Source organism: Oceaniglobus indicus (genome assembly GCF_002751875.1).
Classification (GTDB): domain Bacteria; phylum Pseudomonadota; class Alphaproteobacteria; order Rhodobacterales; family Rhodobacteraceae; genus Oceaniglobus; species Oceaniglobus indicus.
The window spans coordinates 113824-170663 of the sequence record NZ_NMZM01000001.1 but is presented as its reverse complement, the minus strand read 5'-3'; the positions used below and the strand labels follow the sequence as shown (position 1 = coordinate 170663).

The 56840-nt window shown below is 65.0% G+C and carries 53 protein-coding genes and 1 tRNA gene (2 of these 54 only partly in view); 25 read left to right on the top strand and 29 right to left on the bottom strand.

Translation table 11 applies throughout. The features are described from left to right. The 9 genes from CFP68_RS00775 to CFP68_RS00735 all read right to left on the bottom strand — a co-directional run. Window positions 1-368 carry the 5' portion of a class II aldolase/adducin family protein gene (locus CFP68_RS00775; protein ID WP_099823445.1) on the bottom strand. Its footprint begins 319 nt before the window's first position, so only the first 368 of its 687 coding nucleotides appear in the window; its start codon is at window positions 366-368; the stop codon falls past the left edge of the window. 132 nt (window positions 369-500) lie between these two features. Continuing rightward, a complete protein-coding gene (locus CFP68_RS00770; RefSeq protein ID WP_099823443.1) occupies window positions 501-1349 on the bottom strand; it encodes a sugar phosphate isomerase/epimerase family protein in 849 nt (282 codons plus the stop codon). A 69-nt stretch (window positions 1350-1418) separates the two neighbouring features. Next, window positions 1419-2108 carry a phosphate regulon transcriptional regulator PhoB gene (gene phoB, locus CFP68_RS00765; protein WP_099823441.1) on the bottom strand — a complete coding sequence of 230 codons (690 nt, stop codon included), beginning with the start codon at window positions 2106-2108 and terminating at the stop codon, window positions 1419-1421. Window positions 2109-2114: 6 nt separating this feature from the next. After that, entirely contained in the window at window positions 2115-2825 is a 711-nt protein-coding gene (gene phoU / locus CFP68_RS00760) for a phosphate signaling complex protein PhoU (RefSeq protein WP_099823438.1), read from the bottom strand. A 10-nt stretch (window positions 2826-2835) separates the two neighbouring features. Continuing rightward, entirely contained in the window at window positions 2836-3633 is a 798-nt protein-coding gene (gene pstB / locus CFP68_RS00755; RefSeq protein ID WP_099823436.1) for a phosphate ABC transporter ATP-binding protein PstB, read from the bottom strand. Window positions 3634-3643: 10 nt separating this feature from the next. Beyond that, window positions 3644-4993, bottom strand: coding sequence for a phosphate ABC transporter permease PstA (gene pstA, locus CFP68_RS00750; RefSeq protein WP_099823434.1), 1350 nt, complete (start codon window positions 4991-4993; stop codon window positions 3644-3646). Next, complete coding sequence (gene pstC, locus CFP68_RS00745) at window positions 4990-6444, bottom strand: phosphate ABC transporter permease subunit PstC (RefSeq protein WP_099823432.1); 1455 nt, start codon at window positions 6442-6444, stop codon at window positions 4990-4992. The genes pstA and pstC overlap by 4 nt, the downstream gene beginning before the upstream one ends. Window positions 6445-6519: 75 nt before the next feature. Beyond that, a complete protein-coding gene (locus CFP68_RS00740; protein WP_099823430.1) occupies window positions 6520-7554 on the bottom strand; it encodes a substrate-binding domain-containing protein in 1035 nt (344 codons plus the stop codon). A 145-nt stretch (window positions 7555-7699) separates the two neighbouring features. After that, window positions 7700-8770, bottom strand: coding sequence for an ATP-binding protein (locus tag CFP68_RS00735; protein WP_099823428.1), 1071 nt, complete (start codon window positions 8768-8770; stop codon window positions 7700-7702). Between the two features lie 214 nt (window positions 8771-8984). Between CFP68_RS00735 and CFP68_RS00730 the strand changes: the two genes are divergently transcribed. After that, complete coding sequence (locus CFP68_RS00730; RefSeq protein WP_099823426.1) at window positions 8985-9329, top strand: hypothetical protein; 345 nt, start codon at window positions 8985-8987, stop codon at window positions 9327-9329. Between the two features lie 13 nt (window positions 9330-9342). On the opposite strand, the gene CFP68_RS00725 is transcribed toward CFP68_RS00730, so the two are convergent. The 4 genes from CFP68_RS00725 to CFP68_RS00710 are packed head-to-tail and all read right to left on the bottom strand — an operon-like array spanning window position 9343 to window position 12600. Next, window positions 9343-10536, bottom strand: coding sequence for a trans-sulfuration enzyme family protein (locus CFP68_RS00725; protein WP_099823424.1), 1194 nt, complete (start codon window positions 10534-10536; stop codon window positions 9343-9345). A gap of 9 nt (window positions 10537-10545) precedes the next feature. After that, on the bottom strand, window positions 10546-11067 hold the full coding sequence (locus tag CFP68_RS00720) for a gamma carbonic anhydrase family protein (protein WP_099823422.1): 522 nt from the start codon (window positions 11065-11067) through the stop codon (window positions 10546-10548). Next, window positions 11064-11702 (bottom strand): guanylate kinase, encoded by a 639-nt coding sequence (gene gmk, locus CFP68_RS00715; protein WP_099823419.1) that lies wholly within the window; start codon window positions 11700-11702, stop codon window positions 11064-11066. The genes CFP68_RS00720 and gmk overlap by 4 nt, the downstream gene beginning before the upstream one ends. 4 nt (window positions 11703-11706) lie before the next feature. Further along, entirely contained in the window at window positions 11707-12600 is an 894-nt protein-coding gene (locus CFP68_RS00710; RefSeq protein ID WP_099823417.1) for a YicC/YloC family endoribonuclease, read from the bottom strand. Window positions 12601-12756: 156 nt separating this feature from the next. Between CFP68_RS00710 and CFP68_RS00705 the strand changes: the two genes are divergently transcribed. Continuing rightward, window positions 12757-13398 carry a PAS domain-containing protein gene (locus CFP68_RS00705; protein ID WP_099823415.1) on the top strand — a complete coding sequence of 214 codons (642 nt, stop codon included), beginning with the start codon at window positions 12757-12759 and terminating at the stop codon, window positions 13396-13398. 69 nt (window positions 13399-13467) lie between these two features. On the opposite strand, the gene CFP68_RS00700 is transcribed toward CFP68_RS00705, so the two are convergent. Beyond that, a complete protein-coding gene (locus CFP68_RS00700; RefSeq protein WP_099823412.1) occupies window positions 13468-14838 on the bottom strand; it encodes a class II 3-deoxy-7-phosphoheptulonate synthase in 1371 nt (456 codons plus the stop codon). Between the two features lie 214 nt (window positions 14839-15052). On the opposite strand from CFP68_RS00700, the gene CFP68_RS00695 reads away from it, so the two are divergent. The 8 genes from CFP68_RS00695 to CFP68_RS00660 all read left to right on the top strand — a co-directional run bounded on the left by CFP68_RS00695 (window position 15053) and on the right by CFP68_RS00660 (window position 22604). Further along, window positions 15053-16063, top strand: coding sequence for a GlxA family transcriptional regulator (locus tag CFP68_RS00695; protein ID WP_099823410.1), 1011 nt, complete (start codon window positions 15053-15055; stop codon window positions 16061-16063). A 115-nt stretch (window positions 16064-16178) separates the two neighbouring features. Then, window positions 16179-17363, top strand: coding sequence for an ABC transporter substrate-binding protein (locus CFP68_RS00690; RefSeq protein WP_099823408.1), 1185 nt, complete (start codon window positions 16179-16181; stop codon window positions 17361-17363). Window positions 17364-17436: 73 nt separating this feature from the next. Beyond that, complete coding sequence (locus tag CFP68_RS00685) at window positions 17437-18213, top strand: ABC transporter ATP-binding protein (RefSeq protein ID WP_099823406.1); 777 nt, start codon at window positions 17437-17439, stop codon at window positions 18211-18213. Between the two features lie 90 nt (window positions 18214-18303). Beyond that, entirely contained in the window at window positions 18304-19017 is a 714-nt protein-coding gene (locus CFP68_RS00680) for an ABC transporter ATP-binding protein (RefSeq protein ID WP_099823404.1), read from the top strand. 2 nt (window positions 19018-19019) lie between these two features. Continuing rightward, on the top strand, window positions 19020-19523 hold the full coding sequence (locus CFP68_RS00675) for a hypothetical protein (RefSeq protein WP_099823402.1): 504 nt from the start codon (window positions 19020-19022) through the stop codon (window positions 19521-19523). Continuing rightward, window positions 19511-20569 (top strand): branched-chain amino acid ABC transporter permease, encoded by a 1059-nt coding sequence (locus CFP68_RS00670; protein ID WP_099823400.1) that lies wholly within the window; start codon window positions 19511-19513, stop codon window positions 20567-20569. The genes CFP68_RS00675 and CFP68_RS00670 overlap by 13 nt, the downstream gene beginning before the upstream one ends. 185 nt (window positions 20570-20754) lie before the next feature. After that, window positions 20755-22008 carry a branched-chain amino acid ABC transporter permease gene (locus CFP68_RS00665; protein ID WP_420915809.1) on the top strand — a complete coding sequence of 418 codons (1254 nt, stop codon included), beginning with the start codon at window positions 20755-20757 and terminating at the stop codon, window positions 22006-22008. Then, window positions 22005-22604: a nucleotidyltransferase family protein gene (locus tag CFP68_RS00660; RefSeq protein ID WP_099823398.1), complete on the top strand. Its 600-nt coding sequence runs from the start codon at window positions 22005-22007 to the stop codon at window positions 22602-22604. Before CFP68_RS00665 ends, CFP68_RS00660 begins: the two co-directional genes overlap by 4 nt. Window positions 22605-22745: 141 nt before the next feature. Here CFP68_RS00660 and CFP68_RS00655 read toward each other — a convergent pair whose 3' ends face one another. From CFP68_RS00655 to ypfJ, 3 genes are all read right to left on the bottom strand, one after another. Next, on the bottom strand, window positions 22746-25874 hold the full coding sequence (locus tag CFP68_RS00655; RefSeq protein ID WP_099823396.1) for a Hint domain-containing protein: 3129 nt from the start codon (window positions 25872-25874) through the stop codon (window positions 22746-22748). A 726-nt stretch (window positions 25875-26600) separates the two neighbouring features. Next, window positions 26601-26684 (bottom strand) — tRNA-Leu (locus CFP68_RS00650). A 70-nt stretch (window positions 26685-26754) separates the two neighbouring features. Then, complete coding sequence (ypfJ, locus tag CFP68_RS00645) at window positions 26755-27591, bottom strand: KPN_02809 family neutral zinc metallopeptidase (RefSeq protein ID WP_099824140.1); 837 nt, start codon at window positions 27589-27591, stop codon at window positions 26755-26757. 145 nt (window positions 27592-27736) lie between these two features. On the opposite strand from ypfJ, the gene CFP68_RS00640 reads away from it, so the two are divergent. Both CFP68_RS00640 and CFP68_RS00635 read left to right on the top strand, forming a co-directional pair. Continuing rightward, on the top strand, window positions 27737-28315 hold the full coding sequence (locus CFP68_RS00640) for a YqaA family protein (protein ID WP_099824138.1): 579 nt from the start codon (window positions 27737-27739) through the stop codon (window positions 28313-28315). Continuing rightward, a complete protein-coding gene (locus CFP68_RS00635) occupies window positions 28312-28782 on the top strand; it encodes a disulfide bond formation protein B (protein WP_241523899.1) in 471 nt (156 codons plus the stop codon). The genes CFP68_RS00640 and CFP68_RS00635 overlap by 4 nt, the downstream gene beginning before the upstream one ends. Window positions 28783-28844: 62 nt before the next feature. On the opposite strand, the gene CFP68_RS00630 is transcribed toward CFP68_RS00635, so the two are convergent. Further along, entirely contained in the window at window positions 28845-29267 is a 423-nt protein-coding gene (locus tag CFP68_RS00630; protein WP_099823394.1) for an Lrp/AsnC family transcriptional regulator, read from the bottom strand. Between the two features lie 116 nt (window positions 29268-29383). On the opposite strand from CFP68_RS00630, the gene rocF reads away from it, so the two are divergent. Then, window positions 29384-30307, top strand: coding sequence for an arginase (gene rocF, locus CFP68_RS00625; protein ID WP_099824134.1), 924 nt, complete (start codon window positions 29384-29386; stop codon window positions 30305-30307). A 25-nt stretch (window positions 30308-30332) separates the two neighbouring features. Further along, window positions 30333-31403 (top strand): ornithine cyclodeaminase, encoded by a 1071-nt coding sequence (locus CFP68_RS00620; RefSeq protein ID WP_099823392.1) that lies wholly within the window; start codon window positions 30333-30335, stop codon window positions 31401-31403. On the opposite strand, the gene CFP68_RS00615 is transcribed toward CFP68_RS00620, so the two are convergent. Beyond that, a complete protein-coding gene (locus CFP68_RS00615; protein ID WP_099823390.1) occupies window positions 31376-31801 on the bottom strand; it encodes a PaaI family thioesterase in 426 nt (141 codons plus the stop codon). The two genes, CFP68_RS00620 and CFP68_RS00615, sit on opposite strands and share 28 nt — an antisense overlap. A gap of 56 nt (window positions 31802-31857) precedes the next feature. Between CFP68_RS00615 and CFP68_RS00610 the strand changes: the two genes are divergently transcribed. Next, window positions 31858-32643, top strand: a complete 786-nt coding sequence (locus CFP68_RS00610; RefSeq protein WP_099823387.1) for an enoyl-CoA hydratase — start codon at window positions 31858-31860, stop codon at window positions 32641-32643. A gap of 134 nt (window positions 32644-32777) precedes the next feature. Here the strand turns inward: CFP68_RS00610 and CFP68_RS00605 are convergent, their stop codons facing one another. Next, window positions 32778-33650 (bottom strand): NAD(P)-dependent oxidoreductase, encoded by an 873-nt coding sequence (locus CFP68_RS00605; protein ID WP_099823385.1) that lies wholly within the window; start codon window positions 33648-33650, stop codon window positions 32778-32780. 71 nt (window positions 33651-33721) lie between these two features. On the opposite strand from CFP68_RS00605, the gene CFP68_RS00600 reads away from it, so the two are divergent. Beyond that, window positions 33722-36190 (top strand): penicillin acylase family protein, encoded by a 2469-nt coding sequence (locus CFP68_RS00600; RefSeq protein ID WP_099823383.1) that lies wholly within the window; start codon window positions 33722-33724, stop codon window positions 36188-36190. On the opposite strand, the gene CFP68_RS00595 is transcribed toward CFP68_RS00600, so the two are convergent. Then, window positions 36187-37452, bottom strand: a complete 1266-nt coding sequence (locus CFP68_RS00595; RefSeq protein WP_099823381.1) for a SulP family inorganic anion transporter — start codon at window positions 37450-37452, stop codon at window positions 36187-36189. The genes CFP68_RS00600 and CFP68_RS00595 overlap by 4 nt on opposite strands. 119 nt (window positions 37453-37571) lie before the next feature. After that, window positions 37572-39230 carry an ABC transporter permease gene (locus CFP68_RS00590; protein WP_099823378.1) on the bottom strand — a complete coding sequence of 553 codons (1659 nt, stop codon included), beginning with the start codon at window positions 39228-39230 and terminating at the stop codon, window positions 37572-37574. A gap of 81 nt (window positions 39231-39311) precedes the next feature. Between CFP68_RS00590 and CFP68_RS00585 the strand changes: the two genes are divergently transcribed. Continuing rightward, a complete protein-coding gene (locus CFP68_RS00585; RefSeq protein WP_145953370.1) occupies window positions 39312-40190 on the top strand; it encodes a PD-(D/E)XK nuclease family protein in 879 nt (292 codons plus the stop codon). 16 nt (window positions 40191-40206) lie between these two features. Here the strand turns inward: CFP68_RS00585 and CFP68_RS00580 are convergent, their stop codons facing one another. Beyond that, entirely contained in the window at window positions 40207-40506 is a 300-nt protein-coding gene (locus tag CFP68_RS00580) for a DUF2312 domain-containing protein (protein WP_099823374.1), read from the bottom strand. A 126-nt stretch (window positions 40507-40632) separates the two neighbouring features. On the opposite strand from CFP68_RS00580, the gene CFP68_RS00575 reads away from it, so the two are divergent. Beyond that, window positions 40633-40848 (top strand): hypothetical protein, encoded by a 216-nt coding sequence (locus CFP68_RS00575; protein ID WP_099823372.1) that lies wholly within the window; start codon window positions 40633-40635, stop codon window positions 40846-40848. 6 nt (window positions 40849-40854) lie between these two features. On the opposite strand, the gene CFP68_RS00570 is transcribed toward CFP68_RS00575, so the two are convergent. Then, window positions 40855-42876: a 3-hydroxyacyl-CoA dehydrogenase NAD-binding domain-containing protein gene (locus CFP68_RS00570; protein WP_099823370.1), complete on the bottom strand. Its 2022-nt coding sequence runs from the start codon at window positions 42874-42876 to the stop codon at window positions 40855-40857. A 299-nt stretch (window positions 42877-43175) separates the two neighbouring features. Between CFP68_RS00570 and CFP68_RS00565 the strand changes: the two genes are divergently transcribed. Next, window positions 43176-43595, top strand: a complete 420-nt coding sequence (locus CFP68_RS00565; protein WP_338152792.1) for a protein tyrosine phosphatase family protein — start codon at window positions 43176-43178, stop codon at window positions 43593-43595. An 80-nt stretch (window positions 43596-43675) separates the two neighbouring features. On the opposite strand, the gene CFP68_RS00560 is transcribed toward CFP68_RS00565, so the two are convergent. The 5 genes from CFP68_RS00560 to CFP68_RS00540 all read right to left on the bottom strand — a co-directional run bounded on the left by CFP68_RS00560 (window position 43676) and on the right by CFP68_RS00540 (window position 49458). After that, window positions 43676-44587, bottom strand: coding sequence for a FliM/FliN family flagellar motor switch protein (locus CFP68_RS00560; RefSeq protein WP_099823365.1), 912 nt, complete (start codon window positions 44585-44587; stop codon window positions 43676-43678). An 84-nt stretch (window positions 44588-44671) separates the two neighbouring features. Next, window positions 44672-47356 carry an ATP-binding protein gene (locus tag CFP68_RS00555; protein WP_241523898.1) on the bottom strand — a complete coding sequence of 895 codons (2685 nt, stop codon included), beginning with the start codon at window positions 47354-47356 and terminating at the stop codon, window positions 44672-44674. Beyond that, window positions 47353-47637, bottom strand: coding sequence for a hypothetical protein (locus CFP68_RS00550; protein WP_099823362.1), 285 nt, complete (start codon window positions 47635-47637; stop codon window positions 47353-47355). Before CFP68_RS00550 ends, CFP68_RS00555 begins: the two co-directional genes overlap by 4 nt. Then, the gene (locus CFP68_RS00545; protein ID WP_099823360.1) at window positions 47627-48004 is read right to left on the bottom strand and encodes a response regulator transcription factor; all 378 of its coding nucleotides are present in this window, start codon (window positions 48002-48004) and stop codon (window positions 47627-47629) included. Before CFP68_RS00545 ends, CFP68_RS00550 begins: the two co-directional genes overlap by 11 nt. 158 nt (window positions 48005-48162) lie before the next feature. Further along, window positions 48163-49458: a helix-turn-helix domain-containing protein gene (locus CFP68_RS00540; RefSeq protein ID WP_099823358.1), complete on the bottom strand. Its 1296-nt coding sequence runs from the start codon at window positions 49456-49458 to the stop codon at window positions 48163-48165. Window positions 49459-49688: 230 nt separating this feature from the next. On the opposite strand from CFP68_RS00540, the gene CFP68_RS00535 reads away from it, so the two are divergent. The 6 genes from CFP68_RS00535 to acs all read left to right on the top strand — a co-directional run. Further along, window positions 49689-51065 (top strand): substrate-binding protein, encoded by a 1377-nt coding sequence (locus CFP68_RS00535; protein WP_099823357.1) that lies wholly within the window; start codon window positions 49689-49691, stop codon window positions 51063-51065. A gap of 119 nt (window positions 51066-51184) precedes the next feature. Next, window positions 51185-52216, top strand: coding sequence for a branched-chain amino acid ABC transporter permease (locus tag CFP68_RS00530; protein ID WP_099823354.1), 1032 nt, complete (start codon window positions 51185-51187; stop codon window positions 52214-52216). A 2-nt stretch (window positions 52217-52218) separates the two neighbouring features. Further along, window positions 52219-53427: a branched-chain amino acid ABC transporter permease gene (locus CFP68_RS00525; RefSeq protein ID WP_099823352.1), complete on the top strand. Its 1209-nt coding sequence runs from the start codon at window positions 52219-52221 to the stop codon at window positions 53425-53427. Between the two features lie 11 nt (window positions 53428-53438). Next, on the top strand, window positions 53439-54197 hold the full coding sequence (locus CFP68_RS00520; protein WP_099823350.1) for an ABC transporter ATP-binding protein: 759 nt from the start codon (window positions 53439-53441) through the stop codon (window positions 54195-54197). Window positions 54198-54239: 42 nt separating this feature from the next. Then, window positions 54240-54989: an ABC transporter ATP-binding protein gene (locus CFP68_RS00515; protein WP_099823348.1), complete on the top strand. Its 750-nt coding sequence runs from the start codon at window positions 54240-54242 to the stop codon at window positions 54987-54989. A gap of 56 nt (window positions 54990-55045) precedes the next feature. Continuing rightward, on the top strand, window positions 55046-56840 hold the 5' portion of the coding sequence (gene acs / locus CFP68_RS00510; RefSeq protein WP_099824129.1) for an acetate--CoA ligase. It continues 155 nt past the right edge of the window; only the first 1795 of its 1950 coding nucleotides appear in the window; its start codon is at window positions 55046-55048; the stop codon falls past the right edge of the window.

The window sequence follows — 56840 nt, the reverse complement described above, 5'->3', positions numbered from 1 at the left end:
TCGGACCCGCCTGCGATACCGGTCATGTAGTGAAACGCCGGAATCGGCTTGTGATGAATGGCCAGCGTCGTCGCGTAGACCGAATGGCAGTGCAACACGACGTCGATATCCTTGCGCGCCGCCAGGATGTCGCGGTGGAACCGCCATTCCGACGATGGGCGCAATCCGTCGTAGGTCCCGTCGAAATCCATGTAACACAAGTCTGCGGGTTGCATCGTGTCATAGGGACGCGAGGACGGCGTGATCAGGAACCCGTCCCCCGAGCGCACCGACAGGTTGCCCGAGGTGCCCTGATTGATGCCGCTGCTGTTCATCCTGCGGCAGATATCGACCATCTCGGCGCGGATGTCGTTGTCTTCATGTGCCATGGTTCGTTTCCGTTTCAATGGGTTATGCGTGGTGGTTCATAAGGTGATTCAAGGTTCCGCAGGCTTGCATACCGTTGACGTGAAAGATCAAGAGTGTCACTCAAGCTATTGGATCGCATGCGATTATCACACTCAGATAAGTCCGTACTGCCTGGCTTTGCCACGCAAAAACGGCAATCCGTTGTCCATGACCTCTTCAAAGCTGGGCGCGACGGGGCGCCAGACAGCCAGGCCCGAGGCCAGTTCCGGCGGCATGTTGATGAAGCTTTCCATGGCCAACCCGCCCTTGAACCCGATGGCGGCAAGGGTGGCGTGGATTTCGTCCCAGTCGCAGGTGCCGCACCCGGGCGTTCCGCGGTCGGATTCCGACAGGTGGATATACCGCAGCAAGTCACCGGCCTGAATGATTCCGTTGCCGACGCCCTTTTCCTCGATGTTCATGTGATAGGTATCGAGATGGATGAAGATGTTGTCCGAGCCGACCTTTTCGATCATCCACTTGGCTTGTGCGGTGGTGTTGATCAGGTGGCTTTCGTATCGGTTGACCGGTTCGATCCCGAACAGGATGCCGGCGTCTCGTGCGTGGGCTGCGGCCGCCGACAGCGCGCGCGCGACGTTGTCGTATTCCGCCATGGTGGGCGGTTGGCCGGTGCGTTCGCCGATACCGCCATAGGTCACGCCCGACAGCGCCTCGCATCCCATGGCGGCGGCCACTTCGATGGCTTCTTTGAGGTGGGCGATGGCGCCTTCGGGGTTGCGCGACGGCCAGTTTTCTTCGGGAAGGCCCAGCGAGGCGACCGCGCGCATATCGTGCTGTTTCAGCAGATCACGGGTATGGGCCGTGTCGACGATCGGCGCGTTCAGCAGCGCGATTTCGATGAAATCCATGTCATAGGCGGCGGCGGCGGGAATCGTGCGTTCGGCCCCTGCCCTGTCCCAGTTCATGGTCCACATGCTGGTGTGAACGCCGAAACCTTCCATGTCTTTCCTCCCGATGCTGACTGCGCGAACCTTATCGCCTGGCGACGGCAACGCAACCGTCGAGCCGTGTCAGCCCAACGCATATCCCGCGCCGCGAACGGTGCGCAACGGATCGGTGCCGCCGTGCAGGCACAGCGCCTTGCGCAGCCGACCGATGTGGACGTCGACGGTGCGGGTGTCGACATAGATGTCACGCCCCCAGACGCGGTCCAGCAACTGTTCACGACTCCAGACGCGGCCCGGTCTTTCCATGAAGGTCGAAAGCAGGCGAAACTCGGTCGGGCCAAGTTTGAGCGGGTGATCACCCCGGGTCACACGGTGGGTTTCGGAATCGAGCGCGATGTCGTCGAACGTCAGCGTTTCACCCACGGTTGCGGGCCGGGTGCGGCGCAATTGGGTCCGCACCCGCGCCATCAGTTCGACCACCGAGAACGGTTTGACCACGTAATCGTCGGCGCCGGTTTCCAGACCGCGCACGCGGTCCACCTCTTCGCCGCGCGCCGACAGCATGATGATCGGCAGCGCGCGGGTTTCCGGGCGTATCTTCAGACGGCGGCAGATTTCGATACCCGACACGCCCGGCAGCATCCAGTCGAGCACGACCAGGTCTGGCGGTGTCTCGGCGATCAGTTGCAGCGCGGCATCGCCGGTGTCTGCATACGCCACCGAAAACCCTTCAGCTTCAAGGTTATAACACAGAACTTCGCGTTGCGCGGCCTCGTCTTCGACGACAAGGACATGGGGCTGGTCAGCGGACATCACGCGTCAGACCGACGGTGCGGCATAGGAGGTCGAGTCGAACTTCTCGCGCCCCTCGTCGGGCAATTCGCCTTCGACCAGATAGATCACCTGTTCGGCGATGGACGTGACGTGATCGCCCATGCGTTCGATGTTCTTGGCGATGAAATGCAGGTGCATGCATGGCGTGATGTTGCGCGGGTCCTCCATCATGTGGGTCAGGAATTCGCGGAACAGGGCGTTATACATCTGGTCGATATCAGCGTCGCGCGCCCGCACGTCGTGGGCCAGTTCGGCGTCGCGCTGGATATAGGCGTCAAGCGCGTCCTTCAGCATCTTTTCCACATCACGCGCCATGCGCCGGATGGCGGCTGACGATCCGCCGACCTGGGGCAGTTCCACCAACACGCCGGTGCGCTTCGCCAAGTTCTTGGCGTAATCGCCGATGCGTTCCAGGTTGGCCGAGATCTTCATCACCGACAGAACGGTGCGCAGGTCGGTGCCCATGGGCGCGCGCAGGGCGATCAGGCGCGCGGCTTCCTCGTTGACGCGGATTTCCAGCGCGTCGATGGCCTTGTCGCCGGCGCGCACCTGTGCGGCCAGTTCGATGTCGCGATCGACCAGGGACTTGGCGGAATCCAGGATCGCGGCCTCAACCATGCCGCCCATCTTCATGATCTGCGCGGTGATGCCTTCGAGATCGCGGTCAAATGCGGATGCGATGTGTTGGTCTGACATGTCGTGATCCTTATCCGATGCGACCGGTGATATAGCTTTCGGTGCGCTTGTCCTGCGGGTTGGTGAAAATGTCGCCGGTGTCGCCGAATTCCACGAGGTGGCCGAGGTGGAAGAACGCGGTGCGCTGCGACACCCGGGCGGCCTGTTGCATGGAATGGGTGACGATGACGACGGAATAGTTCTGGCGCAACTCGTCGATCAACTCCTCGACCTGAGCGGTGGCAATGGGGTCCAGCGCACTACAGGGTTCGTCCATCAACAACACCTCGGGGGCCGTGGCAACGGCGCGCGCGATACACAGGCGTTGCTGTTGTCCGCCCGAAAGCCCGGTGCCGGGGGCCGACAACCGGTCTTTCACCTCGGCCCAGAGCGCGGCGCGCTTCAGGGCGGATTCGACAATTTCGTCCAGTTCGGCCTTGCTGCGCGACAGGCCATGGATGCGCGGGCCATAGGCGACATTGTCATAGATCGACTTGGGGAACGGGTTGGGTTTCTGAAACACCATCCCGACCTTGGCGCGCAGTTGCACGGGATCGACCTTGGCATCATAGATATCCTCGCCGTCGATCAGGATGGTGCCCTCGACGCGGCTGATGTCGATGGTGTCGTTCATCCGGTTGATGCAACGCAGAAATGTTGATTTCCCACAGCCCGACGGTCCGATGAAGGCGGTTACCATCTTGTCGCGGATGTCGACGTTGACGTCCTTGATGGCATGGGTATCGCCATAGTGAACCTGAACGTTTCGCGCCGAGATCTTGATGTCGTCCATGATGGCCTGTTCCTGAAGGGTTGTCTGATCGCTCATTGCGCGGCTCCTACCAGCGGCGTTCGAAACGGCGGCGCAACAGCACCGCAACGGTGTTCATCGCGACAAGGAACACCAGAAGCACGATGATCGCCCCGGACGCGCGTTCCACGAACGCGGGGTCCGCGCGCTGGGTCCAGTTGTAGATCTGCACCGGCAGCGCGGTGGCGGGATCGAAGAAACCTTCGGGCGGCGCGTCGGGATATTCGCGCACGAAGGCGACCATCCCGATCAGCAGCAGCGGCGCGGTTTCGCCCAGGGCCTGGGCCAGACCGATGATCGTGCCGGTCAGGATTCCTGGCGCGGCGAGGGGCAGCACATGGTGGAACACCGATTGCATCTTGCTGGCCCCTACCCCCAATGCGGCCGATCGGATCGACGGCGGCACCGATTTCAGCGAGGCGCGCGTGGCGATGATGATTGTCGGCAGCGTCATCAGCGTCAGCACGAGGCCGCCGACGATGGGCGCCGATTGCGGCAGGCCGGCAAAGTTGATGAAGATCGCAAGGCCAAGGATGCCGAACACGATGGACGGCACGGCGGCGAGGTTCGAGATGTTCACCTCGATCAGGTCGGTCCAGCGGTTCTTGGGGGCGAATTCCTCAAGATAGATGCTGGCGGCGACACCGATGGGCAGGGCCAGTACCAGAACGATCACCATCACGTAGAGCGAGCCGAGGATCGCGACCCCCAGGCCGGCCGCCTCGGGACGCTGGTCCGACGCATCGGGCGCGGTGATGAAGCGCGGGTTCAGGCCGGTGGTCAGCGCGCCGTCGTCCTTCAGCGCATCGGCCACGCGCAGCTGTGCGGGCGTAACGTTGCCGTCCCGCTCTGCGGTGTCCATCGTCACGCGGCCCTTGAAATATCCGTCGATCCGGCCGTTCGCCAACAGCCGGAACCGGTGCGTGGTGCCGATGGCGTCGGGGTTGGCCAGCACGTGATCGCGCACCGTCGCCGCCGCCTGTTTCGAGATCAGCGCGCCGATTTCCCGATCGCTCATCCCGTCGGGACGGGCGTTCAGCGCGTCGACCTTGGCCACCAGCGCGGCCTGGATCAGCGGCGCATAGCCGAAGGTGAACACCTTCTTGATATCGTCGATGTCGCGGTTGCCCCCGGGGTCCAGCGTATCGGCCGGCAGCGCGATCTCGACCGTGATATGGGTCTGGCGAAACGCCGACAGCCCGTTGCCGAGGATCGACACCAGCAGCACCACCAGCGCCAGAAGCCCGACACCGACCGCCGCCATGCCATAGTATTTGAACCGCTTTTCGGCGGCATTGCGCCTTTTCGTCCGCGCGTTCTGGGTCAGCAGCGATCCATGTTCCGGCCGCAGCGGCGAGTCGGGCGAAGGGTCGGTCATTCGTATTGCTCCCGATAGCGGCGCACGATGAACAGCGCGATCACGTTCAGCCCCAGGGTGATGACGAACAGCGTCAGGCCCAGGGCAAAGGCAACCAGGGTTTCGGGGCTGGCGAAATCGGTGTCGCCGGTCAGTTGCGACACGATCTTGACGGTGACGGTGGTCATCGCCTCGAACGGGTTCAGGTCAAGCTGTGCCGCCGCCCCTGCCCCCAGCACGACGATCATCGTCTCGCCGATGGCGCGCGACGCCGCCAGCAGGATCGCCCCGACGATCCCCGGCAAGGCAGCCGGCACGATGACCTGGCGGATGGTTTCCGACTTTGTGGCGCCCAGGCCATAGGATCCGTCGCGCATCGCCTGGGGCACGGCGTTGATGATGTCGTCGGACAGCGAGCTGACAAAGGGGATCAGCATGATCCCCATCACGAGGCCCGCGGTCATCACCGACGATCCCGAATTGCCCAGCCCCAGGGGTTGCGCGAAATAGTCGCGCAGCAGCGGGCCGACGGTGATCAGGGCGAACAGACCATAGACGATGGTCGGGATCCCGGCCAGGACTTCGATCAGGGGCTTTGCCACGGCACGCATCCTGGGGCCGGCGTATTCCGACAGGTAGATCGCCGAAAACAGCCCCACCGGCACCGCGACGATCAGCGCGATCAGGCTGATATACAGTGTGCCCCACAGCAGCGGCAGGATGCCCAGTTGCGAATTGCCGCGAAAGTTCGGCGACCATTTCGTGCCGAAGAAGAAATCGGCAATGGAATACTGCGAGAAGAAATTGATTGATTCGAACAGCAGCGACAGGACAATCCCGGCAGTGGTCAGGATTGCGATGGACGCGGCGGCAATCAGCAACGCCAGGACCGCGCGTTCGACCGAATTGCGCGCCCGGAACCCCAGTCCGGTCGCGCCCCACGCCAAGCCAAGCCCGCCGAGCGCCAGCAGGATGACGACGATGTTGCGGGCGGTGTTGCCCGCAATGCTGAGCGCGCGATACCGCTTGGCCGACACCAGAACCGCGGGATCCACGTTCGATCCAAGCGCAACTCCCAACGGGGCCAGGCGTGCCCGAATCCCGTCTTCGGCGGCATTCAGGCGCTGGACCTCGTCCTCGGTCATGATGTCCGATTGCACCGCCAGTTCCAGACCCTCGGCCAGACGGCGCACGTCGCTCATCACCAGGGCGCGTTCCGACGTGGGCGTTGCCGGCGGCAGTGTCGCGGCGACACGGGCATCGACGATCATCGGTTGCGCGATCAGCCACACGAACAGCACCAGCAAAGCCGGCACAAGAACCGCAAGCGCCACGTTCAGACCGTGATAATTCGGGAGCGAATGCAGCCGGCGGATATCACCCCCCGACACCGCCACGGCGCGGCGGCGCCCCAGGGTGTAACCGGCGGCGGCAAGGGCCAGGAGAATAGCAAAGAGCCAGATCAGCGGCATGGGGCATCCTGAATTGTTCGGACCGGCGGGGCGGAACGGGCGCTGATCGGCCCGTCGCGTGGGGTTCTATGCGCGTCAGCGGTCGTGCGCCATGGGTGTTTCGTTGGCGATCATCTCCTGGGTGGCGGCCAGATCGGGATCCGGCGTCAGCCCATAGTCCGACAGCGGCCCGCCGGGCCCGGCGATCGGATCGGCGACGAAGAACGCCGCATAATCCTTGAGGCCGGGAATGACACCGATATGCGCCTTCTTGACGTAGAAGAACAGCGGCCGCGACACCGGGTATTCGCCCGATGCGATGGTTTCGGTGGATGCGGTGACACCGTTGATCGTCGCGTCCTTCAATACGGCGGTATTGCTTTCATAGAACGACAGCCCGAACACCCCCACGCCTTCGGGGTTCGATTCGATTCGGGCCAGGGTTTCGGTGTAATCGCCATCGATATCCACCGCCTTGCCATCGGTTCTGACGTTCATGCAGGCGCGCTCGGCCGTGTCCTCGTCCATGCCCATTTCGATCATCGCTGCCAATGCGCCGCCGTGTTCACAGCCCATCAGCATCACCTTTTCCTCGAACACCTCGCGGGTGCCGTGTTTCGTGCCTGGAATGAAGGTGATGATGTCGACATCGGGCAAGGCCGGATCGACGTCGGACCATCTTTGGTTCGGATTGGCGATCATCGCGCCGTCCACCGGGATGTTCGCGGCCAAGGCGTCATACCATTGCTGGGGCGTGAATGCCGTGAAGTCCGGACCGTCGACGCGCGAGGCGAAGACGATCCCGTCATAACCGATCCGCACCTCGATGATCTCGGACACGCCATTGTCGACGCAGGCCATGCGTTCCCTGGGCCGCATGGGCCGCGATGAGTTCGCCACGTCGATGGTCGATTCCCCGACCCCTTCGCAGAATTTCTTGAGCCCGGCGGACGAGCCTCCGGATTCGACGACCGGCGTGGGAAAGTCGAAGTTCTCGCCAAAGGCTTCGGCCACGATCGAGGCATAGGGCAGGACCGTCGACGATCCCGCCACCTGCACCTGGTCCCGGGCGCTGGCGGAAGTGGCGGCGGCAACGGCCAGACCCCAGACGGTCAGTTTGGCGAGGGTCATGTAACACTCCTGCGGTTTTGGCGGGATCGCCGGACGCGATCCATTGGCGTGATCTGGCGGTCGGATGCCACTGTTTTGTGACGTCTGCGTAACAGTTTCATGACACCGCAGCAGGATCCGGCGGTTTTCCCCGGATCACCATGGGTCATTTCGTCGGAAGAATCACGCTGAACGTGCTGCCCTGCCCCGGCACGCTGGTGATGTGAAGCCGGCCGCGGTGCCGGTTGACGATATGTTTCACGATGGCCAGGCCCAGCCCCGTCCCCCCCATCTCGCGCGAGCGGTGGGTGTCGATGCGGTAGAAGCGTTCGGTCAGCCGCGGGATATGGACCGGATCCATGCCATCGCCCGTGTCGGTCACGTCAAACCGGATCGCGGCCTGGCGCAGCGCGGGATCGCGTGCGATCGGCGTTGCGGTGATCGTCACCGTTTGCCCTGTGCCACCATATTTCACCGCGTTTTCAACCAGGTTGACGAAGACCTGTCCGATCTGATCGCCGTCGCCCGATGCATCCGGCAAGTCATCGCAGCCCGCGAGGATCAGCGTGGTATCGCTGTCGTTCAGCAAGGGCGCCAGCGATTGGCGAACCGAGGCAAGCAGCCGTGCAAAGTCGATATGGCCGGTGGGGCGCATCCGTTCGTCGCTTTCCAGTCGGCTGAGGGACAGCAGATCCTGGACCAGACGGTTCATCCGCGCGGCCTCGCCCGCCATGGTGGCCAGAAACCGCTCACGGGCGGCGGGATCGTCCCGCGCCGCACCACGCAAGGTGTCGATGAAGCCGATCAGCGCGGTCAGCGGCGTGCGCAATTCGTGGCTGACGTTGGCCACGAAGTCGCGTCGCATCTGCCCGACCTCCTGCATGGCGGTCGTATCCTCCAGCGTGACCAGAACCCCCTGTTGCCGGTTCAAGTCCAGTGGCTCGGCCCGCGCGGTCCAGACGGTGTCGTGGTTGCGATCCGTGGTCCAATAGGTTGCAATCGCGGCCGTTTTTGCGGTCAGCGCGGTTTCGATGGCGGCGACGATGCGGGGCTGGCGCAACGCGCCAAGGTAATGGCGACCGACCAGACCGGGATCGAAAAGCGCAAGCGCCGCGGGGTTCGAGACGGCGATCCGGTTATCGGAACCGACCCAGAATGCCGGCAGATGCAGCGCGGCCAGAACCTGATTCAACGACCCCCGCGTCACCGGATCCAGCCCTTCCTTACCCTGCGTCATGGCCGCACACGGGGCCGCAAAGCGCGGCACAAAAGGCGCAGAGTCCACGGTGCCGACCCAAGCCCTGTGGAAAAACTTTGCAGAAAGCCGAAAACCTGCATAACGTTTTCAGAAGGCCCGTTGGTTTGTTTGAGACAAGCCCGACGACCTGGGGCCCCATGGGACTGGACCGACTGGCCCGTGGTTTCGATACTGGAAGTGGAGTTTGAATACCATGCCATCCGCGCCCGTTCTTGTCGGGGACGCCAACGACCTCCAGACGGCCCTGCCGCTGGTGTCGGATCTCGGGGTTGCGCCCGAAGTTGTCGATATACTCGATGTCGACGCCACGTTGAAACACGGAACAGGTCCGGGAATCGTCGTGTCGCTTGCCATTTCCGACGGCTTCGACTGTTTTGATGTCGCCCAGATCCTGACGTTCAACAAGTTCTGCGGCCGATACCGGATCGTGCCCGTCGGTTTGCCGAAACCGGAAATCCTGGTCAGCGAAGCGCGCAAACAGTTCCCCGACCTTGATATCGACCTTCTGTCCAAGACGGCCCTGCCGCAGTACAGCTGAGCCGACGACGCGCTCACCGAGCGGCGACATCGGCTGCGGCACGAATCGCGTCGGCAAACTCGGCGCACAGGATCTCGATCGGCTCGACGCCGACCGATATGCGAAACACACCTTCACCCAGCCCCAGGCGGGCCCGATACTCGGGGCTCAGCGCGCGGTGTGATGACGTCGCCGGATGGCTGAGCGTCGTGCCGATATCGCCCAGTGTCGGCGCAAACGCGATGTTCTTCGCGGCCTGCACCAACGCGTTGCCCTGTGCCCGGCCGCCCTCGATTTCGAACGTCACCATGTGCCCGCCCCGCCCGTTCAGCAGCGACATGGCGCGATTGTGATCGGGATGGTCGTGGCGCATCGGATAAAGCACCCGTTTCACCCGCGGCAGTCCGGCCAGGTGATCGGCCAGCGCGCGGGCGTTCTGTTCGGCGCGATCATAGCGCAGCTCGAACGAATACAGGCCCCGTTCCGCCAGCCAGCAATCGAACGGCGACGGCGTCAGGCCCAGCGTCACCGCGCAGCCCAGCATCGCCTTCCGCACCTCGGGATCGCGCGCGGCGACATAGCCCAGCGTCACGTCGGCATGCCCCGCCAGCATCTTGGTCACCGAATGGATCACGATATCCGCGCCATGATCGAACGGCCGCACCCCGCGTGGCGTTGTGAAGGTGTTGTCGATCGCCAACAGAATGCCGCGGTCGCGCGCCAGCCGCGCGATGCCGTCAAGATCGGCGACACGCAGGGTCGGGTTGCTGACGACCTCGATCAGGATCATCCGCGTCTCGGGACGCAGGGCGCGTTCGATCGCCGCCGCATCGGTCGGATCGGCCAGCGTGGTGGCGATGCCGAAGCGTGGCAGATCATCGGTCATCAGCCGCATCGACCGCCCATAAAGCTGATCGCCGCCGACGACGTGATCGCCCGCCTTCAGACAGCCCAGCAACGCGGCAGTCACCGCCGCCATGCCCGATCCGGTGATGAAACCGCCGGTCGCCCCTTCCATTCCGTCGATCTTGGTCGCCAGAACATCGGCGTTCGGATGGCCCTCGCGGGCATAGGAATATCCCTGGGTGCGACCTTCGTATTGGGCGTCCAGCGCATCGGGCGACTCCGAGGCGTAGACCACGGAGGGTTGCAGCGGCGTGCCGACGGCGCGCGATGAGCTTTGCGGCCAGGGCGTGCGGCGCACCAGTGTCTTGGGCCTTTCGGTCATGGCGGATCCTTACAGGCGGGTCAGGCCGGCGGCGAACCGGCGGGCGTTGGCACGATAGCTTGCGGCCGAGGCGCGCAATCCCTTGATGGCATCATCGTCAAGCGCGCGCACCACTTTTCCCGGCGCGCCCATGACCAGCGATCCGTCGGGGATCACCTTGTTCTCGGTGATCAGCGCCCCTGCCCCGATCAGGCAGTCGGCGCCGATCCTGGCGCCGTTCAGAACGGTGGCGCCCATGCCGATCAGCGTGTTGTCCCCGATGGTGCAGCCGTGCAGCATCGCCTTGTGGCCGATGGTGCAATCGGCGCCGATGGTCAGCGGATACCCCATGTCGGTGTGCAGCACGGCGTTTTCCTGCACGTTGCTGCCGCGGCCGACCTCGATCCATTCGTTGTCGCCGCGCAGGGTGACGCCGAACCAGACCGACGCGTCGGCCAGAAGCCGGACCCTGCCGATCACGTTGGCATCCGCGGCGATCCAGACCGTCGCATCGATTTCGGGACGTTGGCCGTCAAGCGCATAGAGGGTCATTCGAGTTCTCCAAATTCGTCCTGCAACGCCCGCACGTGGATCACCAGATCCGGCTGCTGGCTGCGGCGCAGGCGTTCGGCGCTGATGATGGTTTTCAGGCGCGTTTCGGTTTCGTCAAGATCATCGTTGACCAGAACGTAATCATAGCCACCCCAATGGCTGATCTCGTCCCAACTTTTCTGCATCCGCCGCTGGATCGTCTCGGCATCGTCCTTTCCGCGTGACACCAGGCGGCGGTGCAATTCCGAGATCGACGGCGGCAGGATGAAGATCGACAACACGTGCTTTTGCAGCGCCGAATTCTCGATCTGCTGCGCGCCCTGCCAGTCGATGTCGAACAGCACATCGCGGCCGTCCGAAATCGCCACCTCGACGGGCGCCTTGGGCGAGCCATAGAAGTTGCCGAAGACATGGGCATGTTCCAGCATGCCGCCTTCCTTCACCTGCCGTTTGAAATCGGGCTCGGTGACGAAATAGTAATCCTTGCCGTCGACCTCGCCCGCACGCGGCGCGCGGGTGGTGGCCGAGACCGAAAACCGCAATGTCGGATCCCAAGCCATCAGCCGCTTGGCCAACGTCGATTTTCCGGCCCCCGACGGGGACGACAGGATGATGAGAAGACCACGTCTTGCCAAGGGGTTACTCCACGTTCTGAACCTGTTCACGCAACTGATCGATCGTCGTCTTCAGATCAAGGCCGAGGCGGGTCAGCGGCGCATATTGCGATTTCGCGCACAGCGTATTGGCCTCGCGGTTGAATTCCTGGGTCAGGAAATCCAGCTTGCGGCCCACCGGCCCCGCTTCGCCCAGCAGATCGCGGGCGGCGGCGACGTGGCCGTCGAGGCGGTCCAGTTCTTCGGTGATGTCGGATCTCACCGCGATCAGCGCCAGTTCCTGGGCGATGCGGTCGGGATCGGCGGTGTCGACGTTGTCGGTCACGCGGGCCAGTTGCGCGCGCAGCGCCTCGGCCATGCTGTCGCGCCGCCCGTCGCAGATCGCGCGCGCCTCGCCGGTCAGATCCGCGATGCGGTCGATCTGGGCCGTCAGGATCGCCGCCAGCGCCGTGCCCTCGGCCGCGCGCATCTTGTTGAAGGCGGCGATCAGCGCCGGCAGGCTGTTCACGATGGCCGCGCGCAGACGCGTGGTGTCGGCCTGTTCAGAGGCCCGCGCGTCCAGAACGCCGCGGTGGTTCAGAATGTCGGTGGCGGACGGTGCCACGATGTTCACCCCCGCATCCATCGCCGCCTTTTCGACCGCCACGATCTGCGCCAGCACACGCTCCAGCGCGTCGGCGTTCAACTGTGTCTCGCCGGTGTCGCCGGCGCGCGTGACGCGCAGCGACAAGGTGACGTTGCCGCGCACCAGGGATTTTTGCAACGGTGTGCGCAGGGCGGGTTCCAGACCCTCGATCCAGTCGGGCACGCGCAGCCGAAGATCCAGGCCGCGCCCGTTGACCGACCGCAGATCCCAGGTCCACGACCAGTCCTGGAACGCGCCCGTCGCCGCGGCAAATCCGGTCATCGAATATCGCATATGTATTAACCCTTCAGAAAGTTTGTCAGGGATTGAATCGAATTTCCCTGCTATGCAGATACCCGGTACATCACGGGTCAGCGGTAGCAGACCGGTCCGCGGCTGACAACGCCGCCACGGCCGGCAAACGCGCCTTCCCCGTAAAGGAGCGGTGATATGGCTTTCATGAAATCGGATCGGCCCGCGGTCGTGCCCATCGGTGGCGCCGGTGTCTCGGCCGATACGTGTTTTGCGCAGGTCGATGCCTATTGGCAGGCCCTGTGCGACGGGCGGATCATGCCGTGCCGCGCCGAAATCGATCCGCGGGGCATCGCCGATGTGCTGGACCGGACGTTCCTTCTGGAACGGGTCGCGCCGGGGGTTGCGCGGTTCCGGCTGGCGGGGATGCATCTGGCCGATCTCATGGGGATGGAGGTGCGCGGCATGCCGATCAGCTGTTTCATGCTGCCCGAGGCCCGCGCCGCCTTTGCCGATGCGGTGGAATCGGTGTTTTCCGAACCTGCCAAGGTCGATCTCTGGTTGTCGGGGCCGTCGCGCCTGATTGCCAAACCGATGGCGGCACGGATGCTGTTGCTGCCGCTGCGCGATGGCGCGGGCCAGGTGACGCGGGCGCTTGGCTGTCTGTCGTCCAGCGCGCCCGTCGGATCGCCGCCCTGCCGGTTCCGCATCGCATCGGACAACCGCGTGGCGCTGACCGGATACGGCACGCGCCCATCGTCGGCCGCGCCCAAGCGGGCCAGCGGGCCCGCGGCACAGGGCGGTCCGTCGCTTCGCCTGATCGACGGTGGCGGATCATGATCGCGGCCTGAACGCAAAACGGGCGCCACGATCCCGTCGCGGCGCCCATTCGTCATCGATGTCAGGCGATCAGACGGCGGCCGCGGCCTGAAGCGTGCGCTGACGTCCGCTCAACTCCTCGGCGACGAGGAACGCCAGTTCCAGGGATTGCGACGCGTTCAGACGCGGATCACAGGCCGTGTGATAGCGGCTGGACAGATCTTCGTCGGTCACGGCCCGCACGCCGCCGGTGCATTCGGTCACATCCTTGCCCGTCATCTCGAAATGCACGCCGCCCGGCACGGTGCCTTCGGCGTTGTGGACGGCGAAGAACTCCTGAACCTCGCGCAGCACCGAATCGAACGGACGGGTCTTGTAACCGCTGGCCGCCTTGATCGTGTTGCCGTGCATCGGATCGCAGGACCAGACGACCTTGGCCCCCTCTTCCTCGACGGCGCGGATCAGCTTGGGCAGATTGTCACCGACCGCTCCGGCCCCGAACCGCGCGATCAGCGTCAGGCGCCCGGCCTCGTTCTTGGGGTTCAGCGTTTCCATCAGCCGCTTGAGGTCGTCGGTGGTGATCGACGGGCCGCATTTCAGACCGATGGGGTTGGTCACGCCCTTGCAGAACTCGACATGGGCCCCGTCCGGCTGGCGGGTGCGGTCGCCGATCCAGATCAGGTGGCCCGAGGTGTCGACCATGGTGCCGGTCAGCGAATCGACCCGCGTCAGAGCCTCTTCGTATTCCAGCAGCAGCGCCTCGTGCGAGGTATAGAAATCCACCGTTGCCAGTTCGCTGTTGTTCTCCGACGTCAGACCCGCGGCGGTCATGAAATCCAGCGCGTCCTGGATCCGGTTCGCCATGTCGCGGTATTTCTCGGCCTCTTCGGTGTCGGTGAAGCCCAGCGTCCAGGCATGGACCCGGTGCACATCGGCAAAACCGCCCTTCGAGAACGCGCGCAGCAGGTTCAGCGTGGCGGCCGCCTGCGAGTAGGCTTCCAGCATGCGTGCGGGATCGGGAATCCGCGCCTCGGGCGTGAAGTCGAAGCCGTTGATGATGTCGCCGCGATAGCTGGGCAATTCCTGTCCGTTCGCGGTTTCCGTCGGCGCACTGCGCGGTTTGGCGAACTGGCCGGCCATGCGCCCGACCTTGACCGTGGGCACCTTGGCGCCGAACGTCAGCACCATCGCCATCTGCAACATCACCTTGAAGGTATCGCGGATGTTGTCGCCGCTGAATTCGGCAAAGCTCTCGGCACAATCGCCGCCCTGCAGCAGGAACGCCTCGCCGCGCGAACAGGCGCCCAGCTCGGCCTTCAGCGTTCGCGTTTCGCCGGCGAAGACCAGCGGCGGATACTTTGACAGACGGGCTTCGGTGCGGGCCAGGGCGTCGGCGTCGGTATATTCCGGCATCTGAACCCGTGGTTTGTTGCGCCAGTCGGTTTTCTGCCAGGTGGTCATCGCGTCGCTCCGTGAAATGAATGCGATCCGGGGAACCCCCACCGGATCGGTCGGTGGTATAGCGCGCGCAGGCCCGGGTGCCAATGGCCGATCCCCCGAAACACGGCGCTTACGCCCGATTCGGCCGATCTTTTGGCGGATCTGCCGGGTGCCTGCTTGATCCGGCGTCATAAACCTGTTTCGCTCCGGCAACATTTCAGGTGGGGCGTCGTGGATGGATGAGAGTCGTTACAGCGTCGATGTCGGGCCCATCGACGCCAAACCGCATCATTTCGTTCTGGTCCTGCTTGACGGCTTCTCGCTGCTCGCCTTCGCGGCCAGCATCGACGCGCTGAGGATCGCGAACCGCCTGTCGCGCCAGACGCTCTATACCTGGCGGCTGGTCGGGGAAAACGGCGAGGCGGTGGCCTGTTCGGCCGGCACACGGTTTCAGCTTGACGGCGGGCTGGACGAGTTGAACCGCGACGACATCGTCCTGGTCTGTGGCGGTGTGGATGTGGCCCGCGCGAGCACGCGGAAGATCCTGAACTGGCTGCGCCGCGAGGCCCGGCGCGGCGTGGTGCTGGGCGGGCTCTGCACGGCCGGCTATACCCTGGCCAAGGCGGGGTTGCTGGATGGCCGGAAGGCCACGATCCATTGGGAAAACCACGACAGTTTCGCCGAGGAATTCGAGGACGTGCATCTGACCAAGTCGGTCTTCGTGATGGACGGCAACCGCTATACCACGGCGGGCGGCACGTCATCGATCGACCTGATGCTGAAGCTGATCGGCGATCACCACGGCGAAACCCTGGCCAGCGCGGTGGCCGACCAGATGATCTATTCCGCGATCCGCACCGATCAGGACACCCAGCGCCTGTCGACGCCGACGCGCATCGGTGTGCGCCACCCAAAGCTGTCGCAGGTCATCCAGATGATGGAGGCCCATATCGAGGATCCGATAAGCCCGGCCACCCTGGCCCGCGACGTGGGGATGAGCACGCGACAACTGGAACGGCTGTTCCGCCGCTATCTCAACCGCTCGCCCAAGCGGTATTACATGGAACTCAGGCTTGAGAAGGCGCGCAACCTGCTGATGCAGACGGACATGAGCGTGATCAACGTCGCCCTTGCCTGCGGTTTTGCCTCGCCGTCGCACTTTTCGAAATGCTATCGCGCCCAATATGCCACGACCCCATATCGCGAGCGGGGCGTGCACGTCAGCAAGGATGCAACCCAGGGGTGAAACCGCCCGGAATGCACAAAACCTGCCGTAGCGGCACCGCTGATCGGGCTTTTCTTTTCAGGGCGGCCCGCCTAGCATCGCGACCGGACAACGATCCACGAACAGGGAGATCACCATGAAAAAGCTTCTTCTGGCGTCGGCCATTGCGGCTGTCGCATCCACCGGCGCGTTCGCCGAAGACATCAAGATCGGCGTGATCCTGGGCTTCACCGGGCCACTGGAAACCATCACCCCCGGCATGCGCGACGGTGCGGAACTGGCCATCAAGGAAGTCAACGACGCGGGCACCCTGCTGGGCGGATCGACCGTCGAATCCGTGCGCGCCGATTCCACCTGCATCGACTCGGGCGCCGCCACGGCCGCGGCCGAACGTCTGATCACCTCGGACAAGGTCGCAGCGATCATGGGCGCCGATTGCTCGGGCGTCACCGGCGCGATCCTGGCCAACGTCGCGGTGCCCAACGGCATCGTCATGATCTCGCCCTCGGCCACGTCGCCGGGCCTGTCCGATGCCGAGGACAACGGTTTGTTCTTCCGCACGTCGCCCTCCGACGCGCGTCAGGGCGTGGTGCTGGCGAACATGCTGATGGAACGCGACATGAAATCCGTCGCACTGACCTATACCAACAACGACTATGGCAAGGGCCTGGCCGACAGCTTCCAGTCCGCCTTCGAAGAGGCCGGTGGCACGGTCACGATTTCTGCCGCCCATGAAGACGGCAAGGCGGATTATTCCGCCGAAGTCGGCGCACTGGCTTCGGCCGGTGGCGATGTGCTGGTGGTGGCCGGATACGTCGATCAGGGCGGCAAGGGCGTGATTCAGGCCGCGCTGGATGCCGGCGCGTTCGACACGTTCGTGTTGCCCGACGGCATGTATGGCGACTCGCTCATCGAGGCGATCGGCAGCGACCTGAACGGCACCTTCGGCCTGGTCCCGGGGTCGGATTCCGCCGGCGGCGAAACCTTCCGCGAGATGGCCAAGGAAGCCGGCTTTGATGGCACGTCCTCTTATACCGGCGAAAGCTATGACGCGGCGGCGCTGATGCTGCTGGCGATGGCGGCCGCAGGATCCAGCGATTCCAACGTCTTCAAGGACAAGGTGATGGACGTCGCCAACGCACCGGGTGAAAAGATCAACCCGGGCGAATTGGCCAAGGCGATCGAGATTCTGCAATCTGGCGGCGAAGTGGATTATGTCGGCGCGACGGCGGTCGAGCTTATCGGACCCGGCGAAAGCGCAGGCACCTTCCGCGAATACGAAGTGAAGGACGGCGATTTCGCCACCATCGGCTTCCGCTGATCCCTCATTTCCTGGCGGCCCGGCGCCTTCTGGTGCCGGGCCGTTTTCGTCGAAACGATCACGGGTTGCACAGATGATCGAGGTCCACGACCTGCACAAACACTTCGGCGGCTTTCGCGCCGTCGACGGCGCATCGCTGAAGATCGAACAGGGGTCCATTACCGGGCTTGTCGGGCCGAACGGTGCGGGAAAAACAACGCTTTTCAACGTGATCGCCGGCGTTCTGCCCCCGACATCGGGGCGCGTCACCATGGCGGGCGAGGATATCACCGGCCTGCCGCCCCATGAATTGTTCCACAAGGGGTTGCTGCGAACGTTCCAGATCGCCCACGAATTCCCGTCGATGACCGTGCGCGAGAACCTGATGATGGTGCCGCCCGCGCAATCGGGTGAGACGCTGTGGAACACCTGGTTCGGCCGCGCCCGCATCCGTGAGGAAGAGGCGGCCCTGTTGAAGAAGGCCGACGAAGTCCTTGAATTTCTTACGATCGATCATCTGAAGAACGAAAAGGCCGGCAACCTTTCGGGCGGGCAGAAGAAGTTGCTGGAACTGGGTCGCACGATGATGGTGGACGCCAGGATCGTGTTTCTCGACGAGGTGGGCGCGGGCGTCAACCGCACCCTACTGAACACGGTGGGCGATGCGATCCTGCGACTGAACCGTGAGCGGGGATACACCTTTTGCATGATCGAACACGACATGGATTTCATCGGTCGGCTGTGCGATCCGGTGATCGTTATGGCCGAGGGTCACGTGCTGGCCGAAGGCACCATCGCGCAGATCAAGGCGAACGAACAGGTGATCGAGGCCTATCTGGGAACCGGCCTGAAGAACAAGGCAAGCGCGTGAGGATCCTGTCGTCGATCAACGCCGGTGACCGCGCCTGTCGTGACGGCCGCGCCATTGAGTATTTGCAGCAAGAAAAAACCGGGAGGTTGTGTGGCTGAACCGTTTCTGATCGGCGAGGCCATGACCGGGGGGTATGGCACGGGCGCCGATATTCTGCATGCCTGCACGCTGTCGGTGGAAAAAGGGCAGATCGCGGTCATCGTCGGGCCGAACGGCGCCGGCAAGTCCACGGCGATGAAGGCCGTGTTCGGGATGCTGCCCCTGCGCAGCGGCGCCGTCCGGCTGGACGGTGACGACATCACCGCGCTGAGCCCGCAGGACCGGGTGGGACGCGGCATGGCCTTCGTGCCCCAGACGCACAACATCTTCACGTCGATGACGGTGGAAGAGAACCTGGAAATGGGGGCCTTCCTGCGCCGCGACGACATTTCCGGCACGATGGAGCAGGTGTTCGATCTGTTTCCGATCCTTCGGGACAAGCGTCGTCAGGCGGCCGGCGAATTGTCGGGCGGACAGCGCCAGCAGGTCGCCGTGGGGCGCGCGCTGATGACGCAACCCACCGTCTTGATGCTGGACGAACCCACGGCGGGCGTGTCGCCCATCGTCATGGATGAATTGTTCGACCGCATCATCGAAGTGGCACGCACCGGCATTTCGATCCTCATGGTCGAGCAGAACGCCCGCCAAGCGCTGGAAATCGCCGACCGGGGGTATGTCCTGGTGCAGGGTGCAAACGCGTTTACCGGGACGGGCGCCGAGTTGCTGGCCGATCCGGATGTGCGGCGGAGTTTTCTGGGAGGATGAGGATGGTCCGGCGCACCGCACCGATCTTGACACTGTTTGCGGCGCTGGCCGTGGCGGCGGTTTCGGTGGCACAACCGCGGGATCTGCGCCCGGTTGCGGGACCGTTTCCCGCGGGTCCGCGGATTGCGCTGGACTGCCTTCTCGACAAGGTCGACAGCGCCGGGTGGTATCCTGAACCGTTGCAACTGCGGCTGCTATGGGACCGTGAGACCGGGGACGTAACTTTCTTGAACCCGGACAACGATCCAGCCGGCCATGGTTCGGAGATCGAGGGTTTCGAATACCGCGATGGCCGGCAATACAGCGCGCACTTCGGCCCGCCTCCGGTCATCGACGCGACGCGATTTGACCCGCGGTTCGGCACGTCGTTGCTGTCGATCCGCTCGGACGGCTCGGCGGTCCACACGATGCACAGCATCGTCTACGGCGGCATGCGTGCGCTGACCCAGTCAGGCGATTGCCTTCCATTCGATTCCGAACAAGAGGGCCTGCCATGGAACCCCTGAACGCGCTTGTCGCCTTTTCCAATTACGTTCTGATTCCCGGCGCGTCCTATGGCGCGCAGTTGGCGCTGGGTGCGCTGGGGGTCACGTTGATCTATGGCATCCTGCGGTTTTCCAACTTCGCCCATGGCGATACCATGGCGTTCGGGACCGTTGCCACGATCCTGTTCACCTGGCTGTTCCAGGGCTGGGGATTGCACCTGGGGCCGCTTCCCACCGCCCTGCTCGCCCTGCCCTTCGGGATTGCCACGACGGCGGTTCTGTTGCTGGGCACGGACCGGGTCGTGTATCGGTTCTATCGGCGTCGCAAGGCCGCGCCGGTGATCCTGGTGATTGTGTCGGTGGGCGTGATGTTCGTGATGAACGGCCTCGTGCGGGTCGTGCTGTCGGTCGGGGCCGTCTTCCTGGCGCCCGAGGGTCAGCAGGACACGCGCGGCACCGACGATGTGAACTTCGCCGACGGCGCGCGCTTCATCATCAATGCGCGCCAGTTCAAGGACATGACCGGCCTGGACGAGGGTCTGGCCATCCGCGCGACCACGGCGATCACGCTGGTTGCCGCCGGCATCGCGGTCGGGGTGCTGTTCTGGTTCCTCAATCGCACCCGGACGGGCAAATCCATGCGCGCCTTTTCCGACAACGAGGACCTGGCCCTGCTGTCTGGCATCAATCCTGAACGGGTGGTGATGGTGACATGGCTGATCGTGGCGGCGCTGGCCACCACGGCGGGCGTTCTCTACGGGCTGGACAAGTCGTTCCGCGCCTTCACCTATTTCCAGCTGTTGCTGCCGATCTTTGCCGCGGCCATCGTCGGTGGCCTCGGCTCGCCCCTGGGCGCGGTGGCGGGCGGTTTCGTGATCGCGTTTTCCGAGGTGACGGTCACATACGCCTTCAAGAAGGTGTTGGGATACCTCGCGCCCGGCGGATGGGAGCCGGACGGGTTGGTTCAGTTGATGAGCACGGATTACAAGTTCGCCGTCAGCTTCGCGATCCTGATCGTGGTGTTGCTGTTCCGGCCCACGGGGCTGTTCCGGGGGAAATCGGTATGAATTCCATGGCTATGGTGGGTGTTCAGGCGGCGGTGCTGGGCGTGCTCGGATATCTCGGCGGCGGCTTGCCCGCAGCATTGATGCTGATCGCGATCCGGCTGCTGGCCAAGCTGGTGACCATGGGCGATCCTGATCGCCAGCCGGGGCTTCGCAACGGTGCCCTGTTCGGGATCGTCGCGGTGCTGATGATCTATTCCGGCATGTCGCAGGGGTGGAACGTGGCACTGGGCATTTTCAACATGGGGCTGATCTCGGCCATCATGGCGCTGGGCGTGAACATGCAGTGGGGTTATGCCGGGCTGTTCAACGTCGGGATCATGGGGTTTGTCGCGCTGGGCGGTCTGGGCGCCGTCCTGGTTGGGATGCCCCCCGTGCCCGACGCCTGGGCCGCCGGTGGCGTGCGGATGCTGGCCGCGTTGGCCCTGGGGGCCGGCACGATCGCCGCCGCGGTCGTGTTGTGGAAACGGATGCACGCGGGCAAGGCGCGGGGTCTGGCCGTTTTTGCGGTGCTGGTCGTCGGCTTCGTTCTCTATCGGCTGCTGTTCGACGGCGCGGTCGACGCCATCGAATCGGTGAACCCTGCGCTTGAGGGGTATCTGGGCGGGCTTGGCCTGCCGATCCTGATCGGCTGGCCGGTGGGCGGGCTTCTGGCGGCTGGTGCGGCGTGGATGATCGGCAAGACTGCCTTGGGATTGCGCAGCGATTACCTGGCCATCGCCACCCTTGGCATCGCGGAAATCGTCATCGCCGTGATGAAGAACGAGGATTGGCTGGCGCGCGGCGTCAAGAACGTGATCGGCTTGCCCCGCCCCGTGCCATACGAGGTCGATCTGCAACAATCGGCGGATTTCGTCGAGCGGATGCAAGGCATGGGTGCCGATCCCGTGGTCGCGTCGTCCGTCGTGGTCAAGCTGTGCTATGCGGCGCTGTTCGGGGTCGTGCTGTTGATCCTGCTGTGGCTGACGCAGACGGCGTTGAAATCGCCATGGGGCCGGATGATGCGCGCGATCCGCGACAACGAGGTCGCGGCCGAAGCCATGGGCAAGGACGTCACCCGGCGGCATTTGCAGATCTTCATCCTCGGGTCGGCGGTCTGCGGTCTTGCCGGCGCCATGATGACCACGCTGGACGGACAATTGACGCCCGGCACCTATCAGCCGCTGCGCTTTACCTTCCTGATCTGGGTGATGGTGATCGTCGGCGGATCGGGCAACAACCTGGGCGCAATCCTTGGCGGCTTCCTGATCTGGTTCCTGTGGGTGCAGGTCGAACCGCTGGGCGTCTGGGCGATGGACGTCGCGACCTCGCAGATGGACGAGGGATCGCAGATGCGCGCCACCCTGACCGAAGCCGCGTCCTATATGCGGCTGCTGACCATGGGTGTCATCCTGTTGGTGGTGTTGCGGTTCTCGCCGCGCGGGCTGATCCCCGAAAGATGACATGGGGCGTGACGATCCTGCTGGCCGCGGCCGGGGCGTCGTCACGCATGCGCGGATCGGACAAGATGCTCGAGCGGATCACGGGGCGGCCGTTGTTGACGGTGCTGGCCGAACGGGCGCTTGTGACCGGGTGCCCGGTTCTGGTGGCGCTGCCGCCCGATGCAGGCGCCCGCCGCGCCGCGCTGGCGGGATTGCCCGTCAAGACCGTCACGGTGCACCACGCGGATCTGGGCATGGGCGAAAGCCTGCGCCGCGGTGCCGCCCGCGTTGCGCCGGATCAGGCCATGATGGTGATGCTGGGTGACATGCCGGAAATCCAGGCCGACGATCTTACCCGACTGCTGGACGCCTATGACGCAGAGAATGGCCGAACGATTGTCCGTGCCTGTTCGACCGATGGCACGCCGGGCCATCCGGTGATCTTTCCGCCCGATCTTCTGCCTTGTTTTGCCGACCTGCGGGGCGACACCGGCGCACGTTCCATCCTGAAGGCACAGGCGGCACGGATCCGGCCGGTCGCCCTGCCCGACCGCCGTGCCCTGACGGATCTGGATACGCCCGAAGACTGGGCCGCCTGGCGCGAACAGAACGGCTGAACCCAGCGACCAGATGAAAGGACGAAACGGCCCGGTTCCATCGAACCGGGCCGTAACGTTTTGTCGATCAGGATCAGGCAGGTCGCGAAACAGGTGGCACACCAGACCTTGGGCGTGCCACCCGATGGCGAACATCGTGGCTTAGTCGATCAGCAACCGCGCCTCGTGCTTCTTCAGGGTGCGGCGTGCCGAGGCATAGGCATTCCGGCCTTCCATCTGCTCCAGCTCGGGGAACAGTTCCATGATTTCGGCCCGCTGGGCATTGCCGATACCCTTGAGGCTGTAGTCACCGGGCTGGAAGCTTTCGCTCCAGGCGCCGTCGGACAGGACCACTTCGTGCTGTTCGAACATGAAGTGGATATAGGTCGTCTGGCTGGCCGTGACCGACACGATCCCCTTGTTGTCGACCAGGTGCTTGGCGGCAGCCAGGACTTCGCGTTCCTCGAAATAGAGGGCGGTCTTGTCGTTGGCCACCAGGACGCGGTGGTTCGGCGATACCAGCATGTCACGTTCCGGCAGACCGTGACCAAGGGCACCGGCACGGATCAGCACGGGTTGCAGATGGGTGCTGGCTGCAAGCGTGGTCGTGTCCATCTCCTTGGCGCCGACCCAGGCGATTTCCTGGATGCCGTTGTCGCGGGTGATGACCCGGTCGCCGGCCCGCAGGCTTTCGACCGGACGCTCGCCCTTGGGGGTCGCGATCAAGGTGCCGGGGGTGAAGCAGGGGATGATCTTCTCGATGTTCTCGAAGTCGATCTTGCCCACTTCGTTGCCGCTGGCGTCGAAATAGACCACCGAACCGTCGATGCCGTTGCCGTCGCTGTCGGTGACGGTGTCCTGGAACTCGAACCGGGTCGCACCGGCCGTCGCGGCAACCGAGCCGCGCAGATCCATCGTGTCGTCATCTTCGCTGTCCGGCCCGAACCCGGCGCCCCCGAACACGACGTCACCGCCGTTCAGATCGGTGAAGGTATCGGCATCGTCTGCGCCTTCCAGGGTATCGTTCCCGGCACCACCGGAGATGGTGTCTTCGCCATCGTTGCCCTGGATCGAGTCGTCGCCGTCATCGCCGGCCAGAAGGTCATCGCCGGCACCGCCGCTGATCGTGTCGTCGCCGTCACCACCGGTCACGGTGTCGGTGCCGAAGCCACCCGAGATCAGGTCATCGCCGATTCCACCGTCGATGATGTCGTTACCGGCACCCCCGAGGATGGTGTCCTCACCGTGACCACCGGTCAGGCTGTCGTCGTCCCGGCCGCCATCGATGCTGTCGTTGTCGACACCGCCGTCGATCGTGTCGTTGCCGGCACCACCCAACAGCGTATCGTCATCGTCCTCGCCGAAGATCACGTCGTTTCCGGCGCCGCCATCGATCAGGTCACGGCCGTTGTCCGGCACGGGATCGGTGTCGTCGGTTTCCTCGCCTGCGAAACCGGGGATCGGTTCGGGACCGAAGCCGCCATAGATGGTGTCGTTGCCGGCACCGCCCATGATCGTGTCGGACCCGTGCGAGCCGATGAGCGTGTCGTCACCGGCGCCGCCGTCAACTTCGTCATCGTCGATACCGGCGTTGATGAAATCGTTGCCCGAACCGCCAAGGATCGTGTCGCGGTCGTCGCCGGTGCGGATGACGTCATCGCCCGCGCCGCCGTCGACGAAATCGCGACCGTCTTCCTGGTTCGGATCAGACTGGCCAGGCAGGTTGTTGGGATCGTCGCCGACATAGTCGGACAGCGTGTCGATACCGGCAATGATCGTGTCGTTTCCGGTGCCGCCATAGATCGTGTCGGCGCCCTGGATGTCGTCGATGTAATCGTTGCCACCGCCGCCATAGACCAGGTCATCGTCGATGCCTGCGAAAATGCTGTCGTCGCCATCGCCGCCGTTGATCGTGTCGCGGTCGTCGCCGGTGCGGATCGTGTCGTTGCCCGCACCACCGTCAACCGAATCGCGGTCATCGTCGGGGTTGGCATCGGGTTCGAGGATGCCGGGGATCGTGACGACCGGATCGTCGATGGCCGGATCGCTGCCCGACACGTCGATCAGGTCATCGCCCGCGCCGCCGATTGCCGTGTCCGAACCGCTGCTGTCGTTCAGGGTGTCGTCACCGACACCGCCATCCAGGATGTCGTCGCCCGCGCCGCCTTCGACGCTGTCATTGCCCAGCATCGCGCGCACCGTGTCGTCGCCGTCGCCGGCCTCGACGATATCGTCGTTGCTGCCGGGGTTCGGACCGAGGATGGCGTCGTTGTTGTCGATGCGGTCGCCATCGGGATCACCGGTATAAGCGCCATCGATCAGATCGTCGCCCGGCGTGCCCGAGACGATGCCGTCAGGGCCACCCGGCGGCGGCGGCGGCAGCGGCCCACCACCGAGAATGTTCTCGATCTCGGTGAAGTTGACGATCGTGCCGTCGTCCAGCGTCGCGGTGCCGGTCAGACCGCCGCCCGCAGCGGGATCACTGTTGGTATAGGTGATCTGCGCGTCCGGATCGCTGACCAGCCCGCGCAGATCCAGCGTATCGCCGTTGGTTTCGCCGTCCTCGCCACCGGCGATGTCGATGACGCCGCTCGAACCGGGCTGGGCACCGGCAAGCTGATCGGGGGCAATGGTGAACGTGTCGTCGCCCGACCCGCCGCGAACGGTGTCATCCACGCCGGTCGTGATCGCGTCGTTGCCGGCGCCGCCGTCGAACACGTTGACGCCGTCGCCGCCGGTCAGGGTATCGTCGAAGTCGGACCCGATGATCCCTTCGACGCTGTCATTGATCGAATCGTTGCCGGCCGCCCCGCCGGACAGCTCGTTGGTGCCCAGGTTGACGTTCACCGCGCCGGTCGAGCCGGAATAGTCGATCGTGTCCAGGCCGGTATTTCCGAAGAAGCTGTCGGCGCCGTCGCCCGCGATGAACACGTCATCCCCGGCACCGCCTTCGAGAAAGTTGAGACCCTCGTCGCCCTGCAGCGTATCGTTGCCTTCGTTGCCGCGCAGAACGTCACTGCCCGCGCCACCGAAGATCAGGTCATCGCCTTCCTGGCCATAGGCATCATCATCGCCTTCACCGGCATAGATGGTGTCGTTGCCGAGGCCCGCCTTGATCAGGTCGTCGTTCGGTCCCGCACCGGGCGCGATGGCGTCGTTGTTGTCGACGCGGTCGCCTTCGGGGTCGTCGGTGTAATTCTCGTCGATCAGATCGTTCAGGTCTTCATTCTGATCGCCGGAGATCAATCCGTTCAGCCCACCGGGCGTAGGTGTAGGGTTATTCGATGACATATTCCGGCTCCATCTCAGTTGGACGCACCGCACCATGGCCGGTGCGTCGTCGAGAAATTTCAAGAATGCCAAGCCGGTCAGGCGCAGGTCATCCCATTGTGGCCGCTCCGTTCAGAAGCGTATAAATGAAACGCCGAAGCGGCAGCCGCTTCCAGCAGACACTCATTCGGTCAGGCGTCGGAGATTCTCCGGTGCCGAACCTGGTCGTCCCCCAACGACACTCGAACCCAGTTCGTGCAATCAATCTAACCGGTGTCGCGCCGGGACCAAACGAAAATTGTTCGAAAACTGGCAGGATATGCTGGGTGACGACCGGGTCGGGGCATCCGGCGCAAAGGGCGGGGCGAAGGATCGTTGCTGAACCGGAAACGCGCGTTCTGACAATCCCCGCCATTTCGCGTGTATTTTAACGAAATCATACCTTTCAGACGAAATCGCCACCTGCTTTGTTTGCAGAGTGGAAACCGGAAGCCGTCCGATCCTGCCTATCGCAGCCTATGGCGCCCGCCACGATATGGTCGCATTTCGGAGCGGGTTCGTTCACCAATGCACCAAACACGGCCGCATTGCCGCCGGATCCTGAACGATCGGCTCGAATCAACATCGCGGCGAAAGTCAGGCGAGTGCAGCAGGTTTGCAAAATATGTCCGGTGTGCCGTTATCGCCGACCGGCCTGCCATGGCGAGTGCGGGATCAATGCCCAAGGCGACGTGTCTGGCGCTTGAATGGTACCCGAGGCCGGACTCGAACCGGCACGCCTTGCGGCGGGGGATTTTGAATCCCCTGCGTCTACCATTCCGCCACTCGGGCCCGGGCACATCGGCCGGACGCCGGAACCCTTACTGCGATCCGAGACGGGGGAAAAGCGAAAAAAGCACGCTCAGAGCCGGTTGGCGCCAAAGGTGTCGCAGGCGTCGATGCTGCCCCCGCGGTAACCGGCGGCGAACCACCGCTGGCGCTGGTCCGAGGTGCCGTGGGTAAACGTCTCGGGGCGCGGCGCCCGCCCCGACCCGCGTTGCAGCGCATCGTCGCCGATCCGCGCGGCGGCGTTCATCGCCTCGTCTATGTCGCCGGGTTCGAGCGTGCCGAACCGGTCATCGGCGCGCGCGGCCCACAACCCGGCGAAACAATCGGCCTGAAGCTCGATCCGAACCGAGATCGCATTCGACGTCTCGGTATCGGCGTTCTGACGCATCGTGTTGGCCTGACCGAGGATCCCCAGTTCATTCTGCACATGGTGCGCGACCTCGTGCGCCACGACGTAAGCCGCGGCGAAATCGCCGCCGGCGCCCAGTTGCCGCGCCATCGTGGTGAAGAACGCGGTGTCCAGATATACCTTTTCATCGCCGGGACAGTAGAAGGGACCGGTGGCGCCCGAGGCGCCGCCACAGGGGCTCTGCGTGACGCCCTTGAACAGCACCAGCGTTGTCGGGACATAGGTTTCGCCCAATTGCTGGCGAAAGACGTCGGCCCAGACCTCTTCGGTATCGGCCAGGGTGACGGACACGAATTCACCCACCTGTTCATCCTCGGCGGTGATCTGGGTCTGGCCGCCACCGCCGCCCTGCTGAAGCAAGGGGGTAACATCGATGCCGAAGAAATAGCCAATGGCAAGCACGGCGATCAGGCCCACGCCCCCGATCCCCCCGACGGCGCCGCCCGACATGCCACGGCGGTCCTCGATATTGCGGCTGGTGCGCCGGCCTCTCCACTGCATCGCTTTCCCCATCGGTTGCGCCCAATCAGCGGGCCGGTGCACGAAATGACAATGCGCCCGGCCCCTGCCGGTTCCCGATCACGCAAAGGCGCGTTGACCCGGCAGCGGGAAAATGATCGAAGAAGTGGCCCTGCCGGAAGAACCCATGATCAGACAACTGTATGACAAGACAATCGCGCTGGCCGAATCGCGCCATGCGCTCTGGGCCCTGGCGGCTGTCGCCTTTCTGGAAAGCTCGGTCTTTCCGATCCCGCCCGACGTTCTGATGATCCCGATGATCCTGGCCGCGCCGCGCCGGGCCTGGCTGATCGCCGGGGTTGCACTGGTCGCCTCGGTTTTGGGCGGTCTGCTGGGCTATTGGATCGGTGCGCAGGTGTTCGAGACGGTGGGCCGTCCGGTGCTGGAGTTTTATGGCAAGGACGCATATTTCGAGGACTTCAGCGCCCGTTACAACGATTTCGGCGCCTGGGCGGTGCTGATCGCGGGAGTCACGCCCTTCCCCTACAAGGTGATCACGATCCTGTCGGGCAGCACCGGGCTGTCGCTGCCGGTGTTCGTCGTGGCCAGCATCGCCGCGCGCGCGTTGCGGTTTTTCCTGGTCGCGGCGCTGTTGTGGAAGTTCGGCCCGCCGATCCGCGATTTCATCGAACGGCGGCTGGGCATGCTGTTCGTCCTGTTTGTCGTGGCGCTTGTCGGCGGCTTTTACGTCGTGAGGTATCTATGATGCATTTCAACCGCCGGTCGTTGATCCTGTGCGCCGCCGCTGGATCGTTCCTGCTGTTGCTGGGGGCCTTCGTTTTCCAGGCGCTGGGTTATCCGCCCTGCGCGATGTGCCTTTGGCAGCGCTGGCCCCATGCGGCCGCGGTGGCCTTTGGCGCGATCGGGTTCTTCTGGCCGGCACGGGTGGTCGCCGCGGGCGGTGCCCTGGCGGCGTTCATCACCGGGGCGATCGGCGTGTTTCACGCAGGTGTCGAGCTGAAGCTGTGGCAGGGCCCGACCTCGTGCACCGGCACCGGTGGCGGGCTGTCGGGTCTGTCGGGTGCCGACCTGCTGGACCCGACGGCGGCGCCGGCCCTTGTCATGTGCGACCAGGTGGCGTGGAGCCTGCTGGGCGTTTCCATGGCCGGCTGGAACGCGATCCTGTCGTTCGCGCTTGTGGCGGTCTGGGTGGTGGCGCTGCGGCGCGACTAGCGTTTTGGGCCTGCTGCGGGATTCGAGTATTTACGGCAAGAAAAAACCCGACGAAGCGCTGTTTAAGTGCGGCGGGTGGTCAGAAGCAGGTTCGTCTCGCTTGATATGATGCCGTCGAATTCGCGGATGTCGAACAAGGTCCGGTCCAGCTCCTCAAGGGTTTGCGCCGAGAGTTCGACGATCAGATCCCATTTGCCGTTGGTGGAATGGACCGCCGTGACCGGGGCAAGACCGTGCAGGCGGTGGATCAGCCGACGTGTGCCCGCACCCTCGATCCCCAGCATCATCAGACCGCGCACGGGCGCCAGGGCAGCATCGGCGCGGGTGATCACGCTGAACCCCTGAATCTCGCCGGTCGTGCGCATCCGGTCGATCCGGGTGCGCACGGTCGCGCGCGATATTCCCAACCGCGCCGCCAGATCGGAGAGCGGTGCGCGAGCGTCGCGGCGCAAGGCGGCCAGGATCTTCTGATCGGTGTCGTCCATATCGGCGATACTGGGCTCCGTTTCGGCCAATGTCACGCTAAAGCGGTCAGATATGCATGTTCAACCTGACGCATATTGGCGGGATAAGATCGGGACATTTGAAACCGGAGAATAACATGACCGACGTGACCCTGATCGGCGCCCCAGTGGATTGCGGCAAGGCGCGGCGCGGCTGTCTGATGGGGCCGGATGCGTTCCGCGTGGCCGGATTGGCCGAGGCGCTGCGCGATCTGGGGCACCGTGTCACCGATTCGGGCAACGTGGTTCCGGGCGCGCCTAGTGATCATCCCGACGCCCCCGCCCACCTGATCGCGCTCGGTGAAACGGTGGCCTGGACCCGCGCGCTGCACGATGCCGCACGTCAGGCCATGGTGTCATCGATGCCGGTGTTCATGGGGGGCGATCATGCGCTGGCGGCCGGAACCGTCACCGGCGTCGCGGCCCATGCCGCCGACATCGGCCGGCCGCAGTTCGTTCTGTGGCTGGACGCGCACACCGATTTCCACACGCCGCTGTCCACCACCAGCGGCAACCTGCACGGCACACCGCTTGCCTATGCCTGCGGACGCGCCGGGTTCGACATGTTTCCGCCCGTGCCCGCCCCGGTGTCCGAGGAAAACGTCGCGCTGCTGGGCATCCGGTCGGTCGATCCGGCGGAACATGCCGCGTTGGTGGACAGCCCCGTGTCGCTGCACGACATGCGCGAGATCGACGAGACCGGCTTTGCCGCGCCCCTGCGCGCCTTTCTGCAAAGGGTCGAGGCGGCGAACGGGATGCTGCACGTCTCGCTCGACGTGGATTTCCTGGACCCGTCCATCGCGCCCGCGGTGGGTACCACCGTGCCCGGGGGCGCCACCTTCCGCGAGGCGCATCTGGTGATGGAGATGCTGCACGAAAGCCGCCGGGTCACATCGCTGGACCTGGTCGAGCTGAACCCGTTCCTGGACGAGCGCGGCAAGACGGCGGCCCTGATGGTCGATCTGGTCGGCTCGCTCATGGGGCGGCGGGTGTTCGACCGTCCGACCCGCGCCCACGTCTGACCTGCCCAAACCCCGGAGAACCGCCATGTCCGCGAAACCGTCCGATCTTGCCTATGTCCCCTTCGTTTCTGTGCACAACATGATGCGCCTGATCCACCGGATCGGCATCGACGAGATGCTGTGCGGCATCGCCGCCGAGATCGAGGCCGATTTCCTGCGTTGGGAAGCGTTCGACAAGACGCCGCGCGTCGCGTCCCATTCCGCCGACGGTGTGATCGAGCTGATGCCGACGTCCGACGGCGATGTCTACGGGTTCAAATATGTGAACGGCCACCCCAAGAACACGCGCACGGGGTTGCAGACCGTCACCGCCTTCGGCCTGCTGGCCCGGGTCGACACCGGCTATCCCGTGTTGTTGTCGGAAATGACGATCCTCACGGCCTTGCGGACGGCGGCGATGAGCGCGCTTGCCGCGAAACACCTGGCCCCGAAAGGCGCCCGGACCATGGCGATGATCGGCAATGGCGCGCAATGCGAATTCCAGGCGCTGGCGTTCCGTGCGATCTGCGGCATCGATGCGGTGCGCCTGTTCGATATCGACCGGGCCGCCACCGACAAGGCGATGGCGAACCTTGCGGACAGCGGCCTGACCCTGACCGCTTGCGACAGCCCCGAGGCCGCGATCGAAGGCGCCGACATCATCACGACCTGCACCGCCGACAAGCAATATGCCACGATCCTCGGTGACAACATGGTCGGCGCCGGCGTCCACATCAACGCCATCGGCGGCGATTGTCCGGGCAAGACGGAACTGCACCGCGATATCCTGCTGCGGTCCGGGATCTTCGTCGAATACCCGCCGCAAACGCGGGTGGAGGGCGAGATTCAGGCGTTGGACCCCGACCACCCGGTCACCGAACTATGGCAGGTGATGGCGGGCAGCGCGCCGGGGCGCACGTCACGCGACCAGATCACGCTTTTCGATTCGGTCGGCTTCGCGATCGAGGATTTCTCGGCCCTGCGCTACGTTCGCGCACGGCTGGACGACACCGGCCTGTTCGAGAGGCTGGACATGATCGCCGATCCCGACGACGCGCGTGACCTGTTCGGCATGGTGCAACGGGCGCGTCAAGGTTTGGCGGGCGGGATCGAATAGGTCAGGGATGCGCGCGCGACGGGTGCGTCGTGTCCTTCGGAAAAGACCAGCACATCGCCGACGGCCAGGACCCGCCCCAGCTTGAGGATCCGCGCCTCGGCGATCAGGGGGGTTGCAGCGGCGGGCTTGCGCATGAAATCGATGGAACAGCTGGTGGTCACGCTCAGCGCCCGGGGGCCGATATGGCTGAGGATGGCCAGATACACCGCCACGTCGGCCAGCGCGAACATCGTCGGGCCCGACACCGTTCCGCCGGGGCGCAGGTGTTGATCGCTGACGGTCATGCGCAGTTTCAACTGCGCCGCCGTGGCCGAAACAACCCGGAAATCGCGGGACACCTGGGCAAATTCGCGGTCCAGAAACGCATTCAGTGCAGCGGTGTCCATTTGCAGCGTCATGCTTTCTCCTCGGGCGACATCGCGCTAGGGTCGCCGAAACCGAAGGAGAGGGCAAGATGGCGATACTCGAACGCAAGGACCGGGGGGCGATCGCCCACCTGACGATGAACACGCCGGCCAACCTGAATGCGCTGTCCGACGCCATGCTGGCCGAACTGACCGCGGCGTTCGCGGCACTGGAAACGGATCGGGCGATCCGCGTCGTGGTGATTGCGGGCGCAGGCAAGGCGTTCTGCGCCGGGCACGACCTGAAAGAAATGACCCGGGCCCGCGCCGCGCCCGACGGCGGGGCCGCGGCCTTTGCGGATCTTTTCGCACGATGTTCGGCAATGATGCAGGCGATCCCCCGCCTGCCCCAACCGGTGATCGCGCAGGTGCATGGCATCGCCACCGCCGCCGGATGCCAGCTGGTCGCCAGTTGCGATCTGGCCATCGCGGCCGACGACACCCGTTTCGGCGTCAATGGGGTCAACATCGGCCTGTTCTGCTCGACCCCCATGGTGGCCCTGTCGCGCAACATCCCGCGCAAACAGGCGTTCGAGATGCTGACCACCGGCGATTTCATCACAGCCGACCGCGCGGCGGACCTTGGCCTGATCAACCGCGCCGTGCCCTCGGCGGATCTTGCGCAAGAGACGGCAGACCTCGCCGATCGGATCGCCGCCAAACTGGGGACCGCGGTGCGGATCGGCAAGCGCGCGTTCTACGAGCAGTTGAACATGGATCTGGCGGCAGCCTATGCGCATACCGGTGCGGTAATGGTCGAGAACATGCTGCGCGACGACACCGCCGATGGCATCGCCGCCTTTCTGGCCAAGCGGCCCCCGGCCTGGAACCAGTGAGCGCGACGTCGCCCACTTGCGCCGCCTGATGCCACAGGAGCCTCCGGCGGGAGTAGTTCCGGCAAGAAAAAGCCACGACGCCGCGCTTTTTCTTGCTCCAAATACTCAATCCCGAAGGATCGGCGGGCGCAACGTCAGCCCATGGCGCGCAGCCGCTGGATCAGGGCCGATGTATCCCAGCGCCCACCGCCCATCTTCTGGACGTCCTTGTAGAACTGGTCGACCAGTGCCGTCACGGGAAGCGAGGCGCCGTTTTCGTCGGCGGTGGTCAGGCAGATGCCCAAGTCCTTGCGCATCCAGTCGACGGCAAAGCCATGTTCGAACTTGTCGTCCAGCATGGTTTCGTGCCGGTTCGCCATCTGCCACGATCCGGCGGCGCCCTGCGAGATGACCTCGACCACCGCGCGCCCGTCAAGACCGGCCTTCTCGGCAAAGTGCAGCGCTTCGGACAGGCCCTGCACCAATCCCGCGATGGCGATCTGGTTGCACATCTTCGTCATCTGGCCGGCGCCCGAATCGCCGATGCGACGGCACAGCTTGGCATAGGTGTTCATCACCGGCTCGGCCCGTGCATAGGCATCCGGGTCGCCGCCGCACATGATGGACAACTGGCCGTTCTCGGCCCCCGCCTGACCGCCTGAAATCGGCGCATCGACGAAGGCGATACCGTCGGCCTTGGCGGCCTCATACAGCTCACGCGTGACGGCGGCGGACACGGTCGTGTGATCGACGAAGGTCGCGCCCTTTTCCATCCCCGCGAATGCGCCCTCGTCGCCGGTGCAGACCGCGCGCAGGTCGTCGTCGTTGCCGACGCAGGCCATCACGAATTCGGCACCTTCGGCGGCCGCCTTCGGGGTCGCCGCGTGACTGCCGCCGTTCGCCTTTGCCCAGGCTTCGGCCTTTGACGTAGTCCGGTTATAGACCGTCACGTCGTGCCCGGCCTTCGCAAGGTGCGCGGCCATCGGGGCGCCCATGACGCCCAACCCCAGAAATGCCAGCTTCGCCACCGCTTTCCTCCCTCTGTCAAATAGCTTAACTCCTGTCTAACCGAATACCCCCTCCGGTCAACCGAGGTTCCATGGCCTTCTATTTCCGCTGGCTCCTGCGTTTTTTCGTCGGGATCGTCGTGCTTCTGATCGGGTCGCTGACCGTGATCTACTGGTTCACGGGCCGCTCGATCCCGGATTACGATGCGCGGATCGAAACCCCCGATATCTCGGCCCCGGTCGAGATCGTGCGCGATCACGCAGACGTGCCGCATGTCTTCGGCAAGACCGATGCCGATGTCTTTTTCGGCCTCGGCTTCGCCCATGCCCAGGACCGCCTGTGGCAGATGACGATGTTGCGGCGCACGGCGCAGGGGCGTCTGTCGGAACTGTTCGGCCAGCGCACCGCCAAGATCGACGATCTGCTGCGCCGCCTGGATCTCTATAACCTCGCGGTGCAATCGGTCGAGAACCAGACACCCGAGACCAAGATCGCGCTGCGCGCCTATGCGGCCGGGGTGAACGCCTGGCTGCGCGAGGTCAACACCGGCGCACGGGGGCGTGGCGCGCCCGAATTCTTCCTGTTCTCGCCCGAGATCGCGCCCTGGCAGCCGGCCGACAGCATTGCCATCGTCAAGCTGATGGCCCTGCAGCTGTCGTCGCACCTGCAATCCGAGGTCTTGCGCGCGCGCGTCTCGCTTCTGCTGGAAAGCGATCGCGTGCGCGATATCCTGCCCGACACGCCGGGATCGGGCATTGCGGCGCTGCCGGAATATGCCGGCCTGTTTCCGGGGGCCGACCTGCCGCGTTACGCCGATGTCACCCCGCCCCTGAACGATCCGCTGTCGCCAGTGCGCGAGAGGGCCCTGGCCGGCGCCTCGAACGCCTGGGCCGCAGCGCCGTCGCGCTCCGCCTCGGGCGGCACCCTTCTGGCGAGCGATCCGCACCTGGCCTTCAGCGCGCCGTCGATCTGGTATCTGGCGCGGCTGGAATTGCGCACCGGCGGGGTGATCGGCGGCACCATTCCGGGTGTGCCGGCCATCCTGCTGGGCCGGTCGCAACGCATGGGGTGGGGCATCACGTCGGCCTATGTCGACGATCAGGATGTCTATATCGAGAAGCTGAACCCCGATAATCCCGAAGAGGTGCTGACCCCCGAAGGCTACAAGAAGCTGACGACGCGCACGTCGATCCTGCGCATCAAGGATGCCGACCCCGTCACGCTGACCCTGCGCTGGTCGGACAACGGCCCGATCCTGCCCGCCTCGCAATACGATCTGGGGGCCATCACCCCGCCGGGGCATGTGGCGTCGTTGGCTTGGACCGCGCTGTCGCCCAACGACACGTCGATTTCGGCCGCGATGGATCTGATGCAGGCGGGATCGGTGGCCGAGGCGCTGGCCGCGGGCGAGAAGTTCATCGCACCGGCCCAGAACCTGACCCTGGCCGATCAGAACGGCATCGCGATGAAGACCATCGGCGCGATGCCCTTGCGCGACGTGGCCCATCAATCGCAGGGGCGCCTGCCGACACCGGGCTGGCTGTCTGAAAACCGCTGGCAGGGGCGCCTGCCCTATACCGCCAACCCCGAGTTCGTCGATCCCGCGGGCGGCATTCTGGGCAACACCAACAACAAGACGGTCGATCGTCCATTCCCGCTGCATGTGTCGTTCAATTGGGGCGATACCGAGCGGATCAAGCGCTGGAACCGCCTGATGCAGAGCCGCGAGGTCCACACCCGCGAAAGTTTCATCGAGGCGCAACTGGACACCGTATCACCGACCGCGCGCACGCTGTTGCCGCTGGTGGCCAGCGATTTGTGGTTCACCGGCGATCCGGCCCCCGAGGGCACGCCCGAACGGTTGCGTCAGCGCGCGCTGAAGCTGCTGGCCGACTGGAACGGCGAGATGAACGAACATCTGCCCGAACCCCTGATCTATGCCGCATGGATGCGCGCCCTGCAGGACCGCCTGATCCGTGACGAGCTGGGCCCGCTCAGCCGCGAGTTCAGCCATATCGACCCGGTGTTCATCGAACGGGTGTTCCGCAATACCGACGGCGCGGCGGTCTGGTGCGACGTGCTGCAATCGGCGCCGGTCGAAACCTGCCCCGACGTGGCGCGCCAATCGCTGGACGAGGCGCTGATCTGGATATCCGAGAAATACGGCACCGCGCTCGAATCCCTGCGCTGGGGCGACGCCCACCAGGCGACACAGGATCATGCCGTCCTGGGAGATCAGCCGTTCGTGAACTGGTTCGTCAACATCCGCCAGTCGACCAGCGGCGGCGACAACACCCTGCGCCGCGGGCTGAGCCGTGGCACCGGGCCCGATCCGTTCCAGAACGTGGCCGGCGCGGGCTATCGCGGGGTGTATGACTTTGCCGATCCCGACAGTTCCGTCTTCATCATCTCGACCGGGCAGTCGGGGCATCCCCTGTCGCGCCACTATGACGACCTGGGCGAGCTGTGGCGGCGCGGCGAATACATCCAGATGACGCTGGACCCCGAATTGGCGCGGGGCGCTTCGGTCGGGATCACGACGCTGGTGCCCGCACCCTAGCGATCGGGCGGCGTCCAGTCTTTCTCGACCTCGGCATTGCGCCGCCGCAACCGCAGGGCCAGGCCGACGGAAACGCCGACGCCGATGGCCACCGTCAGGTCGGCAAAGACCGTCAGAACCAGCGTCAGGATCAACAGAACGCGGTCCGACATCCGCGTCTGCATATAGCCGCGCCACTTGTGCGGCTCGCTCATGTTCCAGGCGGTCAGGATCAGCAGCCCGGCAAGGGCCGGCATGGCAAGATAGCCCGCCAGGGGGGCCGCCAGAAGCATCACCAGCAGGATCGTCAGTGCATGGATGATGCCGGCCACCGGCGTCTTGCCCCCGGCGCGCACGTTGGTTGCCGTGCGCGCGATGGCCCCCGTGGCCGGAAGGCCGCCGAACAGGGCCGATCCGATATTGGCGAACCCCTGGGCAAGAACCTCGGCGTTGGGCCGATGTTGGCCGCCGATCATCCGGTCGGACACCATCGCCGACAACAGCGATTCAATGCTGGCCAGGAACGCGATCACAAGGGCCGACGGCAAAAGCTCGACGATGCGCGCGATGCTGATATCGGGAATCGCGGGCATCGGCAGGGTGTTCGGCAAGGCGCCGAAGCGCGAAAAGATCGTATCGACCGGCAGGGCCGTCAGCGCAACGATGGCCGAGGTCACGCCGACCGCCACGATCAGCCCCGGAAACCGGGGGGCAAGGCGGCGCAGACCCACGATCAGCGCCATCGTCACCAGCCCGATGCCCAAGGCGACCAGATTCAGGCTGTCACGGGCCGCGAAAAGCGCCTGCATCTTCGCAACGAATTCGGCGGGCACCTGGGCGATCGACAGCCCGAACAGGTCTTTCAACTGGCTGGTGGCGATGATGACGCCGATGCCGATGGTAAAGCCGTTGATCACCGGTTCCGGCACATAGGCGACAAGGCTTCCCGCCCGCAGGACTCCGGCGATCAGCATGATCAGCCCGGCCATGAGGGTCGCAAGGACCAAGCCGTCATAGCCGTGCTCGGCGATCACCCCGAAGACGACGACGATGAACGCGCCCGTCGGCCCGCCGATCTGCACCCGGCTGCCCCCGAGCAGCGAGATCAGGAACCCCGCGACGATGGCGGTCACCAGCCCCTTTTCCGGCCCCGCGCCCGAGGCGATGGCGATCGCAAGGCTCAGCGGCAATGCCACCATGGCCACGGTCACACCGGCGACAAGATCGCTGGTAAACTGCGGGCCGTCATAGGTTTTCAGCGTGGTGATGATCTTGGGCTTCATGGGGGAACCTCGCCCCTGGAACCAGGGGATCCGACGATTTGGGGTTGGGGCGGCGATGAAATGATCGCCCGCCCCTTCAGTTAGATCAACACGCCGGGCACCACAACGGGCCGGGGGCCCTAGCGGTTGGCGCGCGCCAGCAACGCCACCGCCGCCAGCCCGACCAGCATCACCAGCAAGGCGGCCGGCGCCGCTTCGCCGATCCGCTCGAGCGAGGCTTGCTCATGCACCCGTGTCGCCAGGGTGTTGTAGTTGAACGGGCGCAGCAACAGCGTGGCGGGCAATTCCTTGACGCAATCGACAAACACCAGAAGCAGCGCGGTGCCGACCGATCCGCGGATCAGCGGAATATAGATGGCCGTCAACGTGCCCCCCGCCGTGCGCCCCAGCGCGCGGGCCGCCATCGGCAGGCTGGGCGACACGCGCCCCATGGCCGCATCGGCGGCGCCCTGGGCGATGGCGAAGAACCGCACGACATAGGCCAGCACGATCGCGGTCGCCGATCCGGTCAGGATCAGGCCGGGGTCGGTGCCGCTGATTGCGGTCCAGGCGTCGGCCAGGGTGTTGTCGAACCACGCCAGCGGGATCAGAAGGCCCAGCCCCAGAACCGCACCCGGCGCGGCATAGCCGATGGTCGTGACCGGCAACATCAGCCGTGGCAGCGCCCGCCCGGTCAGGCGCACGCCGTAAACCAGGAACAACCCCAGCGTAACCGTCAGCACCGCGGCGATCCCGCCCGTGGCAACGGTGTTCCACAGCGCGCGCAGCAGCCCCTGTTCAAACCAGCGGTCGGGCTTGGACAAGGCATGGGCGGTAATGACGCAGACGGGCAGCACGAAACCGATGGCGAACGGCAGGGTGCAGACCGCCGTCGCCGTCCAGGCCCGCCAGCCGCCCAGGCCGATCCGCTCGACCCCGCGCTGACGGCGCGACAGTTGATGAAACCGGGCGCGGCGGCGCGAGAATTTCTCTAGCGCAACCAACCCCAGCACCAGCGCCAGGATCACACAGGCGATCTGGGCCGCGCCCCCGGCATTGCCGGTCTCGAGCCAGACGGTGAAGATGCCGGTCGTCAGGGTCTGAACGGCGAAATACTCGACAACGCCGAAATCGTTCACCGTCTCCATCATCACGATGGCAATGCCCGCCGCAACGGCCGGCCGCGTCAGGGGCAGGCCGACCCTCCAGAACAGACCGACCGGGCCGGTTCCCAGGGCGCGCGCCACCTCATAGACACAGCCCGACTGCTCGCGCAAGCCGGCACGTGCCAGGATGTAGACATAAGGGTAAAGCGCGGCGGCCAGCACCACGATGGCGCCCCCGCGCGAGCGGATCAGCGGAAACCAGTAATCGCGCGAATCCGTCCATCCGAAAACGCCGCGCAACGCGGTTTGCACCGGCCCCGCGTAATCCAGGAAATCGACCAGCGCATAGGCCACCACATAGGCCGGGATGGCCAGCGGCAGCAACAAAAGCCATTCCAGCCAGCGCACACCGGGAAAGCGGTACATCACCACCAGCCACGCGGTCAGCGTCCCGGTCACCCCGGCCAGAACCCCGACCGCCGACATCAGGATCACCGTGTTGCCGAAATAGCGCGGCAGCGTCGTGGCCACGAGGTGCGGCCAGATGTTCTCGGTCGGATGAAAGGCCAGCCACAGCACCGCCATCAGCGGCAACAGGACCAGCGCCGCAATCACGATGGCGCCCAGCGACCATGGATCGACCCGCGGAAGACGGAAGGACGGCACCGGACCCTGAGTGTTTTCATCAGTCATTCTCGCGCCATATCCAAAAGCACCTTGCCTGTCCAGAAAGCTCGGATAGAACCGAAGGGGAAGCAATGAAGAGTGACGGTCATGGATGTCGCGATCCATCTAGGCGCGCATTGCACGGATGCTAGCCGGTTGCGCAAGACGCTGATGCGCAACCGCGCGGAATTGTCGGGCCTCGGCGTCGTGGTGCCCGACGCCAAGGACTATCGCGATGTGCTGCGCACCGTGATGAACCGCCTGCGCGGCGACCCCGGTGACGATGCGACCCGCGATGTCCTGCTGGAAGCCATGGGCGCGGACGAGACGACGGAACGCCTGGTGCTGTCGAATGCCAATTTCATCTCGATGGTGTCGATGGCAGTGGAATACGGCCAGATCTATCCGAAGATCGCCAAGGCCGCGTGGCTGCGAAACCTGTTCCCCGACAGCCCGGTGGCGTTCTTCATCTCGGTGCGCAACCCGGCCACCTTCCTGCCCGCCGTGTTCGAGGAAGCCGGGCGTCCCGAGGCCGAGTTCCCGGCCTTCCTGACCCGCGCCGAACCTCAGATCCTGCGCTGGTCCGACACGATCGCGGCCCTGCGCGAGGCCTGTCCCGATTGCCCGGTAACGGTGTGGTGCCACGAGGACACGCCGTTGTTCTGGCCCGAGATCATCCACCGCGTCGCGGGCGTGCGTGGCGAAATGCCGCTGAAGGGAATGTTCGACATGTTGCGCCCGGTGATGACCGGCGAGGGCATGAACCGGCTGCGCGTCTATACACGGGCCCATCCGCCGGCCACCGAGAAGGCCCGCCGCCAGGTGATGACCGCCTTTCTCGACAAGTTCGCTCACCCCGACGCGATCGAGGAAGAACGCAGCCTGCCCGGCTGGTCCGCCGACCTGGTTCAGCGGCTGAGCACGCTTTACGAGGCGGACCTTGGCGCCATCGCGGCCCTGCCCGGCGTCACCCTCCTGCCCGACTGAGCCGTTCGCCGGCGGCTCAGGTCATCCCCAGGGCTTCCAGATACATCTCGAGAACCGCTTCCTCCTCGGCGATGTCGTCCTTGTCGCGTTTGCGCATGGCGATGATCTTGCGCATCACCTTGGTGTCATAGCCGCGCCCCTTGGCCTCGGCCATCACCTCTTTCTGCGCTTCGGCGATGTCCTTCTTTTCCTGCTCCAGCCGCTCGAAACGCTCGATGAACTGGCGCAATTCGTCCGCCGTCACACGGTAATTCGAATCGGCGGGCGTGGCTTCGGGGCCGAAATCGGGGGCTGCGTTGGTCGACGTGTCGCTCATGTTCGGTTCCTTCGTACTGGGATCGGGGTCTTCCCTAGCGACGCTCCGGGCCTGTCGCAAGTCCCGTCGGATTGCGCCCCGCCCCCCGATCCGCTAGGGCTGCGGGATGAAGCGAGGGGGCGAGGAATGGACGCTTTGATCTACACCGGTGCGGCGCTGTCGCTGGGCGGCCTTTTCGCCCTGTTCTGGTGCATCGTATCGGCGATCCGGGCCCGCCGCGCCAGGCTGGACGACGACGCGCTGCGCGCGCGTCTGCAAAAGCTGGTGGTGCTGAACCTTGGTGCGCTGTTCGCGTCGATCCTGGGGCTGATGCTGATCGTGGTCGGTATCTTCCTCGGCTGACGGGCGTCAGGGACGCATGTCGGTGAACCCACGACCCTGCTTGATCAGATCGCTGAACAGGGGCGATGGCGTCACGTTGTCGCCGCTCAGCGCCAGATCACGCTCGACAGCGATCAGGCCGGCCTGATCCGCCGCCCTCATCGGCCCGCCACGCAGACGGGGAAACCCGATCGCCCCGACGGCGGCGACGTCCACGTCGCCCGCGCGCAGCACCGTGGCGTCGGCGATCATCCGCGCCCCCTCATCCGCCAAGGCGGCAAGGCAGGCGCGCTGGATGCTGTCGTCGTCGAACGTCCGCCGCGTGATCCCCTTCCCGTCGGCCAGGGCGTCCATGACGCTGCGCGACTGTGCATCATCGCCGGTGGGCTGTCCGTCGGTCCAGGCAAACAACCCGGCCCCTTCGTCCCGTCCGCTCAGCCCCGCTTCGACCAGCGCGTCGAGCAACGACAGCCCGCCATCGGTCGGTGCCCCCTGACCCGACACCGCGCGGCGACGTGCCAGAACACGGTCGAGGCCTTCGACGTCCATGGCAAAACAGGGCGATGCGCGATACCCCCAGGCCATCAGCGCCTCGTCGATGGTTTCGGCATCGGCGCCCGCGATCATCAAGGCCTCGATCTTGCGCTCAAGCGCGGTTTGCAGCCGATGGGCGATATATCCCGCGTGATCGGCACAGCGCACGATCTGCACGTCCAGCCGCCGGGCCAGCGCCAACGCCGTGGCGACGGCATCGGCGGTGACATCGGGGGGCAAGGCCAGCTCGATCAACGCGACCTTGCGCGAGGGTCCGGCGACATGCAGCCCCACGACCTGCCCCGCCCGACCCGCCGCAACGCCCAGGGGCATGGCCCCCACGGTCGCGCCTGCGGTGGCCAGCAGCGCACCGGGCGGCGCCAGCAGACCGATCGCCCGCCAGAGTTCGGTCTTCAAGGCGGCCGAATCCACCGCCGCCTCCCAGACGGCATCGACGTGGGCCAGATCCTCGAACGTCGCCTCGGGGGTCAGGCGCGCAAGGGTCGCGTCGCGGGCTTGGTCGCTGATGGCGCCTTCGGCCACACGGGCGTCACAGGTTCCCAGCACGCGATCAAGCACCGCTGCCCGCCCTGCGGGATCCAGTTCGACCAAAAACGTCTCGATCCCGGCATCAAGGCACGCCAACACCAGATCGGCGGCAACCCGGGTCGCGCCGACGACGGCGATCCGTGCGATGGGGCGGACGGTGCCGCCCGCGGCCTCGGGAACGTCCCATGCCTCCGCCCTTGCGCGCTCCAGCCACGACAGCGCGCGCGCCTCGTTCGTGGCGGCACATTCGTCGAAGGCCGAACGTTCCATCTCGAGCCCGCTTTCAAACGGCAGAAGCATCGCCGCCTCGACACATTCGACACTGCGCCGCGCGCCGCCCGGCAGCGGCGCCGCGTCCAACCGCTCGCGGGCGTCCGCCACGCCCGCCATGAAGGCCGCGGGATCGGCCAGGCCGTCGGTGCGTGCGCCGGTGGGGTGTGCCGGCGGAGATTCGGCGGCCAGATCCAGCGCAGCGGCGACGGGATCGTTGTCGGTCAGATCCGCAAAGCCGACCGGCGCCGGGTGATCGGCCCCGTCCAGCAGGATGGCGAACGTCGCCATCGACCCGCACAGCCGTGGCAGGCGCTGGCTTGCCCCCGCGCGCGGCGGCAAGCCGAACTGAAGCCCCGGCAGGGCAACCGACAGATCCGGCGTGACGATCCGGTAATGAGCGGCCAGTGCCAGTTCGAACATGTCGCCCCGGCACGCGCCCGACAGCGCGGCGATCACCGGCTTTTCGGCGGCCTCGATCCGGTCCGTCATCGTGCGCAGCGGTGCGGGGTCCGGTGCCATCGGGCCGCTTGCCGCGCAGTCCAGAACCACCGCGCGACAGTCCGGATCCGCCAGCGCGCCATCGATGGCGTCGTCCAGGTCGCGCAGCATCCGCTCGGCGGCGACGGGCGTCTCGGGCGCCCCGATACGTAGCAGGCGCACGCCCCCCGACGTCTGTTCCGCAACGATGGTCATTTGGCCTCCTCCCACATCGGATCGGGGTCATCATCGTCATAACCGCCCCCGATACCAGAGAAAAAGCCGTTTGCGCCGGCTGAAAGACGCGATCGCCGGCCTGTGCGGGGCGCGTGCCGCGCGTCGTTGCAGGCCCGCCCGCAGCGGTGGCGGTCGACAATGGTGCGCGACAAGCAAAGCGCGTCGATGGTCGGAACCGGGCGCGGGGATCGGTGGATTCCCCAACCGGCACCGATCGCGCGGGGATGTGCGTGGCGCTGGATTCGGCGCGCGGAACCGGATAATCAGCAGCCATGGACATGAACGCCCTCACCCCCGCCTACACCGTTTCGGGACAGATCACGCCCGATGACATTCCCACCCTGAAAGAGGCGGGATTCACCGCCGTCATCTGCAACCGGCCGGATGACGAGGTCACGCCCGACGAAGATCACGCGGCGATCCGCGCCGCGGCCGAGGCGGCCGGACTGACGTTCGTCTATAACCCGGTGGTCAACGGCGCCCTGCACGCCGGGAACATTCGCGCGCAGGGCGATGCCATCGCCGCCGCGTCGGGCCCGGTTTTTGCCTATTGCCGGTCGGGCATGCGGTCCAGTGTTGTCTGGGCACTGAGCCAGGCACCGCATACCCCCGCTGACGACCTGATCGCCGCCGCGCGACAGGCCGGTTATGCGCTGGACGGATTGCGCCCGCAGATCGAGGCGGCCGCCAAGGCGTGAGACGCGGTTGCGTCCTGCGCAACCACACCCGGCCGCGCGGGATGAGCAGGCGGTCGCGGGCCAAGTTACATGCCGCGCGGTCATTCGGGCAGCACGGACAAGGCCGGCGGGTCCGGATCCTGCAACAGCACCGCCTTCATGCCGCCGCTCTGACCCAACCGCCCGCGTGCGGTGGCCTGGCCGGTGCAGCCGGTCATGACCACCTGTGACAAGGCCTTGGGGTTCAACATCAGCAGGTCGCCGGGCGCCAGACGGGCGACGGCGTCGACCGGCATCGTGAGTCGGGCCAGCACCGCCGTCAGGGTCACCGTGCTGGCCAGCACCGACCGCTCCAGCCCATCCGCCCATTCGGGACCCGAGTCTTCGGCGCTTTCCGGGTCCGGTGCGCGCGGCAAGGGCAGGATGAACCGCATCCGGCCCGTCCTTTCGCCATCGCCAAGCCGCAAGACGATTTCGGTCAGGACGTGGGGTTCGTCGGGCAAGGCCAGCGCCAGCGCCTCGGGGCCCGACGGCAGCGTGGCAAACCGCAGGGCGGCGGCGCTTTCGGCCCCGTTCAGCCCTTCGGCGCGCGCCTCGAACTCGGAAAGGACCAGATCAAGGGGGTCGGCCGCCATGGCAGCGTCGGTGCGTGTCACCGGACGCGGGGCCGCCGTGCGCGACAACACCCGCCCCATCGTCTGTGATTCGATCATCGCGGCCAGAACCTGGGCATCCAGAACCGCCGCGCCGAAGCCCGCCGTGCCTTCCAGAAGAACGGCCAGATCCCCGGCTTCGATCTGTGAGACGATATCGGCGGCGGGCAACGGCGCCGTTCGATAGGACGTGACCGTGCAGGTCAGGTCGATGGCGCGCGACAGGCCGCGCACGATGCCCAACCGCCACGCCCGTTCCAGCGTCATTTCATCAACGTCCGGCGTCGGCGGGGGGCGTTCCCCCATCATGCGTCGCAACACGCCGGGATCGGTCCGTCCCTCCTTGCCCGTTGAATCCATTCCTGCCGACCTTCCGACTGCCTTGCGTCAGGTGTGCCCCGGAAAGGTTTAGAAACCCTGAATCCCGCACATCATCCCGTGCTTTCAGGCCACCGATGCCACCGCATGTGCGCCGAACCGCGCCTGCGGCAGGTTCACCCGAAACGCGGCCCCGCCCTGCCCCGGCAGATACGAGATCTGACCGCCCAGCCGCGCCACGATCTCGCGACAGATGGCAAGACCGAGACCCGCGCCGGCGATGCGTGTCTGGCCGAGGCGCGAGAATTTCTCGAAGATGACAGCGTGTTGCGCCATCGGAATACCGCCGCCGTTGTCGATGAAATCGACGTTGATCCCGTCGCCACAGGCGCTGACGGTGATCCGCAATTCGGGCGACGGCGCATCACAGTATTTGGCGGCGTTGGCGATGATGTTGATGAACACCTGCGTCAGCCGGTCGGCGTCGGTGTGCAGCATCAGCCGTTCGTCGGCCACAACCCGGCGGATCGTCAGCCGCGCGCCATCGCTCAGCGCGGCGGTGCAGGCGCGGTCGATCACGTCCGTCAGCTCCACATCGGTTTCGTGCAGGTTGATCTGGCCGTTCTCCAGCACCGACAGATCCAGCAGATCGTCCAGCAGACGGGTCAGGCGCAGGGCCTCGTCGTGGATGATTCCGGCATAGCGGTCGCGCGTCTCGCGGTCCATGCCGGCCTCGCGCAGGATTTCCGAGAACGCGCGGATCGACGTCATCGGCGTGCGCAGTTCGTGGCTGATCTGGCTGAGAAACGCGTCCTTCTGGATGGAAATAGCTGTCAGCTTCTCGTTCGCCTCGCGCAACTGGCGGGCGGTGCGGCCCAGTTCCTCGGATTTCGCCTCGAGCTGGATGGAATGTTCCATCATCTGCGCCGATTCGTCGGCCACGCGCATCAGATCAGCGACCGAAACCGCGCCGCTTCCGGCGATCTGGCCCAGCATGGCGTGGGCGGTGGCGGCGCCCACCGACCCGGCCATCTCGCGTTCCAGCCGTTCCAGGAAATCCGACGTCACGTCGGGCAGATAACCATCCTTGCCCTGGCGCGCGGCGGTGGCCTGAAACAGCGCCTGCGCCTCGCGCGCGCCGAGGATCCGTTGTGCCATCATCAGCAGGTCCTCGGCTTCGGCCGTGGTCGGGCTGCGGCCCTTGTGGGCCGTCGAAAAGCGAAAGACGTTGACGAATTCCGACCCCTGAAGCCGCTCCAGCGGGCCGGGAAAGCCCAGCAGCGACACGACCACGAAGACCGACGCGTTCAACCCCAGCGACCACAGCGTCGCATGCACCAGCGGATCCAGCCCGTCGATCCCGAACAGCGCCCGGGGCCGCAGCCAGCCGATGTCGAACGGCCCGTCGGCCAGGAATTGCGCGGACATCACCGTGCCCGTGCCGATGCCCGGCAGAAACAGCGCATAGATCCAGATCACGAACCCGACGATCAGCCCCGCCGCCGCACCGTTGCGCGTGGCGCCGCGCCAGAACAGCCCGCCGACAAGCGCCGGCATCACCTGGGCCACGCCCAGAAAGGCGATCAGACCGATGGCAGCCAGCGCGCCGCCCCCGCCCGACAGGCGATAATAGAGATAGCCCAACGCCAGCACGCCGGCGATGGACAGGCGCCGCGCGCGCAGCACCACGTTGCGCACGTCGCCCGACAACGTCGCATCGCCGCGCCGCGCGTTCAGCCAGATCGGCATGACGATGTTGTTGGACACCATGGTCGACAGCGCGATGGCGGCGACGATCACCATCGACGTGGCCGACGAGAACCCGCCGAGAAACACCAGCATCGCCAGCCATTCCTTGTCGAACGCCAGCGGCACGTTCAGCACGAACAGGTCGGGGTTCGACCCGGCCGGCAGGACGGCAAGGCCGACAACGGCGATCGGCACGACGAACAAGCTCATCGCGAGCAGATACAGCGGAAAGGCCCAGGCGGCGGTGGCCAGGTGGGTTTCGTCGGTGTTCTCGACCACCATCACCTGAAACATCCGCGGCAGGCAGACGAACGCCGTGGCCGCCAGCAGCAACAGCGTGACCCACCGGCCCTGTTGCATCTGCCATTGTGCGATGGGGCTGGCATCGATCAGGGCGAACACTGCCGTCGGCCCGCCGGCCACCCCCCAGACGACGAAGGCGCCGACGGCAAGGATCGCCACCAGCTTGACCACCGCCTCGACCGCGATGGCGGTGACGATGCCGTGGTGATGTTCGTTGACATCCAGATTGCGGGTGCCGAACAGGATGGTGAACAGGGCCAGACCCGCCGCCACCCACAATCCGGTGGATGTCTCGTCGCCCACGCCGCCATCGGTAAAGACCGAAAACGACAGTGTCACCGATTGCAGTTGCAGCGCGATATAGGGGGTGGTGCCGATCACCGCCAGTAGCGTCACCAAGACGCCAAGCGCGGTGGATTTGCCATAGCGCGACGAAATCAGGTCGGCGATCGAGGTGATGCGCTGGGCCCGCCCGATGCGCACCAGCTTGCGCAGCATGGCCCACCAGCCGACGATCACCAACGTCGGACCCAGATAGATCGTGACGAACTCCAGCCCCGAGCGCGCGGCGTATCCCACCGCGCCATAGAACGTCCAGGCCGTGCAATAGATCGACAGCGACAACGTATAGACCAGCGGCGAGCGCAGGATGCCCAGCCGCCCGGCCCTTGCGCGCTTTTCCGCGGCAAAGGCGACGATGAACAGCAGCGCGGAATAGGCAAGGCACGCCGCCAGCAGCAGGTTGAACGACAGTGTCACGGCGCGGCGTCCGGGCCGTCACGTCCGCGCCCGCCCGCCTCGCCGCGCACCAGGACCCGTGACAGGATCGCCGCGATGACGATCAGACCCGTCCAGATCGCGAACAGGTACAGCCCGCCGACAGCGGTTCGCGTGCCGCCCGACACGAACCAGAGCATCGGCAGAAGAAACAGCACTGCACCGACCACGGGAAGAAGCCGCGCGGCATCCATCAGCCGACGCCGGCGATAGGTCGCCCGCGCCAGGAACAACGGCGCGTCGCGCGGCGGATCAGGCGGCATCGTGTCCGCCCAGCTCGCGCAGGCAATCGACGATATCCGAGTTTGAGAACGGTTTGGTCATGAAGCGGCTGGCGCCCGCAGCCTCGGCCATTTCCCGGTCGCGCCGTTGCCCGCGCGCCGTCAGCATCAGCACCGGGATCGCGCTGGTGTCGGGGGCCGTGCGCAGATCGCGCAGGATGTCGAACCCCGACCGCCCGGGCAGCATGGCGTCCAGCACGATGACATCCGGCCGGCGCCGCGCCACGGCATCAAGGGCAGTCGCGCCGTTGGAATGGGTGTCGACGGCCCACCCTTCGCGCGTCAGAAGATAGCGCACCGCCTCGACGATGTTTGGCTCGTCCTCGATCAGCAAGACACGTTTGCCCAACCGCTTTCCTCCCTGTGCGCCCGGCCTTTGCGGCCCTCTTGCGCGGGTCGAGTATGGCGCCCCGCCCCGGTCGTGTCAAAGATGCATGAACCCGAATGTCGGCCTGTAACACGGTCCGCCACAGCGTCGTGCAACCTGACATTGCATGGCTCGGGGTCTTACCCCGTCAGCGCGACGATCGCCGGCTCGCGGCGCACGGTGCAGTCGGGATGGGGGCAGATGCGACAGCCCGCACCGACCCGCAACGTGGCCTGCGCCTGGGCGCGCGCCGGCAGGATCAGCATCGCCGACCGGAACACCGGCGGCGTATCGAAGGTGGCGACACCATGGGGCAACGCGACGGCATAGGCGTCAAAGCGGCGCGGCGTCCGGCCGACGGTCTCCAGCTGTCGATACAGGGGGATCGCCGGCGCGGCCAACGCCCCATACAGCGGCCACAGCGCACAGCCCGCGCCGAACCGCGGCAGATCGAAGCCGGACACCGGCCTTCGGAACGTCTGCACCCCGGTCGCGTCACAGATCACCAGGCCCGCGCGGCTGCCGCCGATGCCGCCGGGAAACAGCGTCAGTCGGCGGAACAGCCGGTGCAGATCGCCGCCCATTTCGCCGGCAAGGGCCGGAATGTCTGTGCCATGGCGCGCAATGGCATCGGCCACCCGGTCCGCGGGCAGCGCCGCCGCGTCGGCGCGCAGCGTGTCCAGCAGATCGGCGATCAACGCCCGCGCCGCGCCGCCAACGGTGTCGGGCGGCGCCATGTCCGGGTCGGGCCCCTCGGCGGGAAAGGTGAAATCGCGTTCGGCCAGCCAGGCGTCGACCTCCTCCTGGGGGGACATGGGCGTGCGCTCGGGGTGTGCCGCGCCGTCCAGATAGGCCACCAGCGATTGCGCGCTCTCGGTCAACCGCTGGCTGTCTTCATGGATGTTGCGATGGAACCGCGCCTGCCATTCGGCATCCATCGCGCCGTCGCCCATCAGGATGCCGCTGCTGGAACGGATCGCCGTGACCGAGGACAGGACATCATGCAACGATTCGGACAGGAACGGATCGTGGGTCATGCGATCGTTCATTTCGGTCAGTGCCCGTTCCAGCCCGGCGATGCGCGCCGCCTGGTCGGTGACAAGCCGGGCCCAGCCGGGAAACCGGGCCGCAATCGCTTCGGGGTCTTCCAGCGGATCGCCCTGATGCCCCGGCGGGCGCTGCGCCGCGGCGGCGCGCAACCCGTCCAGTTGCGCCCCCTCCGCCCCTTCGGCCAGTTGCCCGCTGTCGGTGTCCAGCGCCGCGGCGATCGCCGACAACAGCTTGCCCCCCACCTGGCGGTGATCGTGTTCGATCAGGTTGAGATACGAGGCCGATATGCCCAGGGTGCGTGCCAGATCGGCCTGGCGGATCCCCAGATCCCGGCGGCGGGCGCGAATACGGGGGCCTGCGGCCCGCTTCGATGGCGTGCGCGACATGGAATTTATCCCTTTTCTTCAGGCACTTTCTGCGCTGCGTCGAAAATTACTTTACAGAATTATACGGCAATCTGTTCAGAAATTGACAGAATTATCTTTTCACTTGAACAACTTGTTGTGTGGTTTGCAAGACGGCCGCATTGTTGACGCAGTCCTGTAAAGGGACCGAAGCCGCCGTCAACGGCGCTTTGCGACCGAACGCACGGTCAAGTCTTTCTGGGAGGAAAAGCATGACGAAATCGAAACTGACACGTCGCGGCCTGATCCGCACCGGCGCCGTCACCGCCGGCGGCCTGGCCATGCCGACGATCTTTACCAGTCAGGTCTGGGGCCAGACCGATACCGGCTTCACCAACGCGCCCACGGGCGATACCGTGACCCTGGGCTTCAACGTGCCCCAGTCAGGCCCCTATGCCGATGAAGGCGCGGACGAACTGCGCGCGTTCGAGTTGGCGGTCGAGCATCTGAACGGCGAAGGCGACGGCGGCATGTTGTCCACCTTCAGCAGCAAGACGCTGGAAGGCAACGGCATCCTGGGCAAGAAGGTCGCCTATGTCAGCGGCGACACCCAGACGAAATCGGACGCCGCCCGTGCATCGGCCAAGTCGATGATCGAAAAGGATGGCGCGATCATGATCTCGGGCGGCTCCAGCTCGGGCGTTGCGGTCGCGGTGCAGGGATTGTGCCAGGAGGCCGGCATCATCTTCATGTCCGGCCTGACCCATTCCAACGACACCACCGGCAAGGACCGCAAGGCGAACGGCTTCCGCCACTTCTTCAACGCCTACATGTCCGCCGCCGCGCTGGCGCCAGTGCTGTCGCAGCTGTATGGCAATGATCGCAAGGTCTATTCGCTGACCGCCGATTACACCTGGGGCTGGACCCAGCAGGAATCGATCCAGGCTGCGACCGAGGAGCTGGGCTGGGAGACGATCACCGACGTGCGCACGCCGCTGGCGGCCACCGATTTCTCGTCCTACATGACGCCGGTGCTGAATTCGGGCGCCGATGTGCTGATCCTGAACCACTACGGCGGGAACATGGTGAACTCGCTGACCAACGCGGTTCAGTTCGGCCTGCGTGACAAGCAGGTGAACGGCAAGAACTTCGAAATCGTCGTGCCGCTGTATTCCGAGCTGATGGCCAAGGGAGCGGGCAAGAACATCACCGGCATCGTCGGCTCGCAAAACTGGGACTGGAAGCTCGAGAACGAAAAGGGCGACCGTTACGCCGGCACCAATGCGTTCGTCCAGTCGTTCGGCACCAAATACGGCTTCCCGCCGTCGCAGGCCGCCCAGACCTGTTACGCGCAGACCCTGCTGTATGCGGATGCGGTCAACCGCGCCAAATCCTTCAACCCCTGTGCGGTTGTCGAGGCGCTGGAGGATTTCGAATTCGACGGTCTGGGCAACGGTCCCACGCTGTACCGCGCGGCCGATCACCAGTGCTTCAAGGACGTCGTCGTGGTGCGCGGCAAGGAAAACCCCGAGAACGAATTCGATCTGGTCGAAATCGTCGAGGTCACGCCCGCCGAGCAGGTCACCTATGACCCCGAGCATCCGATGTTCGCCGGTGGCGACCTGGGTGAATGCAACCCCGGCGCCTGACGCGGATCGGGCTTCCCTGACAGGACCCAATCGGGAGCGGCGATGCCGCTCCCCCGCGCGAACCCGCCGCCCACACCCGGGCGGCGGCCTTCCTTCCCCCGTTTCCGACGAGGCACCCGATGGACGCAATCCTGCTGCAAATCCTCAACGGTCTGGACAAGGGATCGGCCTATGCGCTGATCGCCCTCGGCCTTACGCTCATTTTCGGCACGCTTGGCGTCGTGAACTTCGCCCATGGGGCTTTGTTCATGCTGGGCGCCTTCTGCGCCGTCACCATCTCGAAGCTGTTCAACCTGTCGCACAAGGCGTCCGAGCCTTCGGGCGTCGATTTCCTCGGCAATCCGAAATACGAGGACGTGCTCTATGTCGAAGACTGGTTCGGCGAGCGCCTGGGCGGCTGGATGCTGGACTGGTCGGTGCCGCTGTCGATCCTGTTCGCCATCCCGATCATGATCGGCATCGGCTATGTCATGGAACGCGGGCTGATCAAGCATTTCTACAAGCGCCCCCATGCCGATCAGATCCTGGTCACCTTTGGCCTGGCCATCGTGTTGCAGGAGGTGATCAAGTATTTCTACGGCGCCAACCCGATCCCGACGCCGGCCCCCGAGATGTTCCGCGGCAGCTTCGATTTCGGCGCGGCGCTGGGCTTTGATGCCAATACCATCATCTATCCCTACTGGCGCATGGTCTATTTTGTCTTTTCGCTGGTGATCATCGGCGGCGTCTTTGCCTTCCTGCGCTTCACCACCTTCGGCATGGTCGTGCGCGCCGGCATGGCGGACCGCGAGACGGTGGGCCTTCTGGGTATCGACATCGACCGGCGGTTCACCATCATGTTCGGCATCGCCGCCGCCGTCGCCGGCCTGGCGGGCGTGATGTACACGCCGATCAATTCGCCGAACTATCACATGGGCATGGATTTCCTGGTGCTGTCCTTCGTCGTCGTGGTCGTCGGCGGCATGGGATCGCTGCCCGGCGCGGTGCTGGCCGGGTTCCTTCTGGGGGTGCTCGAATCCTTTGCCTCGATGAACCAGATCAAATCGCTGCTGCCCGGAATTGACCAGATCATCATCTATCTGGTGGCGATCGCGATCCTGCTGACACGGCCCCGCGGACTGATGGGTCGCAAAGGCGTGATGGAGGAATAGACATGCTTGGACTGAACAAGAAAGACACCACGATCCTGATCGTCGTGGCCGTGCTGACCATGGCCGCCCCCTTCATCCTGAACCCCTTTCCCACCAATTCGTCGCTGGCGCAGTTCAACGCGGGTTATCCCGACCTGATGCAGCGGTTCGTGATCTACGGAATCTTCGCCATCGGGTTCAACATCCTGTTCGGGCTGACCGGTTACCTGTCCTTCGGACACGCCGCGTTCCTGGGGATCGGCAGTTATTCGGCGGTCTGGATGTTCAAGCTGCTGTCGTTCAACGTCATTCCGGCCATCGCGCTGTCGATTGTCGTGGCGGGACTGTTTTCAGTGGTGATCGGCTATATCTCGCTGCGCCGCTCGGGGATCTATTTCTCGATCCTGACACTGGCCTTCGCGCAGATGTCGTTCAACCTCGCGTATTCGGTCCTGTCGAACCCCAAGTTCAACCTGACCAACGGCGAAACCGGATTGCAGGTCTATGGCTCGGATCCGCAATACCTCAAGGGGTCGGGACCGGACGTCACGCATATCTTCGGGCTCGAGATGCGCGCGACCGAAACGCTGAAGCTGGGCGGCTGGTCGTTCGATTTCAATGTCGGTTATTACCTGTGCGCGCTGATATTGCTGGTGTCGTTCTATATTTCGGTGCGGATCTTCCGCTCGCCCTTCGGCATGATGCTGCGGGCGGTGAAGTCCAACCAGCAGCGGATGAACTATACCGGTCTGAACTCGCGCCCCTATACCCTGGCGGCCTTCGTGATCTCGGGCATGTATGCCGGGCTGGCCGGCGGTCTGCTGGCGGCGATGGACCCCCTGGCCGGCGCCGAGCGGATGCAGTGGACCGCCTCGGGCGAGGTCGTTCTGATGACCATTCTCGGCGGCGCGGGCACCCTGATCGGGCCGGTCCTGGGTGCCGGTTTCATCAAGTATTTCGAGAATATCTTCAGCAAGATCAACGACAACGTGCTGCACACATGGTTCGCGGCCCTGCCCGACGGGATGGAGGATTTCCTGATCACCATCGTGCATCCGTTCGTCGGCAAGGGCTGGCATCTGACGCTGGGCCTGATGTTCATGGCCGTTGTGATCTTCCTGCCCGGCGGCCTTGTGCAGGGCGGACAGAAAATCGGTCGACTGTTCCGGCGCAGGGGCGCGAATGCCCCCGGTCCCGAGGGCGAAGCCGCCCGCAAGCAACCCGCGGAATGAGGAGCAGAACCATGGGACTTCTCGAAATCAAGAACGTGGGCAAGCGGTTCGGCGGACTCAAGGCGCTGGACAACGTGAACCTCAGCGTGGCGGAAAACACCGTTCATGCGATCATCGGGCCGAACGGTGCGGGCAAATCGACGTTGCTGAACTGCCTGATCGGCAAGCTGATCCCCGACACCGGCAGCGTCATGTTCGACGGCCAATCGGTGCTGGGCCGCAAACCCCACGAGATCAACCAGATGGGGATTTCACGGGTGTTTCAGACGCCCGAGATCTTTGGCGACCTGACGGTGTTCGAAAACGTCATGATCCCGATCTTCGCCAAGCGTGACGGCGCCTTCGCCCTGCACGCGCTGCGCCGCGTTCTGTCGGACCGCGACATCGTCGAAAGAACCGAAATGATGCTGGCCGACGTGAACATGCTGGACAAGCGCGACGCCCACGCCGCATCGCTGTCGCGCGGCGACAAGCGGCGTCTGGAAATGGCGATGTGCCTGTCGCAACAGCCCAAGCTGTTGTTGCTGGACGAACCGACGGCGGGCATGGCGCGCGCCGACACCAACAATACCATCGATCTGCTGAAAGAGATCAAGCACAAGCGCGACATCACCATGTGCATCATCGAACACGACATGCACGTCGTGTTCTCGCTGGCGGAACGGATCACGGTTCTGGCCCAGGGCACCCCCCTGGTCGAGGATTCGCCCGACAACATCAAGGGTCACCCGAAAGTCCGCGAAGCCTATCTGGGCGAAGCACAGGTCTGAGCGCAGGGGGCACCCCGCGCGCGACAGGAACGAGGATCGAACATGAACGCCGCCTTCGACAAGAACGTCAACAACGCCGCCACCGCCGCCAAATTTCTTTCCGTCTGGAATATCGAGGCGTATTACGGCGAAAGCTATATCGTCCAGAACATCAGCTTCAATGTCCACGAGGGCGAGATCCTGGCGCTTCTGGGGCGCAACGGCGCGGGCAAGACGACGACCCTGCGCACCATCGCCCGCATGGCCAACCCCGAACTGCGGCACGGCGAAATTTGGCTGGACCATCAACCGCTGCACAAGATGAAATCGCACCAGGCCGCCGCCGCGGGCATCGCCCTGGTGCCCGAGGACCGGTGCATCATCGCCGGATTGACCGTCGAGGAAAACCTGAAGCTGGCCCAGATCGCGCCGCCCATCGGCTGGTCGATCGAACGGGTCTATGACCTGTTCCCGCGCCTGCGCGAGCGGCGCAAGCAGGAAGGCGTGACCCTGTCGGGGGGTGAGCAGCAGATGCTGGCCATCGCCCGCGCCTTGTGCCGCGATATCAAGGTATTGCTGCTGGACGAACCCTATGAGGGGCTGGCCCCCGTCATCGTTCAGGAGATCGCCAAGACGCTGAACATCATCCGCGATCAGGGCATCACCACGGTGATCGTCGAACAGAACGCGGTCGCTGCGCTGAAACTGGCCGACCGGGCGGTGATCCTGGATACCGGATCGGTGGTCTATGACGGATCCGCCCAAGAGGTGCTGGACGACGAGAAGCTGAGGGCCGAATATCTGGCCATCTGAGGGCGAATCGGATGCCGTGCCTGCGCGCCGATTCACCGACCGAACGGGAGAACACCATGACCGACACGACCTATCCGCCAAGTGACGCCTTTGCCGCCGGCTCCCACGCGGACCGCGCAACCTATGATCGCATGTATGCCGAGTCGATCAAGGGTCCCGATGCGTTCTGGGCCGAGCATGGCAAGCGTGTGGATTGGATGAAACCGTTCACGACGGTCAAATCGGTGTCGTTCGACCCCGGCAACATCGCGATCAAGTGGTTCGAGGACGGCACCCTGAACGTCGCCGCCAACTGCATCGACCGTCACCTGAAGGATCGCGCCGAACAGACCGCGATCATCTGGGAGCCGGACGACCCCGAAGACGACGCGCTGCACATCACCTATCGCGAGCTGCACACCAACGTCTGCCGGTTTGCGAATGTCCTCAAGGAACTGGGCGTCAAGCGCGGCGACCGGGTCGTGCTGTACATGCCGATGATCCCCGAGGCCGCCTATGCCATGCTGGCCTGTGCGCGGATCGGCGCGATCCACTCAATCGTTTTCGCCGGTTTCTCGGCCGAGGCGCTGGGGGCACGGATCAACGCCTGCGACGCCCGCGTGGTCATCACCGCCGATGGCGCGCCGCGCGGCGGTCGTGCGACCAACCTCAAGGACAACGTGAACAAGGCGTTGCGCCACGATCTGAACGACGTGAAATGCCTGGTGGTCCGGCGTACCGGCCAACAGATCGCCTGGCGCCCCGAATGCGATTACTGGCTGCACGAGATGCAGGAAGGCGTGTCGGACGATTGCCCCCCGGAAGAGATGATGGCCGAGGATCCGCTGTTCATCCTCTATACCTCGGGCTCGACCGGGCAACCCAAGGGCGTTGTGCATACCACCGGCGGCTATCTGGTCTATGCGGCCATGACCCACCAATACACGTTCGACTATCACGACGGCGACGTGTTCTGGTGCACCGCCGATGTCGGCTGGGTGACTGGCCATTCCTATATCATCTATGGCCCGCTGGCGAACGGCGCGACGACACTGATGTTCGAGGGCGTGCCGACCTGGCCCGACGCCGGGCGTTTCTGGGCGGTGTGCGAAAAGCACAAGGTCAACCAGTTCTATACCGCGCCCACCGCGATCCGCGCGCTGATGGGCAAGGGAAAGGAGCCGGTCGAGAAATACGACCTGTCGGCGCTGAAGCTGCTGGGCACGGTGGGCGAGCCGATCAATCCCGAGGCCTGGAACTGGTACAACGAAGTGGTCGGCAAGGGCAAATGCCCCATCGTCGACACCTGGTGGCAGACCGAAACAGGGGGCCACATGATGACACCGCTGCCCGGCGCCATCGCCACGAAACCGGGGTCGGCCACCCTGCCCTTCTTCGGCATCGAACCGGTCATCCTGGATCCGACCAGCGGCAAGGAGATCGACGAAAATCCGGCCGAGGGCGTGCTGTGCATCAAGAACAGCTGGCCGGGCCAGATGCGCACCGTCTATGGCGATCACGTCCGGTTCGAGAAGACCTATTTCTCGGACTACAAGGGCTATTACTTCACCGGCGACGGCTGCAAGCGCGACGCCGACGGGTATTACTGGATCACCGGGCGGGTGGATGACGTAATCAACGTCAGCGGTCACCGCATGGGAACGGCCGAGGTCGAATCGGCCCTGGTGGCCCACGAAACCGTGGCCGAGGCGGCGGTGGTCGGATACCCCCACAAGCTCAAGGGTCAGGGCATCTATGCCTACGTGACGTTGATGAACGGCGTCGAACCGTCCGACGAGTTGCGCAAGACGCTGGAAGCGTTCGTGCGCTCGGAAATCGGGCCGATCGCCAAGCCGGATCTGATCCAATGGG

What these genes read in the sequence shown, in the direction of transcription:
- CFP68_RS00770 (WP_099823443.1), bottom strand. Translation starts at nt 1,349, where the DNA reads ATGGAAGGTTTCGGCGTTCACACCAGCATGTGGACCATGAACTGGGAC.
- phoB (WP_099823441.1), bottom strand. Translation starts at nt 2,108, where the DNA reads ATGTCCGCTGACCAGCCCCATGTCCTTGTCGTCGAAGACGAGGCCGCG.
- phoU (WP_099823438.1), bottom strand. Translation starts at nt 2,825, where the DNA reads ATGTCAGACCAACACATCGCATCCGCATTTGACCGCGATCTCGAAGGC.
- pstB (WP_099823436.1), bottom strand. Translation starts at nt 3,633, where the DNA reads ATGAGCGATCAGACAACCCTTCAGGAACAGGCCATCATGGACGACATC.
- pstA (WP_099823434.1), bottom strand. Translation starts at nt 4,993, where the DNA reads ATGACCGACCCTTCGCCCGACTCGCCGCTGCGGCCGGAACATGGATCG.
- pstC (WP_099823432.1), bottom strand. Translation starts at nt 6,444, where the DNA reads ATGCCGCTGATCTGGCTCTTTGCTATTCTCCTGGCCCTTGCCGCCGCC.
- CFP68_RS00740 (WP_099823430.1), bottom strand. Translation starts at nt 7,554, where the DNA reads ATGACCCTCGCCAAACTGACCGTCTGGGGTCTGGCCGTTGCCGCCGCC.
- CFP68_RS00735 (WP_099823428.1), bottom strand. Translation starts at nt 8,770, where the DNA reads ATGACGCAGGGTAAGGAAGGGCTGGATCCGGTGACGCGGGGGTCGTTG.
- CFP68_RS00730 (WP_099823426.1), top strand. Translation starts at nt 8,985, where the DNA reads ATGCCATCCGCGCCCGTTCTTGTCGGGGACGCCAACGACCTCCAGACG.
- CFP68_RS00725 (WP_099823424.1), bottom strand. Translation starts at nt 10,536, where the DNA reads ATGACCGAAAGGCCCAAGACACTGGTGCGCCGCACGCCCTGGCCGCAA.
- CFP68_RS00720 (WP_099823422.1), bottom strand. Translation starts at nt 11,067, where the DNA reads ATGACCCTCTATGCGCTTGACGGCCAACGTCCCGAAATCGATGCGACG.
- CFP68_RS00710 (WP_099823417.1), bottom strand. Translation starts at nt 12,600, where the DNA reads ATGCGATATTCGATGACCGGATTTGCCGCGGCGACGGGCGCGTTCCAG.
- CFP68_RS00705 (WP_099823415.1), top strand. Translation starts at nt 12,757, where the DNA reads ATGGCTTTCATGAAATCGGATCGGCCCGCGGTCGTGCCCATCGGTGGC.
- CFP68_RS00700 (WP_099823412.1), bottom strand. Translation starts at nt 14,838, where the DNA reads ATGACCACCTGGCAGAAAACCGACTGGCGCAACAAACCACGGGTTCAG.
- CFP68_RS00695 (WP_099823410.1), top strand. Translation starts at nt 15,053, where the DNA reads ATGGATGAGAGTCGTTACAGCGTCGATGTCGGGCCCATCGACGCCAAA.
- CFP68_RS00690 (WP_099823408.1), top strand. Translation starts at nt 16,179, where the DNA reads ATGAAAAAGCTTCTTCTGGCGTCGGCCATTGCGGCTGTCGCATCCACC.
- CFP68_RS00685 (WP_099823406.1), top strand. Translation starts at nt 17,437, where the DNA reads ATGATCGAGGTCCACGACCTGCACAAACACTTCGGCGGCTTTCGCGCC.
- CFP68_RS00675 (WP_099823402.1), top strand. Translation starts at nt 19,020, where the DNA reads ATGGTCCGGCGCACCGCACCGATCTTGACACTGTTTGCGGCGCTGGCC.
- CFP68_RS00670 (WP_099823400.1), top strand. Translation starts at nt 19,511, where the DNA reads ATGGAACCCCTGAACGCGCTTGTCGCCTTTTCCAATTACGTTCTGATT.
- CFP68_RS00665 (WP_420915809.1), top strand. Translation starts at nt 20,755, where the DNA reads ATGATCTATTCCGGCATGTCGCAGGGGTGGAACGTGGCACTGGGCATT.
- CFP68_RS00660 (WP_099823398.1), top strand. Translation starts at nt 22,005, where the DNA reads ATGACATGGGGCGTGACGATCCTGCTGGCCGCGGCCGGGGCGTCGTCA.
- CFP68_RS00655 (WP_099823396.1), bottom strand. Translation starts at nt 25,874, where the DNA reads ATGTCATCGAATAACCCTACACCTACGCCCGGTGGGCTGAACGGATTG.
- ypfJ (WP_099824140.1), bottom strand. Translation starts at nt 27,591, where the DNA reads ATGCAGTGGAGAGGCCGGCGCACCAGCCGCAATATCGAGGACCGCCGT.
- CFP68_RS00640 (WP_099824138.1), top strand. Translation starts at nt 27,737, where the DNA reads ATGATCAGACAACTGTATGACAAGACAATCGCGCTGGCCGAATCGCGC.
- CFP68_RS00635 (WP_241523899.1), top strand. Translation starts at nt 28,312, where the DNA reads ATGATGCATTTCAACCGCCGGTCGTTGATCCTGTGCGCCGCCGCTGGA.
- CFP68_RS00630 (WP_099823394.1), bottom strand. Translation starts at nt 29,267, where the DNA reads ATGGACGACACCGATCAGAAGATCCTGGCCGCCTTGCGCCGCGACGCT.
- rocF (WP_099824134.1), top strand. Translation starts at nt 29,384, where the DNA reads ATGACCGACGTGACCCTGATCGGCGCCCCAGTGGATTGCGGCAAGGCG.
- CFP68_RS00620 (WP_099823392.1), top strand. Translation starts at nt 30,333, where the DNA reads ATGTCCGCGAAACCGTCCGATCTTGCCTATGTCCCCTTCGTTTCTGTG.
- CFP68_RS00615 (WP_099823390.1), bottom strand. Translation starts at nt 31,801, where the DNA reads ATGACGCTGCAAATGGACACCGCTGCACTGAATGCGTTTCTGGACCGC.
- CFP68_RS00610 (WP_099823387.1), top strand. Translation starts at nt 31,858, where the DNA reads ATGGCGATACTCGAACGCAAGGACCGGGGGGCGATCGCCCACCTGACG.
- CFP68_RS00600 (WP_099823383.1), top strand. Translation starts at nt 33,722, where the DNA reads ATGGCCTTCTATTTCCGCTGGCTCCTGCGTTTTTTCGTCGGGATCGTC.
- CFP68_RS00595 (WP_099823381.1), bottom strand. Translation starts at nt 37,452, where the DNA reads ATGAAGCCCAAGATCATCACCACGCTGAAAACCTATGACGGCCCGCAG.
- CFP68_RS00590 (WP_099823378.1), bottom strand. Translation starts at nt 39,230, where the DNA reads ATGACTGATGAAAACACTCAGGGTCCGGTGCCGTCCTTCCGTCTTCCG.
- CFP68_RS00585 (WP_145953370.1), top strand. Translation starts at nt 39,312, where the DNA reads ATGGATGTCGCGATCCATCTAGGCGCGCATTGCACGGATGCTAGCCGG.
- CFP68_RS00580 (WP_099823374.1), bottom strand. Translation starts at nt 40,506, where the DNA reads ATGAGCGACACGTCGACCAACGCAGCCCCCGATTTCGGCCCCGAAGCC.
- CFP68_RS00575 (WP_099823372.1), top strand. Translation starts at nt 40,633, where the DNA reads ATGGACGCTTTGATCTACACCGGTGCGGCGCTGTCGCTGGGCGGCCTT.
- CFP68_RS00570 (WP_099823370.1), bottom strand. Translation starts at nt 42,876, where the DNA reads ATGACCATCGTTGCGGAACAGACGTCGGGGGGCGTGCGCCTGCTACGT.
- CFP68_RS00565 (WP_338152792.1), top strand. Translation starts at nt 43,176, where the DNA reads ATGAACGCCCTCACCCCCGCCTACACCGTTTCGGGACAGATCACGCCC.
- CFP68_RS00560 (WP_099823365.1), bottom strand. Translation starts at nt 44,587, where the DNA reads ATGGATTCAACGGGCAAGGAGGGACGGACCGATCCCGGCGTGTTGCGA.
- CFP68_RS00550 (WP_099823362.1), bottom strand. Translation starts at nt 47,637, where the DNA reads ATGCCGCCTGATCCGCCGCGCGACGCGCCGTTGTTCCTGGCGCGGGCG.
- CFP68_RS00540 (WP_099823358.1), bottom strand. Translation starts at nt 49,458, where the DNA reads ATGTCGCGCACGCCATCGAAGCGGGCCGCAGGCCCCCGTATTCGCGCC.
- CFP68_RS00535 (WP_099823357.1), top strand. Translation starts at nt 49,689, where the DNA reads ATGACGAAATCGAAACTGACACGTCGCGGCCTGATCCGCACCGGCGCC.
- CFP68_RS00530 (WP_099823354.1), top strand. Translation starts at nt 51,185, where the DNA reads ATGGACGCAATCCTGCTGCAAATCCTCAACGGTCTGGACAAGGGATCG.
- CFP68_RS00525 (WP_099823352.1), top strand. Translation starts at nt 52,219, where the DNA reads ATGCTTGGACTGAACAAGAAAGACACCACGATCCTGATCGTCGTGGCC.
- CFP68_RS00520 (WP_099823350.1), top strand. Translation starts at nt 53,439, where the DNA reads ATGGGACTTCTCGAAATCAAGAACGTGGGCAAGCGGTTCGGCGGACTC.
- CFP68_RS00515 (WP_099823348.1), top strand. Translation starts at nt 54,240, where the DNA reads ATGAACGCCGCCTTCGACAAGAACGTCAACAACGCCGCCACCGCCGCC.